The following is a 57,671-nucleotide window of genomic DNA, read 5'->3' as shown; positions in this document are numbered from 1 at the left end:
GGATCGCCGACATGCCGCCGAATTTGCTGCTGTGAGAGGAAAGTTCCAGTCCGCCCAAAAACTCCAGCGATCCGAAACGTTTGTCGGTCGATCCGACGCGAAAGCGATCGATTACACTCGACTGGACGGGAATCCTCTCTGTGCCGGCGGGGGCCGCCAGCGCGCATACAGAGGAAACAAGCGCAAGACTGAGCACAAGGAATGCGGTTTTCAGTATCGAGGCTGGTAGAGCTCCACCGTTCAAATGATCTTACCCCGCCCGGCGGAATCCACCGCCCTTCGCCGAGCTGTCCTCCTCCTCGAATAGCGCAGCAAGCTGCTCCGTCATCGCGCCGGCCAGTTCTTCCGCATCGACAATGGTGACTGCGCGCCGATAGTACCGCGTCACGTCATGACCGATGCCAATGGCAAGCAGTTCGATCGGCGACCGGGTTTCGATTTCCTCGATCACCGCCCGCAGATGTCGCTCCAGATAGTTGCCGGGATTAACCGAAAGCGTTGAATCGTCGACCGGCGCGCCATCCGAAATCATCATGAGAATCCGGCGCTGTTCGGGGCGTCCAAGCATCCTGTTGTGCGCCCATATAAGGGCCTCGCCGTCGATATTCTCCTTCAGGAGGCCTTCGCGCATCATCAGACCGAGATTTCGGCGCGCCCGCCGCCAGGGCGCATCCGCCGATTTGTAAATGATATGCCTGAGGTCGTTGAGACGGCCGGGCGTGGCGGGCTTGCCGTCGGACAGCCATTTTTCTCTCGATTGTCCGCCTTTCCAGGCCTTTGTCGTAAAGCCGAGGATTTCAACCTTCACGCCGCAGCGCTCAAGCGTACGCGCGAGGATGTCGGCGCAGGTTGCGGCGACCGTGATTGGCCTTCCACGCATGGATCCTGAATTGTCGATCAGCAGGGTGACGACAGTATCGCGGAAATTGGTGTCGCGCTCCATCTTGAACGACAAGGGCTGCATCGGGTCTATGATCATGCGCACGAGCCGGGCCGAGTCGAGATAGCCTTCCTCGAGGTCGAATTCCCAACTGCGGTTCTGCTGAGCCATCAGCCGGCGTTGCAGCCGGTTGGCGAGCCGTCCGACGACGCCCTGCAAATGCGCAAGCTGCTTGTCGAGAAAACTGCGGAGGCGTTCCAGTTCCGCTTCGTCGCAAAGCTCTTCAGCTTCGATCATTTCGTCATAGGCAGTCGTGAAGACCTTGTAATCGACTTTCTGGTCGAGATCGTCGAAAGGGGTGTTCGGGCGCCGCGTCTCGCCAGGCGTTTCGGCTTCATCGTCCAGATCGTCCGGAGAATCTTCGTCGGACAGTTCCGCGCCGTCCATCTCGCCGTCGTCCATCTGCTCGTCGGCGGTTTCGTTCTCATCGGCGGGCGAGGCTTCAGAGCCGGCTTCTTCTTCCGAACTCTGCTGGTTTTCCTCTTCTGATCTGGGCTGGTCGTCGTCGCTGTTTTCTTCCTGGTCGTCGGACTGCTCCTGGTCCTCGCCATATTCCTCGGCGACGTCCATATGAGCGAGCATGTCCCGCACAAGCCGGGCGAACCCTTTCTGGTCCTCGATCTTCTCGTCCAGATGGGCGAGGTCTTCGCCGGCTTTCTCTTCGATCCAGCCCCGCCACAGATCGACCACTGGACCGGCGCTTTCCGGCGCTTTGCGGCCCGTCAGTTTTTCACGCACAAGCAACGCCAGAGCATCATGCAAAGGAGCCTGGGACCGGTCCGTCAGGTTGGCGAAATTCGACTTTGCGTAGCGGTCGGAAAGCGCGGCGGTCAGATTATCCGCGACGCCGGCCATGCGGTTCGAGCCGATGGCCTCGACGCGGGCCTGCTCGACAGCGTTGAAGATCTGCCGCGCATCCTCGCCCGCAGGCGACATCGTATTGTGGAGGGTGGCGTCGTGACAGGCCTTGCGCAACGCCAGCGAATCGCCAACGCCGCGGGTGATCTGCACGTCCGTCTGGCTCGGCCTTTTCGGAAGATCCGGCAAACGCATCCGCTCTCCGGCGAGGCCGGGGCGGTCATTGGCGAACACGACTTCCAGTTCGCTGTCATTGGCGATCGAACGAACGCAACCGGTCAAGGCGCGCTTGAACGGCTCAACATCAACCGGTCCGCCCGGCTTTGCCTTCGAATTGTCTCCACGGCCCGCCATGGCGTATTCAGCTGTCGAGTACGATATTGGCGGCGCTTTCCTTCAGTTCTTCACCGAAGGCCCGCTGATACTGCTCCGCCACAAGCGTGCGCTCCAACTCGTCGCACTTGTTGAGGAACGTCAGGCGGAAGGCGAAGGCGACGTCGCCAAAGATTTCGGCGTTTTCGGCCCAGGTGATTACCGTCCTGGGGCTCATGACGGTCGAAAGGTCGCCGTTTATGAACGCCGCGCGCGTCATGTCCGCGACGCGAACCATCTTGGAGACGGTTTCGCGGCCTTCTTCCGTGGTAAAGCTCTTCACCTTGGCGATAACGATATCGACCTCGTTGTCATGCGGCAGATAGTTCAGCGTCGTCACGATCGACCAGCGGTCCATCTGCGCCTGGTTGATCTGCTGCGTGCCATGATAGAGGCCCGTCGTGTCGCCGAGACCGACCGTGTTCGCCGTCGCGAACAGGCGGAAGGCCGGGTGCGGACGGATCACCCGGCTCTGGTCGAGAAGCGTCAGGCGGCCTGACGATTCCAGCACACGCTGAATAACGAACATCACATCCGGGCGGCCGGCGTCATATTCGTCGAAGACGAGTGCGATATTGTGCTGATACGCCCAGGGAAGAATGCCGTCTCGAAATTCCGTGACCTGCTTACCGTCCTGAAGAACGATGGCGTCCTTGCCGACCAGGTCGATACGGCTGACATGGCTGTCGAGATTGACGCGCACGCACGGCCAGTTGAGCCTGGCGGCGACCTGCTCGATATGCGTCGACTTTCCGGTGCCGTGATATCCGGAGATCATCACGCGGCGATTGTGGGCGAAGCCCGCAAGGATCGCCATCGTGGTTTCCTTGTCGAACAGGTAGTCCGGATCGAGATCGGGCACGTAGGCGTCGCCCTGGCTGTAGGCGGGCGCCTTCCAGTCGCTGTCGATACCGAAGAGTTCACGCACCGACACCGTACTGTCCGGCAGGTTGTTTATGTCCAGGTCGATCTTGTTCATTGTAACTCCAACGCGATCCTCGCCGGGGTCGCTCCGTCCAATTCTGCTTGATTGATGACAGTCAAAGGTTTCTTGAGGAACCGTCTAGCAGAAACCGGACTGCTTTAACAATTGGTAGGCCTGTATCACAGCCCGAAAACGCTCTTCCGAGCGGCGATCGCCGCCATTGGCGTCCGGGTGATGCAGTTTGACGAGTTCCTTGTAGCGCGACTTTATGTCCGAGGAGGTTGCGTTGGCGGCCAGACCCATGGTGTCGAAAGCCTTGGCTTCCAGAGTTTTGAGCTTGCGCTGCCGGGGTTGCGGCTTGCGACCTGCCTTGCCTTCCTCGAACAACCTGAAAGGATCGCGCATATTCGCGAAGGACGCTGCGCTGCCTGATCTGGTCTGGGCGTGTTGCGGCGACGCTTTCGATGTATTGTTGACGCCGATGGTCCATGTCGGACGATGGCCGGTCAGGGCCTCCTTCTGATAGCGCGCAATCTCGCCGTCAGACAGTCCCGAGAAATAATTGTAGCCCTTGTTGTACTCGCGCACATGTTCGGCGCAAAACATGAAATACTGACCTTCCGCGTCACGACCGACCGGCGCACGGTGTTCGGCTTTCTTTTCGCAACCGTCCCACTGGCAAATCGGCGTGTCGGGCTTTGCGGCGCCCGGTCCCTTCTTGCCCTTTTTCTTGGAAGAACGGATGCTGTCAAAATATTTCGAATCCAGCTTCATAGTCACAGTTATGGTGATCTCACAATCGATGAACAAGGATTGACTTTCAGCAATCCGCGCGATTATCGGAACTGCTGACGCCGATGGCCATTACTTCGCAAGTGCGAAGGCGCGATAGCATAGCAGGATTGACCGTTCATGACAGACAAATCTGACACGATTGAAGCACGAATTATAAAAAAGCTGCATGCGGCGTTTTCGCCGACCGAGCTTGAAGTGATCAACGAGAGTCATCTCCACGCAGGCCATCAGGAGGTCTTCGACGGCTCCGGCGAAACCCACTTCCGGGTTCGTGTCGCCAGTGAAAAATTTGACGGCATGACGCGACTGGCCCGTCACAGGGCCGTTAACGAGATCCTTGCCGATGAACTTGCAGACGGCGTGCATGCGCTCGCCGTTGAACCGCGCGCGTCTGGAGAAGCACCGCGGCGTTAGGTCCAATCAACGTTCCGAATCGGCTGCGAGCGGGCGGATGCGCAATTGGGTGATGCGGTTCTTGTCCCGCTTCATCACGATGAAGCGCTTGCCGTAATAGGTAAAGGCCTGCCGCTCCTCCGGAATGATCTTTGATTCGTGAATCACCAGGCCCGCGACAGTGGTGGCCTCCTCGTCGGGGAGTTCCCAGTCGAGCGCCCGGTTGAGATCCCGGATAGGCACATTGCCGTCCACCACAACCGAGCCGTCCGCTTCCTGGCGCACGCCCTGCAGGTCGAGATCGTGCTCGTCGGAAATGTCGCCGACGATTTCCTCAAGGATGTCTTCGAGCGTAACCAGTCCCTCCACTTCGCCATACTCGTCCACGACGATCGCGAAATGGGTCTTGCGCCTCAGGAAAGCGTTGAGCTGATCTTTCAGATTTGTGGTGTCGGGCACGAACCAGGGTTTCTGGGCAATCTTGACGATATCGATTTCGGAGGGGCTGGCGCCTGATCCGGCAAGCGCCCTGAGCACGTCCTTGGCGTGGATGACGCCAATGATATTGTCGCTCTCGCCGCGCCAGACCGGCATGCGTGTGTATGGGCTCTTGAGGATCTGCTGAACGACTTCTTCCGGCGGCTCGTCGGCATTGATCATGCGCATCGACGTACGATGCACCATGATATCCGACACTTCGAGCTCGCCGAGATCGAGAACGCCGCCCAGCCGGTCACGGTCCGCCTTGATGACGGAACCTTCCTGGTGCAGCAACGCCACCGCGCCGCGTATCTCCTCATGCGCCGACAACATGGAGCGGTCGGACGAGAATTCGACGCCGAGCGCCGCCAGCAGGTTGCGCACGATCCAGTTCACCCCGGTCGACAAAGGGCCGACAACGACGAGAAACACGCGTATCACCGGAGCGACAGCCATGGCGAAACGATCCGGCGTTGAAATCGCCCAGCTTTTCGGAAGCACTTCGGCGAATATCACCAAAAGCACCGTCATGGCCAGCGTCGCATAAACCACGCCGCTGTCGCCAAGCAGGGTGAGAAACAGGCTTGTTGCAAGCGATGAGGCCAGAATGTTGACGAGATTGTTTCCGATCAGCAGCGCGCCGATCAGCCGGTCCTGGCGAGCAATCAGACGCGTGACAATGCCGGCCCTCGCCTCTCCATTGGCGTCAAGCTGATGCATTCGGGCCCGGGAAACAGCGGTCAGCGCGGTTTCAGACCCCGAAAAGAAGCCCGAAACGACAACAAGAACGAGAATGAAAATGAGAATCAGCCAGTATTCGCCGATCATTGCCCGTATTTCTCCTTCAGGAACAGCTCAACCTCGGAAGCCGGGACGTCCTTGGCGACGAAAGATTGTCCTACACCTTTGGTCAGAATGAAAGTCAGGCGTCCGCGCTCCACCTTCTTGTCCTGTGCAATATGCTCCAGCAGACGGTCCGGCGGCGGCAGGTCGCCCGGTATGTCGGACAGCCTCGTGGGCAGTCCGACATCCGCGAGGTGCGCCTCGACCCGTCTTGCGTCGTCGACGCTTGCGAGATTGAGCCGCACCGAGAACTGATGCGCCAGAACCATGCCGATCGCCACGCCTTCGCCATGCACGAGGCGGCTGCTGTCGTACCCAACAGCGGCTTCCAGCGCATGGCCGAACGTGTGTCCCAGGTTAAGCAGCGCCCGCGCGCCTGATTCCCGTTCATCGGCGGCGACCACAGCCGCTTTCGCCCGGCAACTTGTTGCGATCGCCCGTCTGCGCGCTTCTCCTCCGGCGAAGACGTCCTTCCAGTTTCCTTCCAACCAGGCGAAGAACTCCGGCTGGTCGATAAGGCCGTATTTCGCCGTTTCAGCATAGCCCGCGCGAAACTCACGCGCGCTCAACGTGTCGAGAACGCTCGTGTCAGCAAGGACCAGCGCCGGCTGATGGAACACGCCAATGAGGTTCTTGCCTCGGGCCGAATTGATGCCCGTCTTGCCTCCAACAGAGGAATCCACCTGCGCCAGCAGCGTCGTCGGGATCTGAACAAAATGCATGCCGCGGCGGACGACGCCGGCGGCAAAGCCGGTCAGATCCCCGATGACGCCGCCGCCCAGCGCGATCACGATGTCGCGCCGCTCAAGGCGGGCGGCAAGGATCTCGTCAACCACGGTCATCAGATGCTCAAAGCTTTTCGTCTTTTCGCCGGGCGGCATGATGATCGCCGCGCTGTCAACGCCGGCGGACGCGAGACTGTTGCGGAGCTGCTCGAGATAAAGGCTTGCGACCGTCTCGTCGCTGACGATGGCGGCCCGCGCGCCCGGGAAACGCTCCGCGATCTCCTTGCCGGCGCGATCGACCAGACGATCGCCGATCAGGATGTCGTACGATCGATTGCCGAGATCAACCAAGACCCGATCCGCGTCCTCCATCGCCTCACTTATCATTGGCTACTCCCGCTGCATCCATATGGCTCTTCTTCGTCTGAAGGACGGCGTCTATCACCTCGCCGACGATCACGTCCTTTGAGACATCACGCGAATTCACCACCAGATCGGCTTCAGCATAGATCGGATATCGTTGCTCCATAAGATTTCGCAAGGTCTGTCTGGGATTTTCTGTTTGCAACAATGGCCTGTGGCTACGCCGGCGCACGCGCTCCCAGAGAACGTCAAGATCGGCCTTCAGCCAGACCGACAGGCTCCTTTGCCGGATCTCCTGACGTGTGGCCGGGTTGATGAAGGCGCCGCCTCCAGTCGACAGGACAATCGGCCCGTCCTTCAGGAGCCGGCTGATCACCCGTCCCTCCAGCGCCCGGAACTCCGGCTCGCCATACGATGCAAACAGGTCCGAAATCGGCATGCGCGAGGCTTCTTCGATCTCGTTGTCGGAATCGATAAAAGGGACGCCGATGGCGTTGGCCACCATCTTTCCGATAACGGATTTTCCGGCGCCCATCAGCCCGACAAAGACCAGCGCGCGCTTCCCCAGCAGGTCGCGCACCAATTCGGCGTGGGCCGACGACTTGTCTTCAGATCGGGATTTCATGGATCGAACCGTGCAACATGGGTCCCGATATCAACAAATCTCGAGCCCCCGTCAAGCAGCCGACCGGGACGGTATCGGGCGATAGCCCGTCTTGAAATCGCCAACAGGCTCGGGCCATAAAGAGAGTTGAAAGAGCCAGGGCGAATGTTGCAATCGCCTGAATGGGATGCAGGAAACGGAAGCGCCGATGCCTTCACTGATCCGACTTGTGGTTTTTTGCGCCGTCGTCGCCGGCCTGATCTACGGGTCGATGTATGCGCTGACGACCTATGTCGAGCCGAAACCGCGGGAAATAACCATCCGGATTCCGACCAACAGGGTGAATCCGGATTAGCGCTGCAATTTGCGGCTTCTTAACCACGTCCCGGCTACTGTGCCTCCAGCGGCCTAAGCAATAGCGGGAGCAAAGTGTCAGATTCGGGCAGAACCTACCTCGAAACCTTTCTGGAAATGATGAGCGCCGAGCGGGGTTCGTCAAAGAACACGCTCGCCAGCTATCGCAACGACCTTGTCGATCTGCACGCATTTCTCACCGGTCGAAAAAGCGGTCTGGCAGGGGCGGCCACCGAGGATCTGCGGGCCTATCTGGCCGACATCGCCGGCCGCGGCCTTGCCGCAAGCTCCCAGGCGAGACGATTGTCGTCCATGCGTCAGTTCTACCGTTTTCTCTACTCGGAAGGTCTACGCGGCGATGACCCGACCGGCGATCTCGACGCCCCGCGTAAAACGCGCAGCCTGCCGAAGACAATCTCCTCGAAGGAAGTGAGCCAACTGCTCGACAGGGCGCAACTCGAATGCGAGATCCCGGGGCTGGATGCGCGAACCAGGCTTGGCAGACTGCGTCTGAGGCTGCTTCTCGAACTGCTCTACGCCACCGGCATGCGGGTGAGCGAACTGGTTACGCTGCCGCTGTCGGCTGCTCTGCAGGAAGAAAAGCGCTTCCTGATCGTTCGCGGCAAAGGCGGCAAGGAAAGGCTCGTGCCGCTGTCGGAAACCGCCCGCCAAGCGATGACCGCCTATCTGGACGCCATGACGTTATGCGGTAACGACACGCCGCCGCAACGGCAGGCGTTCCTGTTTCCCTCACGATCGGTGGACGGACATCTGCCCCGCCAGGTGTTCGCAAGGGACCTCAAGGCGCTGGCGGCGCGCTGTGGAATGCGATCATCACAGCTCTCACCGCATGTTGTCCGCCACGCATTCGCGAGCCACCTCCTCGAAAATGGCGCGGATCTGCGCGTCGTGCAGGAATTGCTCGGTCATTCCGACATTTCAACGACGCAGATTTACACGCATGTTTTGGAGGAGCGGTTGCAGAGTCTGGTCAGGGACCACCATCCGCTTGCAAGAAAAACCGGATAATGAGCATTTTGGACCGGTTTTTCGGTTTTTACTTGCTTTAGGCCGCGTTGACTTTTAGCCAAGAAACACATTTCGTCTCACCTGCAATCCGAAAAAAACAGAGACATGCACAATTATCTCGATTTCGAAAAACCTCTTTCCGATATTGAAGGAAAAATACGCGAACTCCGCAAAGTCGCGGGAGACGGCGAAATTATCGACACGTCTTCGGAAATCGCGAAGCTCGAAATCAAGGCCCGCGATACGCTGGCCGAACTCTATTCCAAGCTCACGCCCTGGCAGAAGACGCAGGTCGCCCGTCATTCCGATCGCCCGCATTTTGTCGATTACACCGCCGCGCTCTTCGACGAGTTCACGCCACTGGCCGGCGACCGCAAATTCGCCAATGACGAAGCCATCCAGGCCGGGCTCGGACGTTTTCGGGGACAGGCGGTCGCCATCATCGGCCAGGAAAAGGGCCATGATACGAAAACCCGTATCCGACACAATTTCGGCAGCGCCAGACCGGAAGGCTATCGCAAGGCGGTCCGGATCCTGGAACTTGCTGACCGGTTCTCGCTTCCCGTCATCACGCTGGTCGACACGTCCGGCGCCTATCCGGGCATCGGCGCGGAGGAGCGCGGACAGGCCGAAGCCATCGCCCGCTCCACAGAAGTGTGCCTGAAGGTCAAGGTTCCGATCATCTCGGTTATTCTCGGCGAAGGCGGATCGGGCGGCGCGATCGCCATTGCGACCGCCAATCGGGTTTTCATGCTCGAACACGCCATCTACAGCGTAATCTCACCGGAAGGGGCCGCCTCAATTCTGTGGAGAGACGCCACCCGCGCAAAAGACGCGGCGACCAACATGAAGATCACAGCGCAGGATTTGCAGGCGCTCGGCGTCGTCGACGGCGTTATCAAGGAGCCGGTTGGCGGCGCTCATCGGGACGCCAAGGCTGTCATAGCAGCGACCGGCGACACCATCGACAAGGCGCTGCAGGAACTGATGTCTAAAGACCCAGATACGTTGCTTGCAGAAAGACGACAGAAGTTTCTGGCGATCGGCCGCAGCGGATAGCGATCAATTCGTTACCAGCCGTCAGATCAAATTGAGTTCAACAGACACAGTTTTTGCTTTATATTTTCGTTCCACAGTACAAAATTCGGCAATGTGGTAAAGATTCGTGAACCATATTCGCCATAATTCTGGTCGATCAGGGTGAGGCCCCCTAGAGGGCTACTTCGAAAACCGGGACGGAAATGCCAGTCGCAAACCTCGCCAAAGCCCGTCGTCTGAAAACGATTATCGCAGTCATAGGTCTGTCCCTTGCGCTGACGGCCTGCCAGGATGTGCTGGAGTCGGTCGACAACAAGGCTGAATACCCTCTCCCGGACAAGCTGGTGAACAAGATGAAGGCGCACGACCAGCGGGTTCGCGCGCCGATCATGATGCGCATCTTCAAGGAAGAGGGCGTTCTCGAAATCTGGAAAGCCAAGACCAATGGCCGATACGCTATGGTCAAGGAATACGAGATCTGCAAATGGTCCGGCAAGCTTGGCCCGAAATTCAAGGAAGGCGACCGGCAGGCGCCCGAGGGCTATTACGAGATTCGTCCTTACCAGATGAATCCCAAGTCGAACTATTATCTCGCATTCAATATGGGTTATCCAAACACCTATGATCGTTCCCATGGCCGGACGGGAAGCAATCTTATGGTGCACGGCGCCTGTTCTTCCGCCGGATGCTATTCGATGACCGACGAACAGGTCCTCGAGATTTACGCCTTTGCGCGCGAAGCCTTTCGTGGCGGACAGCCTTTCTTCCAGGTGCAGGCCTATCCGTTCCGCATGACGGCCGAAAACATGGCGCGGCACCGCGGCAACGATCACTATGAATTCTGGGAGATGCTCAAAGTCGGCTACGACCACTTCGAACTCACGAAGATGCCGCCGAAAGTTGACATCTGCGACCGCAGATACGTGTTCAACCAGGTCGCCGACGACGGCAAGGAATTCAACGCCCGGCAGGCTTGCCCACCGTCGGAAGCGCCGCAATCGCTGCGGCTCGCCTACGCGTCCTATCTGGATAATTATAACACGGAATTCGCCGCTGAAGTCAGCAAGCTGGAGGCAAAGAGGAAACCGAGAGTCGTTTCGATCGTTCCCGAAGCCCAGGCGACGCCCGAACAAAGCACGCCGGAGCTGAACAACCGGAATGCGCGTAACGTTCCGGCGACGGCAGGCCTCCTTGAAGAAGCGGCCAGACAGCCGACCGGCGAGGTCGCGCCTGCGGACGCGCCACAGGCGGAGCAACCTTTAACGGCGGCGCCCGGCGCGGCTCCAGAACTGCCTGAAACCCGGGAGACGGCCGAAATCACCGAAGACCAGCAGGCCGTCCAGCCCCAGGATGCAAAATCCAAAAAGACCTGGTGGAAAGTCTGGAAAAGAGAATGACCCGGTCTTCAACGACCGAGATCTATGATCTTCGCGGACTGAAATGTCCGCTACCTGTCCTCAAGACGCGTCGTCGCCTGCAGGGTCTGAAGACAGGCGACCGGATCTGGGTCGAGACCAGCGACCCGCTCGCCGTTATCGACATTCCGCATTTTTGCAAGGAGGCGGGTCACGTTCTGGTCGAGACCACAACGATTGCGGGCGGCAATCGCTTCCTTGTAGAAAAGAGATAGCGCTCATCAGCCCATCCGGACGCCCGGGACGGCGAGCGGATTGTTTTCAAGAGCTTCGCGATCCGGCGTGTCAACGCTAGGCGTATCGAGAATGGCGTCGAACAGCCTGCGGACGTAGTTTTCATCGATATCGCGGGAAATAATCACGAGCCGCGTTCTGCGATCTTCGTCCGGCCACGCGGCCAGTCTCGCGGGCGGATGAAAAACGCTCTGCACGCCATGGACGACCAGCGGTCGGTCGGGGTTGTCCGCAAGACACACAATCGCCTTGAAACGCAATAACCGCTCGCCCTGGACCGATCGAAGCAGATCGACAAATGTTTCAAAGGCGCCCGGATCGATCGGCTGGTCATGTTGCAGCGTGAAGGCGCGGATACGGCTGTCGTGTCTATTTACGTCATGACCATGGTGATGGTGATGTTCTTCGACAGCTGCGTCTCTCAGCCATCGGGAGACATCAGCCGTCTTGGTCTCCGGATCGTAGAGGCCGCAATCGAACAGCTCCGCCTTGATCCCTTCGCCATCCTGGGCGGACACCTGTGGCGCGCCCGGGTTGAGCTGCATCAACCGTGTCGTGAAGCGTGCGAATTCCGGTGAATCCCGATCGACAAGATCCGTTTTGGTCAGAACGATCCTGTCGGCCATTGCGACCTGTTTGATTGCTTCTTCGTGGTTGTCAAGCGTCGCCGGCCCGCTGACGGCGTCGACCGTGACGATCACGCCATCAAGACGATAGACCTGCGAAAGCACGGGCTGCGCCATGATGACCTGCAGCACCGGCGCAGGATCGGCGAGCCCCGTCGTTTCAATTATCACGCGGCTAAGCGCCCTGATGCGACCGGTCTGAAGACGATCGATCAGATCAGCCAGCGTATCCACGAGATCGCCGCGAATGGTGCAACACAGACAACCGTCCGAGAGTTCGATCACGCCGTCATTGGACTGCTCGACCAGAAGATGATCGATGCCGACATCGCCGAACTCGTTGATGATCACAGCGGTGTCGACGAGAGACGGATCTTTCAGAAGGCGATTGAGGAGCGTCGTCTTGCCGCTCCCGAGAAATCCTGTAACGATCGAAACCGGTATTGGCGTTGACGGAGCCATGCCCACGAACTCCCGCGCTATCGCCGCGGCTTCGGCCGGGGCACCGGCATACCCGGCGCCGGCTGCCCGGTCGATACAGGCGCAGCGGAGGCGCCTGCCGTGATTGCGACGACACCACGGCCAATCTGGGCTGGCCGGGGCTTCGGCACCGGAATCCTTCTCCCGGCGAGCGCCGGATTGACGCTGCCGACGAGGCCAACGGACACCGCGCGCGCTGGTCGGCGCATCGGATGAATATAGGCGGACGTGACGCTGAGATTGCCGCTCTCATCGGTAACCCGATTGCGGTTCTTGCGCGCTTCCGCCGAACAGATCTGCGGTCTGATATCGACCGTTTGAAGCCGGTTGGCGCCGTAGGGTTTCAGGGAAGCCAGCTTTGGAGCGCCGATTTTCGATGCGGTCAGCCCCTTTTGCAGCAACCGAGCCGATTCACTGGCTCTTTCTTCCTGATCCTTTGCTCCGAGAACGACCGACACCACAGTGCGTCCATTGCGGGTCGCAGACGAAACCTGATTGAAGCCGGAGGAGCAGATGAAGCCGGTTTTCATGCCGTTGGCGCCGCGAAACCGACCGATGAGAATATTGTAATTCTCATAGGTCCGTTTTCCTGTGGAGATCGCCTCCAGGTTGAAATAGGGAGCAAATTGCGGAAACTCGTTATGTATGGCCATCCCAAGCACCGCCATGTCGCGCGCAGTCGTGCTTTGGCCCTTTCCCGGCAAACCGTGCGGATTGATGAAGCGCGTATCCATGAGGCCAAGACGACGGGCTTCGGCGTTCATTCGATCGACAAAGGCCTGCTGCGATCCGGCGACGGACTCGGCGATCGCCGCCGACACGTCATTGGCCGATTTCACAAGAATGATCTTCAAGGCGTTGTCGAGGGTAAGCTGCGAACCCGGCTTGTAATACATTTTGCTGGGCGGCGCCTTGGCCGCGTTGGCGCTGATCGTGACGAGCGAATCCATGCTGACCTGACCGGAGCGCACCGCCCGAAACACGACATAAGCCGTCATCAATTTTGTCAGCGACGCCGGATACCACCGCTGGAAAGCGTCGTTGTGTTCCAGCACCCGGCCGCTTTCGACATCCACCACGATCGTAGGTCCGGCGGCCTGGGCCGGTCCTGTCGCCAGGAGCAGCAGGCTCAGCAACATAAACAATAGACCCGGATTGGCCCTATTTCGAAAAATCGTCACATCGAACCTCTCGCAGAATGCGAATTGTGTGTACCGACAAGCTGGCATATATGCCATATAGCAAAATAACCAATACCTACAAAACGAGGTTATTATTAATGCCGATATTGAATCGCGCCGCAGAAATGCAGGAAGAAATCTCTCAGTGGCGCCGCCACCTCCATACGCAACCTGAACTGCTTTATGATGTCCACAAGACTGCGGGTTTCGTCACGGAGAAGTTGAAGGCGTTCGGATGCGACGAGGTCATCACCGGAATCGGGCGCACCGGCGTGGTCGGGATTATCAAGGGATCCGGCGAGGGAGACCGGGTTATCGGCCTGCGCGCTGATATGGACGCGCTGCCGATCACTGAAGCCACGGGTAAACCCTGGAGCTCAGAAACCGATGGCAAGATGCACGCCTGCGGCCATGACGGCCACACGGCCATGCTGCTGGGCGCCGCCAAATATCTCGCTGAAACCCGCAATTTTAGCGGTTCCGTTGCTGTAATTTTCCAACCGGCGGAAGAAGGCGGCGCTGGCGGTCGCGAAATGGTCAATGACGGCATGATGGAGCGCTTTGGCATCGCCGAAGTTTACGGCATGCACAATTTGCCGGGGCTTGCGGTTGGTGAATTTGCGATCTGCAAGGGCCCCATCATGGCTGCGACCGACGAATTTACAATCAAGCTCAAGGGGCGCGGCGGCCACGCCGCAATGCCGCATCAGGGGGTTGATCCAATCGCAATCGGGGCACAGATCGTCTCAAGCCTGCAGCTGATCGCCTCGAGAAACACGAACCCAATCGACTCCGTCGTCGTTTCGGTGACGAAATTCCAGGGCGGCACGACACATAACGTAATCCCCACCGAAGTAGAACTTGGCGGCACCATCCGGACCCTGTCCGCCGATGTCCGCAAGATGGCCGAGGATCGCCTCAAGCAAATCGCGACCGGGATCGCCGCGTCACACGACGCCTCGGCGTCGATACACTTCCACCGCGGCTATCCCGTGACCTACAATCATGACGAACAGACCGATTTTTCGATCGCCGTCGCCGAGCAGATCACAGGACCGAACCGGGTGGATACGGAGACCGAACCGACGATGGGCGGAGAAGATTTTTCCTTCATGCTGGAGGCGCGTCCGGGCGCCTTCATCTTCGTTGGCAATGGCGACTCGGCGAATCTGCATCACCCGGAATATGATTTCAACGACGAGGCGATCAGCTACGGCGTATCATACTGGGTTCGGCTCGCAGAAACGGCGCTGGCGAACTGAACTGTTCACAAGCCGATTGCGACATCGCGGCCGGCGGACCGGATCGCGACCGAGAACCCGGCCACCAGGTCAATCAGCGCGATTGCGGTGAGTAGAAAGAAGGTTCCGGTCGCAGCCTGTCTGACGGTGAGGAATTCGACAAGAAACGCGATGAAAACGAGCGTCGACAGCAGGTGATCGACAAGCGACCAGGAGCCGGTCCGGGTCGCCTTCAATATTTCTACAAATAACAGGACAAGCGCTGCGGCGATCAGCATCGCCGAGAGGTCCATGGTCCAGACAGCGCCGGACAGCATTTCCAGGCTGAACATCGTCGACGTGAGCGCCCCGAAATCCTGTCCAAGCACGGGCGCGAACAGGATGGCGTTGTAGGCGATCAGCGGAATGATCATCAGTGGAATAGTTGCAATCATCTGGGAACCTGCTTCATGACACCCGAATACTACTCATGTAAGTAGTATTTGTTCCGAATATGAAGGATAAATTCCGTGTCAGAATTGCGGCCAGACGTTCCAACCGGTTTGACCAACAACAAAAAGGCCGGCGCGCGGCCGGCCATTTTCAACAACGATTAACGCCCGCGTCAGGCGTCTTCCTTGACCTTCAGAACCTGACGACCGCGATACATGCCGGTCTTCAGATCGATATGATGCGGACGGCGCAATTCACCTGAGGTCTGGTCCTCGACATAAGTCGGAGCTTCCAGAGCGTCGGTCGAGCGGCGATTGCCACGCTTCGAGCGGGTCACTTTTCTCTTTGGTACAGCCATATTACTACTCCACTCATGGATCAAAGCGCCGGTTCCAGCCGACGCGGCCGGATCGAGCGCATGTCAATCTCGGAAATTGGGCGGGCTTATACAGCGGATTTCATCGTTTGACCAGCATTACCGCACATTTTTTTAAGCGCCCTGACGAATCTCTTCGAATGGTCTCAGACCTCGTCCTCTTCAATGATCCAGTGCTCTTGCCTGCCGGCCAGTTCCCATTCCCGCCAGGCCGGGAGCGCCTTTATTGTTTTCATGTATTCGCAGGCCACCGGATCGCTCGCGAGCATATAGATTGCCAAGCGGTTGACCACCGGCGCATACATGGCGTCCGCTATCGAGAAATCGCCGAAAAGATAGGGTCCGCCATGGGTTTCAATACACTCGCGCCAAATCCGCTCGATACGCCCCACGTCGCGCTTGGCGGCCTCTGATATATCGAGAACGGAGGGCTCGCGACGCATGTTCATCGGACATTCGGACCGCAGGGCGGAAAATCCGCCGAGCATTTCAGCGCTGACGGAGCGCGCCTGCGCGCGCAAGTCGGACCGGGCTGGCCAGATCTGCTTTTCCGGGTAGAGATCGGCGAGATACTCCAGAATAGCGAGACTCTCCCAGACAGTCAGATCGCCATGCTTGAGCACCGGCACCCGGTTGGTCGGCGAAAAGGCTGCGAAAGCCGGGTTGCCCGCTGCAAAGTCGAACGGAACAAGTTCTTCATCAAACGGGATATCGAAGTGACGCATTGCGATCCACGGTCGGAAGGACCAGGACGAATAGTTCTTGTTACCGATGTAGAGAGTAAGATCGACCATTGCCTGTCTACCTGTCTGCGCGCCTGAGATTGAGCAGCGGCTCGAAGTGGTTCATGTCCTCGAAGCTGCAAAAATATGGATCATCGAGTTCCAGCGTCGGCGCTCTTGCCTGCAACAACGCCGTGCAGTCGGCCACTGCCCCGGCATAGACAGGCAGCGCCTCGTCGGGCAGCCAGTCTATGAGATAGGCGAGTGTAATGTGGAACACGTAGTCGTCATGGTCCGGATGCCGGAAGCCGAGCGGTCTGCAGAGTTCGTCGCGCCAGCGACGAAGCGTTGACTCGTCCTCCCCGGTCGCTCCGGCGAGAGTGACGCCAAGCGGCGTCACCGCCACCGCCCGTGTGCGGAATGCGCCGAAATCCGGAAATGTCTTCAGGCGATCGCAATAGAGGTCCGTGATGCCTCCAATATCGGCGTCATGATCGACCCCTTCCGGCCAAAAATTGTCCTTGCGCCGGAATTCGATGACGCCCTGGGCAAGGGTCATGTGAAGGCTTGAAACCGGAGTGAACGAGAAGTGATGCGCAAAGGGAAGGCCCATCATCCGCGCACGGACATCGACGAGAGCTGCTTGCGTCGCAGAACCGTTTGTCACATGGCTGACAACGGTGTTGCCTGGTTCATTCAGGAAATTGCCCTTGCTGTCGAAACGGGTTCCGAAATGCCGGGGCGGACCTGACTTGCCTGAGGCGCCATAGGCGCGCAGCGCTTCGATCGCTGTGTCTGTCTGCATCGTCGGTCCTGTATTCGAAGAGCCCTTGAATGCTTCTTCTATCGCGAGGCCTATGCGCCGACCAGCCACTAATATTAACCGGCCTCATCAAGACATTTGATATATTCGCCCGATTGCGCGGCCCGTTTCTCCACAATGCCTGCAAGGCGACTCATGCCGCTCGACGGCTTAGCCGGATTTCGTTCGATTGGATTAGGGAGCGCAACCGCAAGATAGGCCGCCTGCCGCCGCGACAATTTCGTGGCCGATACGCCGAAATACCGTTCTGAGGCTGCGCCGATCCCGTAAAGGTCAGGCCCCCACTGGGCGATATTGAGGTAGATTTCCATGGTCCTGCGTTTTGACCAGACCGCATCGACCACCATGGCGAGCGGAACTTCTAGCAGCTTGCGGATATAGGATCGGCTGGACCACAGATAGAGGTTCTTCACTGTCTGCATGGCGATCGTGCTGGCGCCCCGGGTCCGTTCGCCTTCGAGGGCGTCGTCGATGACGCTATCGAGAGCGTCCCAGTCCACGCCGCCATGGGCGCAAAACTGGCCGTCCTCCGACATCATCACGGACTGGACGAGTGCCGGCGAGATATCCTCGAAATTCACCCATTGGCGGTCATAGCCACGTAGTAAAACAATATCGCGCAGCATCAGGGTGGAAACCGGGTGAACGCCGGGTGCTCGATAGAGCGCTACGAGAGCGGCGACCAGAACAATCCAGGCGACGACGACAGCAAATATCCACCGAACCGCTTTCCGGATCCAGGATCTGGGTTTGCTGGTCGCCATCTTCGCCTTTGCCGCCCTTTTCCTGAACACCGCATGCGCCGAACTTTCTAAAGCACATCCTGCGACGCGATAACAGTCCGCACGTCAATACGAGTGTCCTGTGGCTTGCCGACGGTCACCGGCCATGTCAATAAGCCGGCCATGAACGACGCGTCGAAAAGTTTCAGCGGGCTTTTGACCCGGCGGGCCGCCGAGATCGAAGCTGTGCTCGACCGGCTGCTCTCGCCAAATTGCAGCGGGGAGGAGATCACTCGTCCGCCGAAACTGCTTGCGGCGATGCGCCACGGAGTTCTGAACGGCGGCAAACGCATCCGGCCGTTCCTGGTCATCGAGGCGGCGCGCATCTTCGACGCCGATATGAAGGCGGCTCTGGCGACGGGTGCGGCGCTCGAGCTCATCCATTGCTATTCGCTGATCCATGATGATCTGCCGGCGATGGATGACGACGATTTGAGACGCGGGAAGCCGACCGTGCACATCGCCTTTGACGAGGCGACAGCAATTCTCGCCGGCGATTCACTGCTGACCCTGGCTTTCGATGTTCTTGCCCGTCCGCAGTCCGGGCTGGACGATGGTCGCAAGGCGGCGTTGGTGCTTGGGCTTGCGCAGGCGGCGGGGATCGGCGGCATGGCGGGAGGGCAGATACTTGACCTCGACGCCGAAAGTTCAGCGCCGGATGAAGCCTCAATCATCCGGCTTCAATCGATGAAGACTGGCGCGCTGTTGCGTTACGCCTGCGAGGCCGGCGCTATCGTCGGCAACGCAGCGGAAAAGGAACGCGACCGACTGAAGCGCTTCGGCGAGATCATTGGCCTTGCTTTCCAGCTTGCCGACGACCTGCTGGACGTCACCTCGGACGCAAGCCAGATGGGCAAAGCGACCGGCAAGGACGCCGCGCGCGGCAAGGGCACGCTGGTCGGCTTGAATGGCGTGGATTGGGCCCGCAACCGGCTAGACGGATTGGTGGGGGAGGCTTGCGCCCTGCTTGAGTCCTTTGGCGATCGCGCCGACGTCCTGCGACAGACAGCCATTTTCATCGCTCGCCGCGAAAGCTGAAACCGCTCTACTCGGCGGCTTCCACCTCTTGTCCGAAACGGTTTTCGATATAGTCGCCCACCATTGCCTCAAACTCCGCCGCAATGTTTGCTCCGCGCAACGTCTTGACCTTTTCTCCATCAACAAAGACCGGCGCAGCAGGCGTTTCTCCGGTGCCGGGAAGAGAAATGCCGATATCGGCGTGTTTCGATTCACCTGGCCCGTTGACGATGCAGCCCATCACCGCGACGTTCAGCGCCTCGACTCCCGGATATTTCTCCCGCCAGACCGGCATGTTGCGGCGAATATCGTCCTGTATTTTCTGCGCCAGTTCCTGAAACACCGTCGAGGTTGTCCGGCCACAGCCCGGGCATGCCGCGACGATGGGAACAAACTGTCGAAAACCCATGACCTGCAGAAGCTCCTGGGCCACTTGCACCTCGCGGGTGCGGTCGCCTCCGGGTTCCGGGGTCAGGGAAATGCGGATCGTGTCGCCAATGCCCTGCTGCATCAGTATGGCGAGCGCCGCTGACGAAGCGACGATCCCCTTCGTGCCCATGCCGGCCTCTGTCAGACCCAGATGCAGGGCGTGGTTCGAACGCTTCGCCAGTTCTGTGTAGACGGCGATCAGGTCCTGAACCTGGCTGACCTTGGCGGACAGGATAATCCGGTCGCGCCCGAGCCCCAGTTCCTCGGCGAGTTCAGCTGAAAGCAGGGCCGACTGGACAACCGCCTCGCGCATGACCTCCTGCGCGCTCATCGGGCCGCCTCGCTCCTGGTTTTCATCCATCAGCCGCGTAAGCAGCGCCTGGTCGAGCGAGCCCCAGTTAACACCGATCCGCACAGGTTTTTCGTGACGCATCGCCATTTCGATGATCGCGGCGAATTGCTTGTCCTTCTTGTCCTTGAAGCCGACATTTCCCGGATTAATGCGGTATTTCGCCAGCGCTTCCGCGCAGGCCGGATGGTCGGCGAGCAATTTATGTCCAATGTAATGAAAGTCGCCAACGAGCGGCACGTCGACGCCGAGCCGCATCAGACGGTCGCGTATGCGCGGCACCGCGGCGGCGCTTTCATCACGATCGACCGTGATGCGCACAATTTCCGAACCTGCCTTGTGGAGAGCGGCGACCTGCGCGACCGTTGAATCCACGTCCGCCGTATCCGTATTGGTCATTGACTGGACGACGATAGGGTTCGGTCCGCCAACCACCACGCCGCCGACGTCAACGCGCGTCGACTGGCGGCGTTCGAAAACCTGTGCGTAATAGGAATCCATCGTTTCTGTCCGAAAACCCGATTTCTACCGGTGAGGTGGGCCATTCGGAGCGGGATGTCAACAATCCGGCGGCAGAATCTACCGCCGCCGGACCAGAATGCTTTCGACCGTCACGCTGCTTCGGCCACCGGATAGCTTCCTCCGCCTGTCCGCAGAAGTCCGAGATCGCGCAACGCGGCGGCGACCGCCGCCTGCGGCCTGGTATGCGGCTCGGCGCCGATCAGCATCTCCAGCTTGCCGCCGTCAAGCGTGTGCGGCCTGTCCCAGAGATATTTCATCTCGACCACTTCTCTCAACATCGGCGAGACGAGGCCGCCGAGTCGCAATAGCGGCCAGGGCACGGTCGCCACGGCCAGTTCGTCGCCGATGGCAGCTTCGATATGCGCCTTCATGTCATGGCCGGTTATTGCGTGTCCGTGGAAAAGAAATGCTTCGTATGGCGACGTCTCGTCCCGGCGATCGGCCAAAGCAACGAAAGCCCGGGCGAGATCGGGCAGATAGGCCCAACTGTGAACCAGATCCATTGAACCGGGATAGGTGAATTTGCCCTTGCTCAACCGTGCTGCGAGCATCAGGTCGAACCAGGAGCCAGGCACGCCGCCGCCATAGAAGTCGCCGGCTCTCAACACAATCGTCCGAACATTCGAGGAAGCCGCCTCGCGTGCGAACAGTTCCTCCAGCCTGTTGCGGATGGCGCCCTTGCGCGTCGAGTCCTCAAATGGCGTATCGTCGACCACCGTCGCCGGTATGGAGCGACCATAATTGTAGACATTTCCGGCAAAGATGTGCTGCGAACCATGGGCGCGGGCGGCCGCCATGACGTTTTCCCCCATCGGAATGACTTTTCGACGCCAATCGGGATAGAGCGGATTGAGACCATTGAAGATGATGTCTGCGCCTGCGGTTGCGCGGATCAGCGCCTGACGGTCAAGCGCATCGGCGGCGCGATGTTCGACATCCGCCGGAAGTCCCTTCGCCCTGCCATTGCGCGTCACTGCAAGGACACGATAACCGGCGTTCTGGAAAGCGCGGGCGGTCATGTTCGAAAGACGCCCATTGGCGCCGAGGATCGCGACTGTTGTCATCGGGTTTTCCTTTCGGATGAGATTGCGAACAAGCAATAAATATTATTTCATTTTCGTCTTTTAAATTGACATAAACGAAGTATAGCCATTCATTATTGTATTGATGTTGGATTGGGATCTCATACGTAGTTTTCTTGCGGTCGCCGAGAACGGCACGCTCGCGCAGGCAGCGGAGAGGCTTGGCGTCAGCCAGCCAACAATTGGCCGGCATATCGATGCGCTTGAGGCTGAGGTCGGCCTGACGCTTTTTTCGCGCGGCCGGCATGGCATGACGCCGACAGAGGCCGGATTGTCCCTGATCAACGATGCAAGGGACATGCGCCGCGGCGCCGATCACTTTGCGCTACGAGCCGCCGGGAAAGTGGAAAATGTCGGTGGAACTGTACGTATTACCGCCAGCGAAGTGGTCGCCACTTTCATTCTGCCTCCGATCATCGCCGGTTTCGCCCAGGAAGAACCGGACATTGAAATCGAACTCGCGCCGAGCAACACGGTCGAAAACCTGCTTCGTCGCGACGCCGACATCGCCATACGCATGGTGAGGCCTGACCAGAACGACGTGATTGCACGCAAAGTGAACGACATGAGCATGGGCGTCTACATGCACCGGGAGCTTGCCCGCCTTGACGGCGTCCCGGAATCTTCCGATGCGCTGCTTGCGCACCGGGTAATAGGCATGGATCGCTCCGATTTAATCATCGACAGCATGACGCGCCTGGGGTTCAAGGCTCAGCGAAACGACTTCACTGTTCGCACTGATCACCAGATCGCCTATATCGAACTTGTGAAAAGCGGCGCCGGAATTGGCTTCATCGCGCAGTGTATTGCAAAAAATTGCCCTGAACTGATCCGCATTCTGCCGGAAATCCATATACCTTCGCTGCCGTTGTGGCTTGCCTCGCACAGCGAACTGCGCACCAGCCAACGCATTCGCAGGACCATGGATTATCTATATGAGGCCCTACGCGCCCTGCCGCTTGACGAATAGGGTGTGGCCAGACATTAACAACCCGTCCGTTTCTCCACGATCCTTTCTGCAATCTGCAATTTCCATGGGAGCCTGCCTTGCATCTTCTAACGCTGAATTGCGGTTCATCCTCAATCAAATTCGCGATTTTCGACAGCGACGTGCGGGAAGTCCTTCGCGGCCAGATCGACGGCATTGGAACGGCGCCGCGCATTTCGGCAAAACGCAGCGCGGAAACTGTCATCGACCGTCATCTTGAGGATGCAAACGTGAGCGACCATGGCGCCGCGCTTTCGGCGATCCTTGATCTTTTGCGCACCGAGTTTCCAGATATCAGTATTGCCTCTGTGGGACATCGGATCGTTCATGGCGGGACGCAATTCAGCCAGCCGGTCGTGCTCGACAAGGAAACCATGGTGAAATTGCGCGCGCTGATCCCGCTCGCGCCATTGCATCAGCCAAACAACCTCGCCGGCGTCGATGCGGCGGCGGAAGCCTTTCCCGACGCCGTTCAGGTCGGCTGCTTCGACACAGCGTTTCATCGCGATCAACCCTGGATCAACGACGCCTTCGCGCTGCCCTATCGCTACTACGAGGAAGGGGTGCGTCGTTACGGCTTCCACGGACTGTCATATGAATATGTGAGCGGCCGCCTGCGTGAAATTTCTCCGGCGCATGCATCGGGAAGGGTCGTCGCCTGCCATCTCGGCAACGGCGCCTCGATGTGCGCAATCGACAACGGCCGCAGCATCGGATCGACGATGGGCTTCACGGCTCTCGACGGCCTTCCCATGGGCACCCGTTGCGGACAGCTCGATCCGGGCGTGGTCCTGTACCTCATGCAGGAGAAGGGAATGAGCGCCCATGCGATAGAGGACATGCTCTATCACGATAGCGGGCTGAAGGGCCTTTCCGGCCTTTCCAACGATCTCAGGACCCTGGAGGCCGCTGCGACGCCGGAAGCCGATCGCGCGATCGATTATTTCACCGGCCGCATTCGGATCGAACTGGGCGCCCTCGCCGCAATGCTGGGCGGGCTGGACGCCGTCATCTTCTGCGGCGGCATCGGCGAAAACGCCTGGCGAATCCGAAAGTCCGTGTGTGAAGGGTTCGAATGGATGGGCGTCGAATTCGACGCCCGGCGCAATCGCTCTGGAGATGCGGTCATCTCAACCGACCAGTCCAGCGTCGGCCTGTTCGTTATTCAGACGGACGAAGAAATCATCATTGCGCGCCACGCACTTGAACTTATCAGGCAATAATTTCCCAAATACATCTCTGTCCGATCACGCCAACATACATCCTGCTCCGTCATAATCGCGTCATTCTTCTCCCGCGGTTGCAATATGTTAACTCGGCGGAGTCTATGGTCACGACAGTTGAGTTTGGTTTGTTTGAGTAGAAAGGGCGTCTCGATGGACGGCGACAAGTATGCCCTCGTCGATTTTCCGATTGACCGGTTTGACCTCTGGACCCTTTTCTTCGGCGTCATCGGCATCGTTGCGTTCTTCTATATCCTGATCCAGATCGGCGGATTGCCCGGAAAGATCGCCCAAAGGCGGAACCACCCGCACGCGGAAGCCGTGAAATATGTCGGCTGGATCGGGCTGTTCACCATATTTCCCTACATTCACGCGCTGATCTGGGCGATCCACGATTCCATCACCGTTGACGTGCGCAAGATGCCAAAAGAAGGCGCGCCGGGAGAGGTCGACGCGCCGAACCCGCCTGGCCTGACGCCGCCGCCGGCCGATACCAGCGCGACGGGTGAAACAGTGGCGAGTGAACCTGCGGTCCAAGCCGAAGAGAAAGCATAATCCATGTTTATCGCTCTCGGTCTCGTCCTCATCTATGTCGTCTTCGTCTGGCTGGTCTTTTTCCGGTTCAGATGGCTCAAGTTCAATATTGTCTGGGGCGTCGTCGGCTTCTGGGTCGGCGTGCACATGCTGCTGATTTTCATCATCGCTTTACGCTTCTACCAGCCATTCTCCATGGACGCGCATATCATCCGCCCCACGATCCAGCTCGTTCCGCGCCTGCAGGGACCGACCCTCCTGAAAGAGGTGTTCGTCGAAAACAACCAGGCCGTCAAAAAGGGCGATCCGCTTTATCAGTTCGACACATCCGTCTATCAGGCGAAAGTCCGGGAAGCCGAAGCCAATCTCGCCGGCGCCACGCAGAACGCCCAAGCGCTCCAGGAAGACCTTGACCTTGCCGAACAGGAGCTCAGCCAGGCCGAGGCACAACAGACCTATGCGCAGCAGCAGTTCGACCGCTACAGCAATCTGGTGCCGAAGGGCGGCGCCCGACAGGAATCGCTCGACAAGTGGACGGCGGATCTGGCGAGCGCCAACGCCGCGGTCGCTGAAGCCAACGCCAACGTGAAGAAGGCGCAGATCGCAATCGACGCACAGGTGAACGGGGTCAATGCGCAGGTTGTCGCGGCCCAGGCGCAGCTCGACGAAGCGAAGTACTATCTCGATCAGACGACGATGAAAGCGCCGGAAGACGGCGTGATCATCAGCCAGCAGGCGCGGCCCGGGCTGGTTGTCGGCGCGCTGCGCTTCGGGGCGATTTCCGTTCTGATCGCCGATGATGACCCATATATTCTCGCCAGCTTCTACCAGGAGCACCTGAAATTCGTCGAACCGGGCCAGGATGTTGAAGTCGCGCTCGACATCTATCCCGGCGAAATCTTCAAGGGCAAGGTCGTGGATGTCTGGTGGGGCACCGGCCAGGGCCAGATCAAGCCTAGCGGCAACGTTCCGACCTTCCGCTTTCCGAGCCTGCAGGGCCGGTTTGCGGTTCAGATCAATATCGACGATCCAAACATGAAGCGGCTTCCAGCGGGCACCCACGGCGCCGTTGCGATCTATACCGGAGGCGGCCAGAATTTTGCATTTCTGAGACGCATTAACATCCGGCTCTACAGCTGGTCGAACTTCCTGTTCCCGATGGACTTCCTTTGAGGGTTGCGTGAATGACCCGACAATTCTGTGTTCCCGTCATCTTCACGGCTACGCTGCTTCTCGGCGGCTGCATGGTCGGGCCGGACTTCGTCCGTCCGGAGGCGCCCTATCTCGATACCTGGACTCAAGGCGCCAGCGGGCTCCAGGTCAACAGCAAAACCGGCTTTACCTCCCGCAGCGAGGCAGTGGCGGACTGGTGGACCCTGTTCAAGGATCCGACGCTCGACGCCTTCGTCAACGAGGCCTACCAACAGAACCTGCAGCTCGAGGCGGCCGGCGCCCGCGTCTACCAGGCGCGCGCCCAGCTCGGCATTGCGCGCGGCGAACTGTTTCCGCAGCAACAGCAGGGCTTCGCCGACGGCAAATACCTGTCGATCAGCAAGAATGATCCTTTCGTGCAGGAAGCCGAGCGCTTCGTCGACCTCAACACCAATTTCACGCGTTATCAGGTGGGTTTCGACGCCGGTTGGGAAATCGACATCTGGGGCAAGATTCGCCGCGACGTGCAGTCGGCCAAGGCGAACCTGGCCGCCAAGATCGCAAGCTACGATGATGTTCTGGTGACGCTGACCGGCGATATTGCCGTGACCTATGTCACCATTCGGGAATTGCAGGCGCTTATTTCCGTGGCGAGAAACAATGCGGCCCTGCAGAAGAAGAGCCTGGATATCGCCAAACTGAAATTCGAAAACGGCACGACCACCGAGCTCGATATCGACGAGGCGACCGCCCGATACAATGACACTTTGTCGATCATACCGGAACTTGAGGGCGAGCTGGCCGAAGCCTACAACGCCATGAGCGTTCTCCTGGGCGAGACACCCGGCAAGATCAAGCCGCGCATGGAGAAGCGATACGCGCGTATGCCGATCATTCCGGCCCAGGTTGCTGTCGGCGTTCCCGCCGATATGTTGCGACGCCGGCCCGATATCCGCGCCGCAGAATACCGGGCGGCGGCGCAATCGGCGCAAATCGGCGTGGCACAGGCCGACCTGTATCCGGCCTTCACGATCAGCGGCGCGATAGCCGTGAATTCCAAGGATGTCGCGACGCTCTTCACCAAAAACAGCTTCGACGCCTTCATCAATCCCGGCTTTACCTGGAATTTCCTGAACTATGGGCGTATCCGCAACAATGTTCGCGCCCAGGACGCCAAGTTCCAGGAACTGCTGCTCGATTATCAAAACACCGTGCTGAAAGCCTATGCGGAGGTGGAAACGTCGATCACCGCCTTCTTCAAGGCAAAGCAGCAGACAGTCTATCTTTATCGCAGCGTCAAGGCCGCAAAGGATGCGGAGGCGCGCGTGCTTGACCAGTATCGCGACGGCACGGCTGGCTATGACCGCGTGCTGGATGCGCAGCGACAGATATTCACCTCCGAATCGCGTCTCGTGAGCGCCCGCGCGGATGTGCTGACCAACCTTATCGCCATCTACAAGGGCATCGCCGGCGGCTGGATTCCGCCCAACGTGAAGGGTTTCGTCAACGACAAGACCCGAGCGCAGATGGAAGAGCGCACCAACTGGGGCAAGCTTCTTGAGAGCGCGCCGGACGGCGTCGATCAGCCGGAAAGCTGATTCCAGCGCGTCGGCGTTTGTTACGGCATGAGCATATTCGTTGTCGTAAATCCGCATGCAGGCAACGGGCGCACAGGACGGCGATGGCACGCTCTGTCTGACCGCATCCACAAAACGCTTGGAACCTTTGACCACGCCATGACCAGTGCTGCAGGCGATGCAACGCGCCTCGTCCGCGCTGCAATCGAGCGCGGCGCGACGCTGGTCATCGCCGTGGGCGGCGACGGTACTTTCGGCGAGGCTGTAAACGGATTTCCCGATGCAAACGGTATTATGCCGGAGTGCTGCGCCTTTGCTGCGCTGGCCGGCGGCACCGGCTGCGATTTCGTCCGAAGCCTCGGACAGCCATCGCCTGATCCGGTGCTGCGCATCGCCGAGAGCGATGTCAGACCGATTGATCTTGGAAAAATCACCTTCATCAGTGAAACTGGCGACCAGGCGAGCCGGCTTTTCATCAACGCCGCCGGTTTCGGCCTGTCCGGAGAGGTCTGTCGCGCCGTCAACGCCACGTCATCGGCGAATGTCCTGCCTGGAACGCTTGCCTACTTCCTTGCGACGATAACTACGGTATGGCGGCATCGACCATTTGCTATACGGATGTCGATCGACAACCGGCCATCCTTCGTAATTGATCAATCCCTGACCGTGGTGGCGAACGGACGCTATTTCGGCGGCGGCATGCATGTCGCTCCGAATGCGCGGCTGGACAGCGGCGCATTCGAAATCATGGTGCTGAAGAAGACGCCGAAACTGCAGCTGATTGGCCAATTGCCGCTGGTCTATCGCGGCGCTCATACGACACATCCAAGCATCGCCTTTTTCAGCGGGCGTCGTTTGGTAGCCGAAACCGTTTCCGAAAGCCCGGACCGGGTGGCGATCGATATCGACGGCGAATCGCCCGGGCACCTCAGGGCCGAATTCGAAATTCTGCCCGGAGCGCTGCGTTTACGGCAATGATCCCCGGTTCCTACTCGGCCGAGGCGTAGACGATCAGCAAATCCTTGGCGTCGATCTGGTCGCCGGAGGCTACCAGAACCTCCTGCACTGCGCCGTCACGCTCCGCATGGAGCGCGGTTTCCATCTTCATCGCTTCGATGGAAAGGAGCACGTCGCCGGCCTTGACCTCCTGACCTGCGGTCACAGCCACCGAGGAGACGACGCCGGGCATCGGCGCGCCGACATGGGCCTCGTTGGTCGGATCGACCTTTCGGCGTTGCGCCGAGGCCGCAGCGCCGTGGACGCGGTCGGGAACGAGGATACGACGCGGCTGACCGTTAAGTTCAAAGAACACAGTGACCATGCCCTTCTCATTCGGCTCCCCGATCGCAAGATTGCGAACCACAAGGGTTTTGCCTTTTTCGAGGTCAACAAACATCTCCTCACCGGCCGGCAGACCGTAGAAATATGTCGGCGTCGGAAGGATGGACACAGGTCCGTAGGTCTTGCGCGCGTGCGCGTAGTCGGTGAACACCTTCGGATACATGAGGTAGGATGACAGTTCGTATTCGCTGACCTCGCGCTCGACGAGATCCTCGACCGTCTTGCGCTCCGCATCGAGATCAGCATCCTCGAGCAGCGAACCGGGACGTTCCGTGTAGGGTTTGTCCGATTTCAGTATTTTCTTCTGCAAGGCCTCCGGCCAACCGCCAGGCGGTTGCCCGAGGTCGCCGCGCATCATGGAAACAACAGAATCGGGGAACGACACGTCGCGCGCCGGATCTTCGACATTCGCGACGGAAAGATCCTGTGACACCATCATCAGCGCCATGTCGCCGACAACCTTGGACGACGGCGTCACCTTGACGATGTCGCCGAACATCCGGTTGGCGTCCGCGTAGGCCTGGGCCACTTCGTGCCAGCGTGTTTCGAGGCCGAGCGAGCGCGCCTGTTCCTTCAGATTGGTGAACTGTCCACCCGGCATCTCGTGCAGGTAGACCTCCGAGGCCGGTCCTTTCAGATCGCTTTCGAAGGCGGCGTACTGCGAGCGCACCGATTCCCAGTAGAAGGAAATGCGCCGTATCCATTCCGGATCGAGTCCCGGATCGCGTTCCGTGCCGCGCAATGCTTCGACGATCGAGCCAAGACAGGGTTGTGACGTGTTGCCGGACAGGGCGTCCATCGCCGCATCGACGGCGTCCACGCCGGCCTCGACGGCAGCGAGAACCGTAGCGGCCGAGATGCCGGATGTATCATGTGTATGGAAGTGGATCGGAAGGTCTGTCGCTTCCCGCAGCGCTTTGAAGAGCGGCGCTGCAGCGGCCGGCTTCAGTAGCCCGGCCATATCCTTGACGGCGATTATATGCGCGCCCGCATCCGCGAGTTCCCGGGCAAGATTTACATAGTATTTGATGTCGTATTTCGGCCGCGCCGAACTCAGGATGTCTCCCGTGTAGCAGATCGCCGCCTCGCAGAGCTTGTCCTCCTCGCACACCGCGTCCATCGCCACGCGCATATTCTCCACCCAGTTCAGGCAGTCGAATACGCGGAAGAGATCTATGCCGGCGGTTGCAGCCTGGCGTACGAAATGCCTGACAACGTTGTCCGGATAGTTGGTGTAGCCGACGCCATTGGCGCCGCGCAGAAGCATCTGCAGAAGGATATTGGGCGCGCCTTCGCGAATGAGTTCCAGCCGTTCCCAGGGATCCTCGGTCAGAAACCGCATCGATACGTCGAAGGTCGCTCCGCCCCAGCATTCGAGCGAAAACAGTTCCGGCAGGGATCGCGCATAGGTTCCGGCGATGCGGGCGATGTCGTAGGTGCGCATGCGCGTCGCCAGCAACGACTGGTGGCCGTCCCGCATGGTGGTGTCGGTCATCAGGATGCGATTTTGCGCCCGCATCCATTCAGCGAATTTTTCCGGACCGAGCGCGTCGAGTTTCTGCTTGGTTCCGTCCGGAACCTCGCCGTCGGCGAAGGGAACCTGCGGCGGCGCGGTTTCCGGCGGCGTTGCGCGACCGCGCGCTTCGGGATGTCCGTTGACCGTGACGTCGGCGATATAGGTGAGAAGCCGCGTCGCGCGATCTCGCCGGCCCACATGCTCGAAAAGTTCCGGCGTCGTGTCGATAAACTTCGTCGTATAGCTGTTGTCGCGAAATTTCGGGTGGGCGATGATGGCTTCAAGGAAGGTCAGATTTGTAGCCACCCCGCGGATACGGAACTCCCTGAGAGCACGATCCATGCGACTGATCGCCTCTTCCGGCGTCGGCGCCCAAGCGGTGACCTTTTCCAGGAGGGGATCGTAGAAGCGGGTGATCACCGCGCCGGAATAGGCGGTTCCGCCGTCGAGCCTGATGCCGAACCCGGTCGCGCCGCGATAGGCGGTGATCCGGCCATAGTCCGGAATGAAATTCTGTTCCGGGTCCTCGGTCGTGATCCGGCACTGCAGGGCGTTTCCGTTGAGCTTGATATCGTCCTGCGCGGGAACGCCGGAGCCCTCGGAGCCAATGGCGAAACCATCAAGAATGTGAATCTGCGCCTTGACGATGTCGATGCCGGTGACTTCTTCCGTCACCGTGTGTTCGACCTGGATGCGTGGATTGACTTCAATGAAGTAGAAGGCCCCGGTGTCCGAATCCATCAGGAACTCGACCGTGCCGGCGCCGATATAGTCGGTCGCCTTGCCGATCGCGATTGCGTATCCGGCTATTTCACTGCGCTGCTCATCGGTGAGATAGGGCGCCGGCGCGCGCTCCACGACCTTCTGGTTGCGCCGCTGGATCGAACAGTCGCGCTCGAAGAGATGCACGACGTTGCCGTGGGTGTCGCCAAGCAACTGCACTTCGACATGGCGCGCCCGCTCGACCAGTTTTTCCAGATAGACCTCGTCCTTTCCGAACGCCGCCTTCGCCTCCCGCTTGGCTTCCGTGACCTCGCGGGCGAGATCGTCGGCCGATCGAATGGCCCGCATGCCGCGCCCGCCGCCGCCCCAGGACGCTTTCAACATGACGGGATAGCCGATCTCCTCGGCCATGCGGGCGATTTCGTCCATGTCGTCGGGCAACGGGTCCGTCGCCGGAACCACCGGCACGCCGACCTCCATGGCGAGATTGCGGGCGGCCACCTTGTTGCCCAGGCGACGCATGGTGTCCGGCGTCGGACCGATAAAGACGATGTCGGCCTCGGCGCATGCTTCGGCGAATTCCGGACTTTCGGACAGAAGTCCGTAGCCTGGATGGATTGCGTCGGCGCCGGAAAGCCTGGCGACGCGAATCATTTCCTCGATCGACAAATAGCTTTCGATCGGCCCCAGATTCATCTCGAGATGCGGACCGCGCCCTACCTGGTAGGACTCATCGGCCTTGAACCGGTGGAGCGCGAGTTTGTCCTCTTCCGCCCACACAGCCACGGTTTGCAGTTCCAGCTCGTTGGCGGCGCGGAAGACGCGGATGGCAATTTCCGAGCGGTTGGCGACGAGAATTTTCGAAATCGGCAAGAGGACTGCTCCGTATCCAGACATAACCGCGCCTTGTGGCGCATCGACCATTAAGCCACGGACACGGTAGGTAAAGTCAAGAAATTTTTGCGTCGCAATATTTTTCGCTGGGCAAATTTGCCCTGTAATATCAGGAAATAAGCCCGAGGCGAAATGCGATCGCAATCGTGTGGTGGCGGTTCTTCGCCTGCAGTTTTTCCTGCAGCGAGCCCGTATGCCAGTCCACCGTATGCCGAGACAATTCCAGTTCCGACGCGATCTCGTTGGAAGTCAGACCTTCGCCGAGAAAGGCCAGGATCTGCTTTTCCCGCACGGTGAGATGCGGATCGGTGTAGGACGGCGTTCCCTCGTCTGATCCCGCCAGTTCCTGCAGGCGCCAGAAGGCGTATTTCGCCAACGTGTCGAATGCTTGCAGTTCACTCGTTTTGAGTTCCGCCGCCCGACCACTGAGGCTTATATTGCCGACCAGACCGCCCCGGCCGTGTACGGGAAAGGCGTATCCGCCCTCAAGTCCGTGCTTGAACGCGTCGAGCATCATTCTCTGCATCCGGCTGTAGTCCGGGTCGGAATGGTAGGCGAGGATCGCATCCGCCCAGTTGAAGCCGACCTGCGACCGGCCCATGTAGCGGACGATAGGATCAACAAGCACATAGTTTCTGGAGAGATACCGTTCCGGCCATCCATCGGGCCAGCGGCCGGCTAGAACCTGACCGATGAGATCGCGTGAAAACGCCGGATGCCGAACGATGACATAAAATCGGATATCGAAGGCGTTCATAACCGCGTCGAGGCCAGCGATCACCTCGTTGACCGTCTCGATATCAGGTAGCTGCGCCGTGAATTCCGTGAGGGTAGCGAGTCTAGGTGATGTCATTATTCACTTGCTTGTGTTTCATTCCAGCCCGCCGGCGCAATACTGGGCCCAGGCGATGCGAACTACCAGTCTGGACAACAATCTAATCTCATATTTTACTGTCCGGTTAAAATGACAGGTAGGCTACGGTTCCAAGCAAATCCAGTTGTTTCTCTTCATGGATCCTTATCCTGACGCTATCGGGACGCGACTGCTTCTGCTATTCTCATCCCATGATAAAATTGCGTCTGCTTCTTCATGCTTTGACTGTTCTCGCGACCACGCTGACTGTCTTCGACATCGCCGCGGCGAAACCGAAATTCGAAAATTATGTCGAATCGCTCTATCCGGCCGCGGCCGCCGCTGGCGTGAGCTGGGACACGTTCCACGCCGCCACCAAAGGCATGACGTATGACGGCAAGCTCGTCGGCCTGACCAAGTCGCAGCCGGAATTCAAACGGTCGATCGGGCAGTATCTCGACAAGCGCGTCACGTCGGGCCAGATCAACAATGGCCGCGCAAAGGCCAAAAAGTATCAGCGCACGCTGGATAGCATTGAACGCAAATATGGCGTCGACCGCTACGTGCTCGTTTCCATCTGGGGCATGGAAACGAATTATGGCGGCTACATCGGAAAGAGCGATACGCTCAGGTCCATCGCGTCGCTCGCCTACGCCGGCTATCGCAGGGAGCTCTTCGAGAAGGAATTCGTCAACGCCCTCCTTGTCCTGCAGACCGAGAAAATGAGCCGAAGCCAGATGCGCGGGTCCTGGGCCGGCGCGGTCGGCCAGACCCAGTTCATGCCGTCCAGCTTCATCGAATACGCGGTCGACCATTCCGGAGACGGCAAGCGCGATCTGTGGTCCAGCGAGGCGGATGCGCTGGCCTCGGCAGCCAACTACCTCAAGCAGAAAGGCTGGAAGCCCGGCGCGCCCTGGGGCTATCAGGTGACGCTGCCGAAGAACATCGACCTGACAAAGGCGGACGACAGTTTTGCTGGCTGGACCCGGCGCGGCGTCGCGCGCACGGACGGCAAGCCCCTGCCGTCGAAGGGCGACGCGACGCTGTTCTTTCCAAGCGGCGTCGAAGGCCTCGCCTTTCTGGTGACCGACAATTTCTTCGTCATCAAGGAATACAATTTCTCCGACGCCTATGCCCTGGCGGTCGCGCATCTCGCCGACCGGATCGCCGACCGGACGCCTTCCTTCAGCGGAACCTGGAACGTCGAGCGGCCGCTCAACAAGGAAGAGCGGGTCGCCCTTCAGCATGAACTGAAGAAGATGGGCTATCCGGTGCCGCGGACCGACGGCCGCGTGAACTTGCCCATGCGCGAAGTCATCCGCATGTACCAGGCCCGCAACGGCATGACGCCGGACGGTCATATGGACGAGGACGTTTACAACGCGGTGTTCAACTGACGCCTGCCTGTTGACTTCAAAAATTTAGTAATAAAATCATGTATTTACAATATTTTTCCGGTGCGACAGCGACCTGGAGGAACATTCTGGCTTTGTTTCGGGATTTCGACAAACCGGGGCTAAAATCCAATCTGGCTTTGTTTCGGGATTCCGGCAAATCACAGTCAAAACTCAATCTGGCTTTGTTTCGGGAATCCGTGATTTTCGGGTTTGGTCGTCGTGAACCGCGCGAATTTCAAGCCCTGCGCGACACAGTTGGTATAGCACATTCAGCGTAAAAATGCAGCTGCGAATTCACGCTTTGTTCTGAGCGCCAACCCGCCGCCAAATCACTCCACGAAGACATCGACCCGCGCCGTGCGTCCTGCTGCGTCGATGACCAGGATGTTCGCGCTGCCCGGTCCGTCAGGCATCCAGGTCAGATCTCGTCGCCGACCCGGCTCGTCAAGCGGGCGGCCATTTGCGAGCCAGCGGAACGGCGGGCGTCCGCCCTGCAACTTGACGATCAGAGGACTGTAGGCCCGCCGACCCTGACTGAGCGCAATACGGGCGCCGGCTGGCGGATAGGCGATGTGCGGAGCCGTCTCTACCGCGCCCCTCGAAGCCGCCGCTTCGCCGGCGCCGCGATAGAACCGCATGGCCGGCGGCAATTCCTGGCGCGCCAGATGCACCGCGCCGGCCGGCGCCGGCGTGAAAGCGGCATGATCGACGCCTGACCTGACAAAGGCGTCGAAGAGAACGGGAGCGGCGGCAGTGAAGCCGGTCAATCCGGGCACTGCGCCATTGTCGGGCCGGCCGACCCAGACGCCGATCACGTAACGACCGTCATAGCCGATCGCCCAGGCGTCGCGATAGCCGTAACTGGTGCCCGTTTTGTAAGCGATATCGACATTGGCGGAACCGGCCGGCGGCGCCAGTTCGCGCAGAATATCGGTGACATGCCAGATCGCCGGCGCTTCCATGAGGGGACCGTTTCCGGAGCCCGGCTGCACGGGGTCAACGCCATTATCCAGCGGCTGCAGAGCACGGCCGGGCGCGACCGCAAGTCCGCAATAGAGCTGCACAAGATCCTTCAGGCTCATGCCGAGACCACCGAGACCGACCGAAAGGCCTGGCGCCTCCTCTCCGCTGAAACTGTAGGCGGCGCCGGCGCGACGCATCATTGCCGTTAGCCGCTGCGGCCCGACGCCTTCGAGCAGGCGCACCGCGGGCACGTTCAGCGACATTTGCAGCGCCCTGCGAACCGTGACGTCGCCCTGGAATGTCATGTCGAAATTCTGCGGGCGATAGCCGCTGAAATCGGCCGGCCTGTCGGCAATGACCGTTTCCGGCATGACGAGACCTTCCTGAAACGCCAGACCGTAGATGAAGGGTTTCAAGGTCGATCCGGGCGACCGCACAGCAGTCGTCATGTCGATCCAGCCGTCGCGGCTTGCATCGAAAATATCGGCGGAGCCGACTTCCGCCAGCACGGATCCGTCGCGGCTGTCGGCCATGACGATCGCGACCGAGATATTCGGGCCAATGCGTTTGGCCGCGCCGGCGGCAAGGCTCTGGAGCCGCTGTTGCACCGGCCGTACGAGACTTGTCGATATGCGAACCTTGTCAGGCGCGCCCTGCAATGCGCGACGGGTAAGATGCGGCGCAAGCGCCGGCAGCGGATGTTTGCGCGCCCTGTATTGCAGACCGGCCACCCGATCGCGCTCGCCTTCGGCGATCAGTCCGGTCATGGCGGCCCTCTCGATGACCCTCAGACTGGCGTCGCGCGCACGCTCGGGAAAGCGGTCCGGGCGTCGTGTTTCAGGCGATTGCGGCAACGCGACAAGCAGCGCCATTTCCTCAAGCGACAGGCCGGCCGGCTCTTTCGAGAAATAGGAAAGCGACGCGGATCGCACGCCTTCCAGATTGCCGCCATAGGGCGCCAGCGTCAGGTAGAGCTGCAGAATCTCGGTCTTGGAAAGGCGTTTCTCGAGCTGCAACGCCCGCGCCATCTGCAGGATCTTCGCGCCGACGGTCCTGTCCGGCCGCGGCTCGAGCAGGCGCGCCGTCTGCATGGTGATGGTCGATCCGCCCGAGACAATCCGTCGGTGCAGCGCCATCTGCCAAAGCGCGCGACCCATGGCGAGAAGATCGATCCCCGGATGACGGTAGAAACGCCGGTCCTCATAGGAAATCAGAAGATCGATGAAATCGGGATCGACTTCGGAGAGAGTAACCGGCAACCGCCAGCGCCCGTCCGGATTGACAAAGGCCCTGAGCAGGCGGCCGTCGCGATCCGTAACCGCGGGCGACAGTCGATCAAAGCCGGCGAGCGGCGGCGGGTAGGTTTTGTCCAGCCAGATCGCCGCCGGCCAGGCGAGAAGCGCCAGAGCAAGCGCGCAAGCGCTTGCGAAACCGGTCCAGCGTATGAGCCTGCCCGGTCTCATTGGCCAGCGCCCTTGACCTCCATCCACCGCGTCGCCGTGCGGGCGGAATACTCCGGCCGGTACATGTCCTCCACCTGAGCCGCCGGATGGGTGTAGAGGCCAGGCGAGACGGCGCGCACGACATAGGCCATCCTGAATACTTCGCCGGCTTTATATCCGGTCTCAAAGGCGGCTGCGAAACGATCGTCGCGGAACTCCGTATGCGCCGCCTTGGTTTCTCCGAGCCAGGAGAAGCCGCTGAGTTGCGCGCTGTCGACAAGCCTTGGATTGTCGATTTCCAGTCCCGCCGGAAGCAGATCCGTCACGATGATCTGGGCCGGCAGCGGATTGTCCTTGGCGACGGTGATCACAGCGACGAAACGCTGGTTTTGCTCCACCTGATCAATGCTGACCGGTTGGCCTTCAAGATCGTAGTAACCACGCTCAATTTTGTAACCATTGCCGGACGCTGATGGCGGCTGGACCGGCGCTGCTACAGCCGTCACCACCGCATTGACAGGTTCGGTCCCGGTATTTTTGATCCGCACCGGATTGACCGCCAGCTCCTCGCCGTCGATTTCTGCGCGATAACTGCCTCCATGGGCGACGCCATCGACCTCCAGAGACAGATCGGCGTTGGTTTCCTGAACGGCGCGGGCTGCAAGCAGCATCCAGGCCTGCTCCTGCGTGGACTGGGCGGGCTTGCGCCTCTGACCGTCCGATACGAGCTTGATCATGTCTCCGATTTCCGCCGGGGCGGGCCGACTTTCACCGGCGAGCGCCAGCATTGCCGCGTCATCCCGAAGCGGCGAAGCGTACCAGGAAGTCTGACGGCTCGCCTGTTCGACGCCAGAGGCCAGGAACCATGCCGAATCGAACGCTCTCGCCGACCGTTCCACATCGCCATAGATGGAAAGCGCCGCAGCGATCTGCGCCCGGGCCATGGCCGAACTGAAATCGCCAATGCGGGTGTCGGCGTAGTAGCGCAGGTCGCCAGCCGAAGCGCGCTTGTTGCGGGCCAGCACATAGAGCGCATAGGCGATCGAGTCGCCGTCGTCTTCCAGATCGTTGGTGTAGGAGAGCCGGTTCTGGAGATTGTCGAGCGACAGGCGCATGGCCTGATCCGGCACGTCATATCCGGTTTCGACCGCGCGCGTCAGGAAATCCGAGACATAGGAATCGAGCCACAGGTCTCCCCCGCCAGGGCCCCAGAGGCCGAAACTTCCTCCCGCCGACTGATAGGAAAGAACGCGGGCGATGGCTTTCTCAACGCGCTCGCGCACGCCTTCGTCGCGCAACAATGATTCTGGCGCATCAAGTTCGCTCAGATAGAGAAGCGGCAGGGCGCGGCTGGTGGTCTGCTCCGCGCAGCCATAGGGGTACCGATCCAGCGACATGAGAAGCGCGGGCACATCGATCCCGGAACCGGACACGTCGATGGTCACTGTCGCGCCCTGCAGGTAACTTGCCGCGAGCAATTCGCTGTCGATGACCGCCGAACCGCCATTGGCGGCAAGCGGCAACTCCATGCGCGTCGTCACGGGCAGCACGCCCGGCCGCACCCCAAGCTGCTCTTCATGCACCAGGTTCAACCCGTCAGGCCCGCTCAGATGCACGACGATATCGGAGACGCCCGGACGAACCGCTTTCAGACCGGCGATCAGCGTCGTCTTTTCGCCTTGCGCCAATTCAATGGTCTCGGGCAGTTCTGTTGTGTCGAGTTCGATCGCCTCGCCGACATCAACCAAAATCGTGTACGGACCCGCGGGGCCGTCCGTGTTGGCGAGATCGATCCGCAATTCCGAGACGTCCTCCGGAGCCAGGAATTTCGGCAGGCTGGTGGTAATGACAACCGGATCGCGGACGATCAGTTCCCTGTTCGCCTGGCCAACGCCGGCGGCAGTCCACGCGACCGCCATCAGCTTCAGCGTGCCGTTGAATTGAGGGATGGTGAAATCGACCTTCGCCTCTCCGTTCTCGTCGGTCTCGACAATACCTGAGAAAAGCGAGACCAGCTTCTGCTTTGGCGGGCTGCCCTGTTGCACCATGCCCGGCCCGTCGCCGCCCGTGCGAATGGCGCCCATCACGCCCTGGGAGCCATCAATGAGCCGGCCGAACAGATCCCTGATCTCGATGCCGAGACGGCGCTGGCCGAAATACCACGCCTCAGGGTCCGGCGGCTCGTAAGCCGTAAGATTGAGGATGCCGACATCGACAGCCGCCAGTGTAAACCGGGCCTCGCCCGCGCCGGCGCCTGAAATCTTCACCGGGACGCTGAGCGTCTGGTCGGGTCGAATCATGTCCGGAATATCAAGAGCGACGTCGAGAACCCGGTCGCCCGGATCGATCGTCAGCCACTTCACTCCGATCGCGCGAGACGGCAATCGTGTTTCGACATCTTCGCCCGGGCGGAAGAGGGTGACAGTCACATAGGCGCCGGCGCCCCAGTCGTCGCCGACCGGCAGATCGACCACCGCGCCGTCGGCCGGAACCGACGCCGTCAGGACTTCGCGCATGCGATCATTGGCGACCGTGATCAAAGCGACGCCCGCAAAGCGCGGCGAAATATTGAGCTTCGCCGTCTGGCCCGGCTCGTAGCTTTCCCCGTCGAGCGCGATTTCCAGCCCGTCCGGCGTTTCGGTGGAGGCGGCGCTGACATACCAGCCGGCAGTGAACTCGACGCTGGTCGCAGGGCCCATGGCGTCGTCCGTTTCCAGATCGAGCCGGTAACGGCCCCAGCCGACCGGAACGGAAATTTCCGACACCGCATCCGCTGACAGCGCAATTCGGCCATTGTCGACATCCTTCGTGAACTCGACCGGTTCGTAGCGCCATCGCCCGCCCGCCGAATACCATTGATAGTGTCGCTCTATCCGCTTGAGCGACCATGACACGTCGCCAAGCGCCTGCCGGACGCCATCGGGAGCGAATGCGGCGACCTGAAAGCCGGCGACGGTGTTTTCAGCAAGCTTACCGTTCGCGAACTGCGGACGCACGCCAATCATGACATCGGCTGGCGCAACCGGCATCGAGGCGTTGCGCTCGACCGCCCGGCCGCCGCTTTCGCGCATCCTTACGGTCAGATCTGCGACGAGCGGACGCGTCGTTGCAGGAAGCCCGGACAAGGCAATGTCCACCGTTCCCTGCCCTTGCGCATCGAGCGGCGCCGGCTGATTGACCGGAATCTGCGCAGATATGTCGTCTTCTTCTGCGAGGCCGAACATGAAACCCGGCGCATCGGCGCGTTCACGAACCGACCTGACCTTCAGATCTGCCTCGAGCGCCAGACCGGAGGCTGGCGCGCCATAGAGATAACGGCCGTCGACGCCGACTTCCGCCAGTCCGCCTGGCTCAATCGGCGCTGCAGGCGCGTCGAGATCGAATTCGATCCTGTCGGGTCGGAAATCCTCGACCAGGAACATTTTTTCGGAAAGCGCAGGTCCATCGGGGTCGGAATGGATACCCACCGTCCAGGCGCCGTGCATGGCGTTTTGAGGAAGATCAAGATCCAGTTCGTATCCGCCCGCCTGGCCGCCGGTCTCCACAATACGTTGCGACTCCTTGCCGTCCGGACGCGTCACGATGAATGTCAGCGGCAGGTCGCCGATTGTGGCGGCCGTGTCGTCACGGGCCAGCGCCGCCAGGTGGACAGTCTCACCGGCGCGATAGATGCCGCGTTCCGTCCACGCATAAAGATCGATCGGCCCGGGCGACGGACGGCCGGTGACGCCGCGATCCGAAAGATCGAATCCGGCGCGCGTCAAATCGAGAAAGACAAAGTCTTCACTGCCGTCCGCGGCAGTCAGGACGGCAGGCGCCAGCCCCGCCTGTCCGCGCACGTAACCGGAGGGGAAATGCGCCCTTCCCTGATCGTCAGTGACCGCTTCGCCCAGCACCTCGTTGTTGCGGGCAAGCAGTTGCAGGGTGACGCCCGCCGATGGTTCGGCGGTCGCCAGGGACCGCGCGAAGACCGACATTCCGTCCGCGCCCGTATAGGTCGACAGTCCGATATCGGAGACCACGAACCATTGCGTCGCCCGGTCCGACCAGTTGTCGAGTTGCGCATCCTTGGCCGTTGCCGTCATGACGTAGACGCCGGGGCGCCGCTCCGGCAAAGCCTCGTCGACCGGAAAGCCGGTGATGACCTCCGCGTTCAGCTCCGGGCTGACGTCAAGCGTCCCTTCCCAGACCTGTTCACCAAGATCGTCGCGTATGCCGGAGGCGTCATAGGCGTCGAGCTGCCGCAGGAACTGCGATCCGGACAAAAGCGACGCCAGGGACCGATCGCCGATCCTGTAAAGCCGGATCTCCACTTCGGATGTATTGACGCTGACGACGGGAATGCCGTGACGGGCCGAATTCGGCAGCACGAAGCTGTCGCCTGTAAAGCGCACCGAAGGCGCACGGTCACGGACATAGGCGTTGATGACAATCGGGCGCTCAAGCACCTCGCCGACAGCGGCGGGCAAGCCGGGCCGCAGGGTGAGGCGGTATTCGCGGCCATGCTCCAGGCCTTCGACGCAGACTTCGTTGCCGCTTGCGTTGATCGCTGCTGCGGACTGACCGTCAACGGTGACGAAGGAGGCGTAATCGACGCCGGATTTGACGAGAGGATCCGAGAGCCGCACACAGATTCGCCCGGTTCGGCCATCAGCCTCGACGACGTGTTCGACGACCCGGAACCCCTTGCGGGCTTTCAGATCCTGAAAATCGGCAAGCACCTGCTGCGAATCGACCAGCGCCAGGCTCTCCTTGTAGGATTCCAGGGCCGCGCGATACTGTTCGCGGTTTTCCAGGGCCTTGGCCAACAAATCGAGCGCCTGCGCGCGCTCCGTCGCCGTGCGCGTCAACTGATAGGCGTTCAGCGCGGCCGCCGTCGCCGTCTGCTTGAGCTGCCAGTCATTGGAGCCGTCGAGATTCAACTTGTCCGCGGCCGCCCGCGCGAGATCGAGCCAGCTCGAAATCGAGTCCGGCTGATGCGACAACGCCGCTTTCAGGTTTGCGATCGCGGGCTGATAGTCGCGGGCCTGCATCTGACGCTGAGCGGCGGCGACAAGTCGTGCAAAACCGGCGTCGCTGCGCGGCAGCGTGGCGCGAAAGCGGCTCGCCTCCTGAACATAGCCCTCGGGCAGGAAGGAAAGGACAGCGGCCGGCCCGATATCGGGTTCCGCGGCCACAGTCACCACCCGGCCGGAAACAGCGCCATCGAAGGACTGCGCCTGACTGAAATCGGACTTCAGGAAACACCATCCTGCGTTGGTGTTGTAGGTGAAAGCCTTGCAGCGTCCGTCAGCCAGACAAACGGACTTGCACTCTTCCAGCGTCACGTCGCGTTCGGTGCGCAGGTCGTGACCGAAGAAATCCTGGTTCTCAAAGGTCTCGATCCGGCGCTCATCGGCGCCGAAGGCGCTCGTAGCGCCCACGGGCGTCAGGACCAGGAGAACAGCCGCCAGCGCCAGCATCGGCGATCGCCGGTTGCGGAAGAAACGCAAAATCCGGCTTCGGGAAACAATTGGCTGCCCGCTCATAAAATCCTCCATACGTCCTGTAACAATATTTCAACAGCAGCAGGAAATCGGGTTGATTTCAAGGCAACATCTTTCGAAACCATGGATATACAGTCCCCGTCCTTCCGTTTGACATAATCTTTTTATGTTGATATCAACCTTTTTAGCAGAGCCGCCACGGGGCGCGGACAGGAGCGAAGGAGAGTTCCATGGAGGGATCATTCGTCTGGTACGAGTTGATGACGACGAATACCGAGGCGGCGACGCGTTTCTACACGGACGTCATCGGCTGGCAGGCGAAGCCGATGGGGCAGACGCCGACTGGCGGCGACTATACGACGTTCTCCATACCCGGCTACGAAATGCCGACCGCCGGCATGCTGGGATTGACGCAGGAAATGCGGGACGGCGGCGCCCGGCCGGCGTGGTTCGGCTATGTCGCCGTCGACGACGTCGACGCCAAGGCGGCGCTCTTCGCGGATAATGGCGGAACCATCCACATGCCCGGAACGGATATTCCCGATATCGGCCGCTTCGCCATGGTCGCCGACCCGCACGGCGCCGTAATCTATCTCTTCAGGCCGAACATGCCGGAAGGACCGCTTCCCGATATGCCGAAAGAGACGGAGCAGGGCGCTGTCGGATGGACCGAGCTTTACGCCGGCGACGGCCCGGAGGCGTTCGACTTCTATGCGACAATGTTCGGCTGGACGAAGGGCGAGGCGATGGACATGGGCGAGATGGGCGTCTACCAGCTTTTTGCCCATGACGGAAAAGACATTGGCGGCATGATGACGAAGACGCCGGACATGCCGGCGCCGGCATGGGGCTACTATTTCTGCGTCGATACGCTGGACGCCGCTGCAGATCGCGTCACCGCGGGCGGCGGAGCGATCCTGAACGGACCGATGGAGGTTCCGGGCGGCTCGTGGATCGTCAACTGCATGGATCCGCAAGGAGCCGCCTTCTCGCTCGTTGCGCCCAAAAGGTAGGATCAAAGGCAGGCGTGGCCGCCTGCCTTCGCCATTGCCCTACTGGAACGCCGGGATGATTTTCTCGGCGTAGTCAGCGATGATGCGTTCCTCGTCGCCATTGTCGAGATAGATGTTGAACTGGGTGATGCCGGCGGCTTCCAGTTCCTTGAGCTTGGCGATGTGGTCGTCCGGCTCGCCAAGAACAGCGAAGCTGTCGACGATTTCGTCGGTTATGAAGTCGAGATAAGGATTGTCGCTCTGGCCATGCTTGGAATAGTCGTAGCCGCGGCGGTTCTCGATATAGGACGTCAGGCTAGCCGGGACCAGATCCGTGTCGGAGCCGTATTTCTCGACGATATCGGCGACGTGGTTGCCGACCATGGCGGGGAACCACTTGGTGGCTTCGCGACCTTTCTCGATCGGTCCCGTATAGGCCGGGGCCGCGGCCATGATTCCGTAATTCGACATGTCGCGTCCGGCTTCCTTGCCGGCGGCGATCGCCTGGTCGCCGAGCCATTTGCAGATGCCCGGATCAGCGATCTGCAGAATCAGGCCGTCGCCGACCCGGCCGGCGGAACTCAGCGCCTTCGGTCCGTAAGCCGCCACCCAGACCGGCAGATCGTAACCCCAGGCCCAGGGGAACTTCACCGGCTCGGGACATTCGCCGTACTGGGCTTCGTCGCCGCGCACCAGCGCCTTGACGACATGGGTGAACTCCTCCAGTCGCGACAGCGGCGCCGGCTTCTTGCCCATGACGCGCACTGCGCTGTCGCCGCGACCGAGACCGATGTCGAAACGGCCGTTCGACTGCATGGCCAGCGAACCGAACAGGCTGGCGGCGTGCGACCAGTCGCGCGTATTGGGGTTGGTGACGCAGGGTCCGAAACGCATGGTCGTGGTGTGCTCCATGCACATGGCCATCGCCACGAAGCTTTCGCGCCAGAGAATATGGCTGTCGTAGAACCAGCAATATTCAAAACCGCCATTTTCCGCCTGGCGGACGATGGCGCGCTGTCTTTCCGGCTTCATGAAGCCTTTGAAACAAATTCCAAACTGCATTTCGAAATCCTCCTTGAGGGTGGTTGCGTCAGTGATCCGGCGCCCAGATCTTTATCCCGGCATGGGTAAAGGGCACCGCTTTGGAGATATTTATCCGGATAAGTATTGGCGTGATCGCCTCGATTGAACGCGCAGCGGAAGCGCCGCCGGCGTTGTAGGTCGTCACACCCAGCTTGCCGACAAGATCCATCACCTTCTTGCGCGCGTCCAGGCTATTGCCGCAGACGAGGATGTCGCAATTGATGGTCCAGTCGAGATTGTTGAGGGTTGTCGCCGACACGTTGTGCAGCGCGCCGATCACCGGAATGTCAGGGCCCAACAGCGCCTGGGCCGCTTCCGTCGCCGACCCTTCGGGCGGCATCTCGACGATCTTTGGGTCGTTGGGAGACAGCGGCACGACGATGTCGACCAGGATCTTGCCCGCCAGATGCGGCTTGAGCGCGCCCAGCGTCGCATTGTGCGCGGCGAAGGGCACGGCCAGGATGACGAATTCGTCCGCCGCCTGCGCCGCGCCTTCATTGTCAGCGCCTGATATCCCGGCCGATCCGGCCGGCAGCTTCGCCACAAGTTCTTCGGCGATCGACTGCGCCCGCGCGCCGTCTCTGGAACCCAGCACGACCTCGACCCCTGCCCTTGCGAAACGAAGCGCGAGTCCCTGGCCCTGAGGTCCGGTGCCACCAATAATTGCGATTGTCATCTGAACATATCCTCTCCTGCGGGGCGCAGCATCTCGGCGGCCCGGCTTTGTGTTTTTTCCCATTCAAGGCCCCTGAAAAGGGTCACGGGCGTGTTTCCGGCCTTGCGAACGACAAGTCCTGAGGCGGCCGCGATTTCGTCCGCGAAAGCCGGTTCGGTGACCATCAGGCGGCGGCCATAGGCGTCCGTCTTTCCCTTCTCGCTCTTTACGGAGGGGACCCCGGCGAGACCGATGGCGATGTTGACCTGGCCGAGACGCCAGGGGCGCCCGAACGTATCGGTCAGCATGACGCCGATCGACACGCCGAAGCGTTGCTCCAGCGCCTGTTGAATACGCTCAGCGCTGGCGTCCGGATCACGCGGCAGCAGGATCACGGTTCCGTCTTCGCCGGTATTGGATTCATCGACCGCTGCGTTGGCCGAGATTAAGCCCAGCCGGTGCTCGCAGATCATCGTGCCCTCGTTCTGGCCGGGATGTCTGAATGCCTTGACCACGCGCACGGATTCACGCAGCACGACCTCCACCTTGCGGGCGTCCTTGGCGAGCCTTTCGGCATAGGCGAGCGCTTCGGCGGACGGCTCCACATCGGCAAGCCGCACAATCTGGCCCTCGGCCTTGGAAACCACCTTGTGCGCCGACGTCAAGACGTCTCCGTCGCGCAGCCCGAGGCCGGCTTTTTCCAGGCAGTCGCCGATCATCGCCGCCAGATCATCGCCGGGCCGGATTTCCGGCAGCCCCGGAACCACATGGATTTCGACCGGCGATATCATGGCAATTCGGCGTCCAGAAGCTGGTTGATCGAGGGAGCCAGATGCAGATAGAGGTCGTTGGCGACATCGATGTCGTGCGCCAGACTTTCAAGCCGCAGCACCATGCAGGACACGCCGGCGCGAATGGCTTCCTGCTCGTGCGATGTGCAGGACTGGTACCCGTATCGGAACGGGATCGCCCGGGGCGGCGTGGCGACCAGCGCATTGGTGCCGCCGTCATGCGCCGGGCACAGAATGACGGACGGCGTGTCGCGCGCAGCCGACAACAGCTGTTCGAGATCATAACTTTGCGGATTGGCGAGGTCGGCGGGCAAAACGCAGATCGAGCGATAGCCCTGATCTTCAGCGTGGCGCGCCGCCTGTTCCACGGCCTCCGACAGATGGGTCACATCCATTTCGGCCAGCACCTTCACCTCGAGGGCGGCGGCGAGACCGGCGATCTGTCGGGATCCGGTGACCACCAGAATATCGGCGTCGCCATGGCTTGCGCGGATGAAATCGATGGTCTGGCGAAACAGCGCCAGCGCCAGCTTCTTGCGAACCGGCTGCGAAAGGATCGGCTGCAGCCGGGATTTGGCGCGCTCTGGATCCTTCATCGGTATAACGAAGAGCATGTCACGGCTCATGCGCAGGCCCTCCGCGAAGCGGGAAGGGCGGCGCAATCGACCACGAAACGGGCGAGCCGCAACTTGTCTTCGCGATTTTTCATCAGGATGTCGTCGACAATGCAGCGAAGGCCCAGCGCCTCGACCGACGCTTCAAGCGCCGCGTCCTGACGGTCGATAACGATTGCGTCTGCAAGATCCGCGTAATGCCGCGCGACCCCGAGGGCGGTGGCTTCAAGCCCGAGCGACGCCATCATCCGGTCCGCCGGTCCCTTGACGACCTTGCCGGCGATGATCGGCGAGACCGCAATCTTCGGTGCGGCTGCAGCCTGCAAGGCCTGTTTCATTCCAATAACCGAAAGGATCGGCGCGATGCTGACCAGCGGGTTGCTCGGCGCGATCACGATCAGGTCGGCTTCGGCGATGGCGGCCAGCGCTTCCGGCGTCGCCTGTGCTTTTTCCGCGCCTTCGAACCGGATGTCCTGCACGTCCGGCCGGCAGGCTTCACGCACGAAATATTCCTGGAAAGACATCCAGCCCGGATCGGTTTTGATCTGTGTCTGGAGGATGTCGTCGGTCGGCAACAGGATCCGGCTCTTCACGCCGAAGGCCTTCGCGACATCGGCTGCAATCTCGCTGCGCCTGTCGCCGTTGCGGATGCGCTCCGTGCGATAGATATGCAGACCGAAATCGCGGTCGCCCAGCGACATCCAGGCATCCTTGCCGAGTTCGGCCAGCACGGACAGCGCGCGATGGCTCTCGTCGGCCACGCCCCAGCCCTGCTTGCGGTCGATCCGTTCGGCGAGCGTATAGGTGACGGTGTCGATGTCGGGTGAGACCCACAGGCCGTGAAACTCCGCGTCGTCGGCGACATTGCCGATGATCGCGAGATCGATATCGTCGAGGCCGTCCAGACCCTCCGCCATCTTGGCGCCGCCGACGCCGCCGGCAAGCAACACCACCTTGCAGCGCTCATCCGCCATCAGGCCTGCCTCGCATCGGGAAACATCGAGAGAAAATCGACGGGACTGGCGCCGGCGCGTTCGACGAGCGGCGCGATGACGACCGGGTCGTGATCGTCGAAGACCTCCAGAACGTCATAGGGCGTGTTGCGCTGGACGGGAACGCGGCCGGCCGAGCGGATGATCTGCACCATCTCGTGCGCCGTCACCTCCTGGCCGTTCTTTGCGCCGGCTGCGCGCGAAATGCTTTCGTTCATCAGCGTGCCGCCAAGATCGTTGACCCCGCAGGCCAGCATGCGATGGGCTTCCTTCGGACCGAGCTTCGTCCACGACACCTGGATGTTGTCGATCCAGCCATGCAGAAGAATGCGCGAGACCGCGTGCATCTTCGTCACCTCGTCGACCGTGGGGCCGGGGCGCACCGTGTCCGGCGACTGCGTGAAGAGCGGCGATTCGGTATGGACGAAACTGAGCGGCACGAGTTCGGTGAAGCCGCCGGTGTCCTTCTGGATGTCGCGCAGCAGGCAGATATGCGCCGCCCAGGTTTCCGGCCCGTCGATATGGCCGTACATGATCGTCGCCGTAGTCTTCATGCCGACGGAATGGGCGGCGCGAATGATCTCGACCCAGCGTTCCGCGCTCAGCTTGTTCTTCGTCAACTGCTTTCGGATGTCCGTGTCGAGGATTTCCGCGGCGGTTCCGGGAATCGTGCCGAGCCCGCATTCCATGAGATCGGCGATAAAATCCTCGTAGGACATGCGCCGCTTGGACGCGCCGTACCAGATCTCGAAGGGCGAGTATGCATGGATGTGCATGTCCGGCAATTCGGCCTTCAGCGCGAGAACGATGTCGCGATAATAGGTCCCTTCCATCTTAGGATGCAGCCCGCCCTGGATGCAGACCTCCGTGGCGCCCCGCGACCAGGCTTCCGATGCGCGGCCGACGATCTGGTCGAGGGAGAGCCATTCCGCGCCCTCCTCCTCGCTGCGCTTGGCGAAGCCGCAGAAACGGCACCCCATGTAGCAGACATTGGTGAAATTGATGTTGCGGTTGACGACGAAGCTGACCCGGTCGCCATTGACCCGCTCGCGCAGATGATCGGCGACCGCGACGATCGCCGCGATATCGTTTCCGGTCGCCGCAAACAGCGCGACGCCGTCCGCCTCGCTCGCCTCCCGGCCTTCGAGCACGCCGTCGAGGATGCGGCGGACAGTCGGGCTCAGTCCGGTCACCTCGACGAGGTCGGAAAGCGAGGCCGGACGCGGCGGGTTCGGTTCGAAATGGTTCATTCGGCGGCTCCTGGGAGAAGGTCTTCGACCTGGCGACGGGCAAGGCCGTCCGGCCGCGCCATGCTGTTGGCGCGTCGCGCAATCTGCGGATCGAGATAGTGGCCGGCCTGCGCCAGATAGGCGGGATAGACCGTCAGCCGTTCCTGCAGCCGGCATCCGGCCTGCGCGGTGGATCGGGCGAGCTGGACGATCTCCGGCCACTCATGCTGCGGATTGATGAAATCGATGGTGACAGGCGAAATCCCGCCCCAGTCATTGATGCCGGCGGCGAGATATTCGATGTGGCGCTCGCTTAGATTGGGCGGCGCTTGCAGGCTGATCTCCGGCGACAGCATCAGCCGCGCGACGGCCAGCGTCTTGAGCATGTCCTCGAGCGGCGGCTCGGGATGGTCCGCCATGGCGATATCCGGCTTGCGCTGGAAATTCTGGACGATCACCTCCTGGATATGACCGTGACGGCGGTGCGCCGCCTCGATCGCGGCGAGGCTCTCCACCCGTTCGGCCCAGGTTTCCCCGATGCCGATGAGGAGCCCGGTGGTGAAGGGCACGCCGAGCGCGCCGGCGCGTTCGATGGTGCGCAGCCGCTGCAGCGGAACCTTGTCCGGACAGGCGTGATGCGCCTCGCCTTCGCGCATCAGGCGGCGGCTGACGGTTTCCAGCATCATGCCCATGGAAGCGCTGACCGGGCGCAGCAGCTGAATCTCGTCTTCCGTCAGCGTGCCGGCGTTGACGTGCGGCAGCAGATCCGTCTCCTCGATCACCAGCCGGCACATGGCGGCGAGATAGTCCGACATCGTCTCGTATCCGAGCGCCTGCAAGCCCTTCTTCGCTTTTTCGTAGCGGCGCTCCGGCTTCTCTCCGAGGCTGAACAAGAGCTCCTTGCAGCCTTTTTCCTCGCCGCGGCGAGCGGCTTTCAAAACCTCGTCCGGCGTCATGATGTTTGCCAGCGGCGAATCCGGATGCTTGACGAAGGTACAATAGCCGCACGTGTCGCGACACATGTTGGTGAGCGGCACGAAGACCTTGCGCGAATAGGTGATCACGTCGCCCCAATGCGTCTTGCGCATGGCTGCGGCGCCGGCCATCAGTTTGGCCAGTTGATCATCGCTGACAGTGTCCAGAGCCAGTGCAGCTTCCGGCGTCATCATGAGCTCTCTTTCCCTTCGGCAAAATTTTTTACCAAATGATAAAATATAGTCAAGCAGGGATATCCGCCGAAGCAAAAGCCACCGCGCTGCGCCGTTCTGGCGTCTTCAAACGGCTGATACAAAAGCGTCACCTGATTTTGGCACTATCGCCACGGCGCGCCGGGGCGCTAAACTTACTCCGGCGGCTGTTTGGACATGTTTGAAGATATTCATCATCGTTTCAGCAGTCTCATACAGGAAACAGGAACTTGTAAATCACAAAAGGCCCGGAAACCGGCGATAGATCGCATAGAATGCGATATGTGAACCAAACGTTCTGGACATCGGAACAGGCGTTCTGCAAATCGGGACACAAGACGCATCGGGGCCTGGAAGGAAAGGAAATACGGCGTGGCGGACAAGGATACGGACGAACATTCGATGGACTGGCTGGAGGCCGAACTGGCCGATACGCTGGACGAGGATTACGAGCTGGAAATGTCCGAGCCGGCGCTTTCGATGGAGATCCGCAAGATCTACCGACGCCATCATCCGCAGATGATCGATCGGCAGGTCTATTTCCGCAGCCTGCTTGCGCTGCAGGCGGAGCTCATCAAGCTGCAGGACTGGGTCTCCTATTCCGGCGCCAAGATCGTCGTCGTCTTCGAGGGACGCGATTCCGCCGGCAAGGGCGGCGTCATCAAGCGCATCACCCAGCGACTGAACCCGCGCATCTGCCGCGTCGTCGCGCTGTCGGCGCCCACTGACCGGGAAAAGTCGCAATGGTATTTCCAGCGCTACGTGCCGCATTTGCCGGCGGCCGGTGAAATCGTCCTGTTCGACCGGTCCTGGTACAATCGCGCAGGCGTCGAGCGGGTGATGGGCTTCGCCACCGACGAGCAGGTGGAGCAGTTCCTGACCGATGTGCCGCAATTCGAGAAGATGATCGTCTCCTCGGGCGTCACCCTGATCAAATACTGGTTCTCGATCACCGACGAGGAACAGCAGATGCGATTCCTGATGCGCATTCACGATCCGCTGAAACAGTGGAAGCTGAGCCCGATGGACCTTCAGTCACGGGTGCGCTGGGAAGCCTACACCAAGGCCAAGGAAGAGATGTTCGCGCGCACCAACATACCCGAGGCGCCCTGGTACATCGTTCAGGGCAACGACAAGAAGCGCGCGCGGCTGAACTGCATCGACCATTTCCTGAACCAGATTCCCTATACGGAGGTGCCGCACGAGGAAGTGGCGTTGCCCGAACGCGTGTTCAATCCCGACTACGAACGACAGGTCCTGCCGGGGGACCTCTATGTTCCGGAGAAGTACTAGGACGGAACCATCAGCACCGGGATCATGGACACGAGCAGCAGGATTGCCATTGAAGGATTGAAGACGGCGATCCTGCGCCCCCTGGCCAGATAGCGCTTGAGGGCGGATCCGGAAATCGCCCACACGCTGATCGAAGAGATGTTCATGAGGGCGAAAAGCCCGACAAGAATTGCAAGACTCTTGCGCGGAGCCGCCACATCCACATAGGAGGCTGACACGATCAGCGCCACGGCCCAGGCCTTGGGATTGACCAGTTGCAGCAATGCCGCAGGGGAACTGGAATGTCGAGAATCTGGCGCCTGTTTCAGGCCTCTCGGATTCGCGTTTCGCCGCTCGGTTTGCACAAACCGTAGGCATGACGCCATTCGCCTATCTCACCCGTTGGCGAAAGGTGAAGGCAGGCGAGTTTTTGCGTATCGACGGGCTGGACATGGCCGAGATCGCCGACACGTACGGTTTCGGGCCGGGAGAATGGCGGCGGCGGCGTTCCTGGTCCGGACAGGGCGTCTCGCAACAGGTTGATTTCCACGATAAAAATCCTACCTGAGATTGACCGATAGCATCGGCAAAGCCAGCTTTCGGACGAGGAGGAGACGCGATGCCGCAGACTATAATTGCGGAATTCGAAGCGCACGCGACGACCTTGGAGGCGCGTCTCGACGCCGCAGGGCCGGCAACAAAGGCCTTACGCGACAACGAAAACGGATGGGACATCCACACGTCCACGCCTTGTTCGAAAATACCGACAGGCGGTGGAAATTGCATTTTGACAAGGCGATTCAATAGGCGATTCGGCATGAAAAGCAGGAAGGTTTGGCGACCTCTTGCAGCGTGTCGTCATTCCGGGACTTTACCATCCGCGCTGATTGGCGCTAGTGTTCCGTCGCCGAGGTTTGTTTCCTTTGCGGCTGACAACGAACGGGCTTTGGCGCCTATGAGAACACTGGCCAAGTAAAGTTTCTGGTGTGCCGCCTGGATTTGACATTTGATGATGAGAACGCGCAACTACCAACCAACGTCAGATCCGCAACGCCAGTCTCCGGCATCGGGCAAACGGAGTGACTGAATCCGGGCATGTATAATCCATCGACAGTCGTCGCATCCACTTTCGCCGACCATCTGACCGATACTTATCTGCGATTTTTCTCGGGACGGAAGCCGGCGTTCGGCCCAATCATTGGAAATGTGGCCCGATTGGCGCTTGAGCGCCTTAACAATTCCGACGCGCTCTACCACAACACAGAGCACACGATCATGGTCACGCTGGTTGGCCAGCAGATCATCGAAGGCCGCCTTCTGACTACGTCCCTGGAGCCTGAAGACTGGGCCCACTACATACTCGCCTTGCTGATGCACGACATCGGCTATACCCGCGGGATTTGCGAGGGCGATGGCCCGTGCGCGTTGGTGATCAATGAAAAGGGCGACACGATCATGCCTCAGCGCGGTGCTTCAGACGCCAGCCTGGCGCCGTTTCATGTCGATCGCGGCAAGATTTTCGTCCGCGAGCGTTTTGCAAATGTCGATTTGATCGACCACGAACGTATTGCGCGCGCCATAGAATGCACGCGGTTCCCCGTGCCTGACGATCCTGACTATCTCAAAACCGATACGGAGCCGGCGCTGGTGCGGGCCGCCGACCTGATCGGCCAGATGGCCGACCCCTATTACCACCGCAAGATAAACGCTCTCTACTACGAGTTCACAGAACTCGGAGTCACCGACATGCTGGGCTACACCTCGCCCATGGACATGGTCGAGCGCTATCCGCAATTCTTCTGGTCCAAGGTACAGCCCTATATCGGCCCGGCGCTGAACTATCTGGAGCAGACGCTTGAGGGCAAGCAATGGGTCGCGCAGCTCTACAATCACGTCATCCAGTCGGAGAACAAGACTGGCTGCATGGGACCGTTCCCCGGCCCGGCGGAAGGTGAAGCCGAGTAGTCCTTACCCTCCAAGCCGCCGGGCTTTCGTCTCGGCAAGAAGCTGTCGGGCTTTTGCAATAGGAAACAACTGCCGTTCTGCAAGATAGAAAACGGCCAGCGACACAACGACGAGGATTACAGTGTCGACGCCCCTTGGAAGAACGCCGAGCCCGCCGCCAAAATTTCCAAGCCACGATATCGCAGCAAGCGCCGGGTAATAGACGATTATCCAGCTCGCATGTTTGAGATACAGTGGCTCCCGGCTGTTCGAAGCCATGTTTTGCGCCAGGAAATACAAAACACCCGCAAGCCCGATCAGCATCAGCTTCCAGTTGGTGTCCCAGCCGGACCAATACACGATAAAGCCGACGAAGGTGAATGACAAAGGAGCAGTGATCCGGGCGAACGGGACGCTGAAGGGCCGCTCATAGTCCGGCGCCTGCCGGCGCAGCGCCATCAAGGCGACCGGTCCGATAGCCAGGGACAGGACAGCCGCGGAGGAGATGAAGCCGGCCAATTGCGACCAGCCGGGAAGCGGCGCAAGGATGATGACGCCGATCGCCGAATTGACGATCATGGCGATCCCCGGAACGCGATGACGGTTCAAACGGGCGAAGAATTTTGGAAACAATCCCGTCTGGGCCATCGAAAAGTTGATGCGCCCGGCTGTGCCGACATAGGCCAGCGCAGTGCCGCCTGGCGAGACGACGGCGTCGATATAGATAAGGATCGCCGCCCATTGGAGCCCAAGCAGCAGGGCAAGCCCGGCGAACGGTCCCGCGGCGAAGTTTTCGACGACGCCCGCCCAGCCATTTTGCAGATGTTCCGGGGGAACGACGCCGATGAAAGCCACCTGCAGCAACACATAGATCAGCAGACAGATGACCACGGAGCCGACCAGAGCCAGCGGCACGTTGCGCGCGGGATTTCTCGCCTCGCCTGCGAGATCGAGCACCGCGCGAAAGCCGATAAAAGAGAAGATTATGCCGCCGCTCGAGACGGCCGCCAGTATGCCGTTTATCCCGTAAGGGGCAAAACCGCCGAATTCGGTGAAGTTTTCCGGCCTGAACCCGACAATGATGATCACGGCGGGCACAAGAACCGGAATGACAAGCTTCCAGATCGTAATGGTCACATTGGAGCGAATGAGCCATCTGACCCCGGCAAGATTGACCACTGTGAAAACCGCGATCAACGCGGCCGCGACAGCAATCCCGGCTGCCGTGAGGACCGAATCGTCGTTACGCACAGCCGTCAGCCATGGCAAATAGTTTCCGGCGTACTGGAGAATGGCCGCCACCTCGATGGAAACCGTCGCAACATAGGCGACCCAGCACAACCAGCCGCTGACGAATCCCCCAAGCGGTCCGATCGCCACATAGGGCACGCGCGAAAGCGCGCCGGCTTCCGGAATCATCGCTCCGAGCTCTGCATAAATAATGGCGAGCGAGATCGCCAGCAGACACCCGATGAACCAGGAAACGATCGCGGCCGGGCCGGCCAACTGGGCGGCGAAAAGCGCTGCGAAGAGCCAGCCGGAGCCGATGATTCCGGTCAGCCCCGTCAGCAGCATGCCCCAACTGCCGATATCCCGCGCCAGATTAGGTGAAGCGTTCACAGCTTCTCCGCCAATGTTGTCATGCCGCCCTCCTGGCAAAACCCGGAGGACTATGCCGGAGGCTGTGCGCCGGTTCAATTGCAGTTTTTGCGACTGATTCTCTGCGACCGCCGATAGGCGGTTCTAACGCGCAAGCCAGCCGCCATCGACAGGCAAAACCGAACCGTGGACGTAGTCCGCCGCCCGGGAGGACAAAAACACGGCCGCGCCTGCAATATCGTCCGGCGTGGCCCACCGTCCGGCGGGAATGCGATCAAGAATCGCTTGCGAACGATCGGGATCGTCTCGAAGCGCCTGCGTGTTGTTGGTGACCACATAGCCGGGCGCGATGGCGTTCACGTTGACCCCTTTGCCGGCCCATTCGCAGGCGAGCAGGCGCGTCAGACCGGCAAGACCGCTTTTGGACGCCGTGTAGGAGGCGATGCGGATCCCGCCCTGAAAGGATAGCAGCGAGGCGATGTTGACGATCTTGCCGCCGCCACTGGGGATCATCCGCCGGGCTACCGCCTGCGACAGGAAGAATGCGGATTTGAGATTTGTGTCGATGACCGTATCCCAGTCATCTTCGGTGAAATCGATCGCGTCGCGACGCCGGATGACGCCGGCGTTGTTGACGAGGATATCCACGCCGCCGCTCCAGGCGACTGTCTCCTCGACTATGCGGCCGTGCTCCGCCGTCGTCGAAAGATCGGCGCGAATCTCGATCATGGCGCCATCACCGATCATCGCCGCCGTTTCGTCCATCGACGAACGTCCGACCGCGGCCACATTCGCGCCCGACGCCGCAAGAGCGACGGCTATCGCCTGACCGATGCCGGTGTTGGCGCCGGTCACGATCGCGACTTTGCCGTCAAGGCGGAAATCCATTGACGTGACGCTCACCGCAGGTCCTCCATGGCGACGAAATCCATGTCATTAAAATCCTGGTTGTCCCCGGCCATCGACCAGATGAACGCGTATCGCCCGGTGCCCGCGCCACAGTGGATCGACCAGCCTGGCGACAGGATCGCCTGTTCGTTGGCGACCACGAGATGACGGGTCTCGTCCGGTTCGCCCATGAAATGAAAGACCCGCGTCTGCGACGCCATGTCGAAATAGAGATAGAATTCGGTGCGCCGGTCGTGCGTATGGCAGGGCATCGTGTTCCAGACGCTGCCGTCTTCAATCACGGTCATGCCCATCACCAGTTGGCAGGTTTCGCAGATATCCGGGTGAATATATTGCCGCAGAATTCGCCGGTTGGCGTCGGATTGCGCGCCAAGATCAAGACGGTTGGCGTCTTCGGCGGTGATGCGCCTTACCGGATGCGCCGTGTGCGCGGGCGTCGACACCAGATAGAATTTGGCCGGGTCGTCGCTGCTGCGGCTGCGAAAGCGCACGTCGCCGGTTCCCGCCGGAACATAAATGCAGTCAGTGCTTTCCGCGATCATCGCTTCTCCGTCGATCACCACCTCTCCGGCGCCGCCGATATTGAAGACCCCCATTTCACGGCGCTTCAGGAACGGATCAGAGCCAACCTGCTTTTCGGTCGCCAGAACAATTTCCCCGGCCAGGGGCATGGCGCCTCCGACGATCGTCCGGTCGAGATGACTGTAGGTCAGCCCGATCCGGCCGGGCGTAAATATCGATTCAATCAGGAAATTTCGCCTGAGTTCCTGCGTATCGAATCCGCGCGCCTCGACCGGGCTGATCGCCTGTCTTACTGGCATGGTCATGATATCCTCCCCATGGATTATAAATTTTATTTGCCGGCAAATAGTTTTTCGTCGAGCGACGGATCGATCGCGAAATAATCCGGCCACAAATCCCGGAAGATCGAAATGTCGAGTTGCAGCTTGTCGAGATGTTCGTTCATCCGGGCGACGGCGGCGTCGGCGTCGCGCGCGGCCATGGCGTCGAGGACCGCCGTGTGTTCCTTGACGACCATTGGCATGCGTCCGTTCTGGGGCAAGGTCAGACGCCGGTAGCGTTCGACCTGGATTCGAACCTGCTGTATCATCTTCCAGATGCCAGGATATCGCGCGGCCGCCGCGATGCTGGCGTGAAACTTGTCATCGGCCTGGTGAAACGCCTCCTCGTCGCCAGCGTCCGCCATCTCCTGCTGATGCTGGATGATCGCCCGCATCTGCATGATCTGGCTTTCACTGGAAAGTTCGGTCGCAGCGCGCACGGTGACTTCCTCCAGGGCCCGCCGCGCGACCAGCGCCTCGCGAACGACCGAAAGCGGTATGCGCGCAACGAAGGTGCCGGATTTCGGCGCCACTTCCACAAGGCCGTCCTCGACGAGCCGAAGCACGGCTTCGCGGACCGGCGTCCGGCTGACGCCATATTGCTCGGTCAGCTTGCGTTCGAGAACCGGAGCGCCCGGCGTGAGCTCCATCGTGACGATGGCCTTGTGGAGATCGCGATAGACAATGTCGGAGTTCTTGGCGGCGCTGCGAACCCGCATTCCGGATCCTGCCGCCGGCGGCGCATTGGCGGCCCTCGGCTTCCGTTTCATCCGATTCTCCGAAACCGCATCCGTTTCTGTCTCTGCCATCGCCTGCCCGTATCTCCCTGTCGAAGCCGCTCCGCGCACAATTATGACGTGCGCCATCAGGACTCCTCTTGCGCCTCCCTACAATCTAGTATATCTGATATATCTTGTATACCAGTTAATTTTCATCACCTGCCCGACGGTGGAGGAACCCGAGGGCCGGATAAGGGAGGAAATGATGATTGCGAAACTGTTGAGGCCGGCTGTGCTGGCTGCGGCGTCGCTATTTGCCGCTCTTGGCGTTGCCCATGCTGTCGATCTGAAGTGGGCCCATGTCTACGAGGAAGGTTCGTCCTATCACAAATGCGCCCTGTGGGCGGCCGACGAGATCGGTAAAAGAACAGACGGGCGGGTCAATATTACCGTATTTCCAGCCTCTCAGCTCGGAAACGAATCCGACATCAATGAAGGCCTGACCATCGGATCGGTCGACATCATCTACACCGGACCGAATTTCGCCGAGCGCGACTACGGACCGATCGCCATTTCCGACTATCCCTTCATGCTGAAGAACTACGATCACTGGAAAGCCTATCGCGACAGCGACCTGTTCACGGATCTGGCCGCTGGCTACAAGGACGCGACCGGCCACACCGTCATGGCGATCACCTGGTACGGCTATCGCCACGTGACGTCGAAATTTCCGATCTTGAAGCCTGACGACATGAAGGGGCTGAAGATCCGCGTGCCGGATTCCCCGGTCATGGTCATGTTCCCCAACGCCGTGGGCGCCAATCCTACGCCGATCGCCTTCGCGGAGGTGTATCTCGCCCTGCAGCAGGGCGTGGTCGACGCCCAGGAGAATCCGCTTCCGACCATCAAGTTCAAGAAGTTCTACGAAGTGCAGTCGAACATCAACCTGACTGGCCACATCGGCAATTCGCTGATTATCATCGTGTCGGACAGCGCGATGGGCAAGATCGGCGACGACGCCGCGACGGTCGAAACCGTCATGAAGGAAGCAGCAGCCATGTGCGCCGAGGAGATCAACCAGGCCGAGACTGATCTGGTGCAATGGTTCCGCGACGAGGGCATCCAGGTCAACGAGGTCGACAAGCAGGCTTTCCAGGACGCCGTCTATCCTATCCTGACGGACGAATCGAAGGTCCCGTACGAAAAGAGCCATTTCGAGCGCATGCAGGCGCTCGCCAACTGATGGCCGGGCTTCTGCGGCGGGGAGCGCAATGAGCGACGAGTCAAAGGAAACCGGCGGGGGGGGGGGGAGGCCCGCCCCCGC

At 60.3% G+C, this 57,671-nt stretch carries 52 protein-coding genes (1 of these 52 running past the window's edge); 20 read left to right on the top strand and 32 right to left on the bottom strand.

The window, feature by feature from the left end; translation table 11 throughout:
• From K1W69_RS25590 to K1W69_RS25575, 4 genes are all read right to left on the bottom strand, one after another.
• Positions 1–244, bottom strand: partial view of an esterase-like activity of phytase family protein gene (locus K1W69_RS25590; protein WP_258571376.1) — the 5' portion only. Its footprint begins 782 nt before the window's first position; only the first 244 of its 1,026 coding nucleotides appear in the window; it begins with the start codon at positions 242–244; its stop codon lies off the left edge, out of view.
• Between the two features lie 6 nt (positions 245–250).
• Complete coding sequence (gene cobT / locus K1W69_RS25585; protein ID WP_220231325.1) at positions 251–2,152, bottom strand: cobaltochelatase subunit CobT; 1,902 nt, start codon at positions 2,150–2,152, stop codon at positions 251–253.
• 7 nt (positions 2,153–2,159) lie between these two features.
• On the bottom strand, positions 2,160–3,149 hold the full coding sequence (gene cobS, locus K1W69_RS25580; RefSeq protein ID WP_220231324.1) for a cobaltochelatase subunit CobS: 990 nt from the start codon (positions 3,147–3,149) through the stop codon (positions 2,160–2,162).
• Between the two features lie 84 nt (positions 3,150–3,233).
• Complete coding sequence (locus K1W69_RS25575) at positions 3,234–3,869, bottom strand: J domain-containing protein (RefSeq protein ID WP_220231406.1); 636 nt, start codon at positions 3,867–3,869, stop codon at positions 3,234–3,236.
• Positions 3,870–4,007: 138 nt separating this feature from the next.
• On the opposite strand from K1W69_RS25575, the gene K1W69_RS25570 reads away from it, so the two are divergent.
• Complete coding sequence (locus K1W69_RS25570; RefSeq protein WP_220231323.1) at positions 4,008–4,304, top strand: BolA family protein; 297 nt, start codon at positions 4,008–4,010, stop codon at positions 4,302–4,304.
• A gap of 6 nt (positions 4,305–4,310) precedes the next feature.
• Here the strand turns inward: K1W69_RS25570 and K1W69_RS25565 are convergent, their stop codons facing one another.
• Genes K1W69_RS25565 through K1W69_RS25555 form a run of 3 tightly spaced genes read right to left on the bottom strand, consistent with a single transcriptional unit; the run spans position 4,311 to position 7,319 of the window.
• On the bottom strand, positions 4,311–5,591 hold the full coding sequence (locus tag K1W69_RS25565; RefSeq protein WP_220231322.1) for an HlyC/CorC family transporter: 1,281 nt from the start codon (positions 5,589–5,591) through the stop codon (positions 4,311–4,313).
• Positions 5,588–6,718 (bottom strand): 3-dehydroquinate synthase, encoded by a 1,131-nt coding sequence (aroB, locus tag K1W69_RS25560; RefSeq protein ID WP_220231321.1) that lies wholly within the window; start codon positions 6,716–6,718, stop codon positions 5,588–5,590. The genes K1W69_RS25565 and aroB overlap by 4 nt, the downstream gene beginning before the upstream one ends.
• A complete protein-coding gene (locus K1W69_RS25555; protein ID WP_220231320.1) occupies positions 6,708–7,319 on the bottom strand; it encodes a shikimate kinase in 612 nt (203 codons plus the stop codon). The genes aroB and K1W69_RS25555 overlap by 11 nt, the downstream gene beginning before the upstream one ends.
• A gap of 187 nt (positions 7,320–7,506) precedes the next feature.
• Here K1W69_RS25555 and K1W69_RS25550 point away from each other — a divergent pair, with 187 nt between their 5' ends.
• From K1W69_RS25550 to K1W69_RS25530, 5 genes are all read left to right on the top strand, one after another.
• Complete coding sequence (locus K1W69_RS25550) at positions 7,507–7,653, top strand: hypothetical protein (protein ID WP_220231319.1); 147 nt, start codon at positions 7,507–7,509, stop codon at positions 7,651–7,653.
• Positions 7,654–7,727: 74 nt separating this feature from the next.
• Positions 7,728–8,681, top strand: coding sequence for a site-specific tyrosine recombinase XerD (gene xerD / locus K1W69_RS25545; protein WP_220231318.1), 954 nt, complete (start codon positions 7,728–7,730; stop codon positions 8,679–8,681).
• A gap of 105 nt (positions 8,682–8,786) precedes the next feature.
• Complete coding sequence (locus K1W69_RS25540) at positions 8,787–9,740, top strand: acetyl-CoA carboxylase carboxyltransferase subunit alpha (RefSeq protein ID WP_220231317.1); 954 nt, start codon at positions 8,787–8,789, stop codon at positions 9,738–9,740.
• 182 nt (positions 9,741–9,922) lie between these two features.
• Complete coding sequence (locus K1W69_RS25535) at positions 9,923–11,116, top strand: L,D-transpeptidase family protein (RefSeq protein ID WP_220231316.1); 1,194 nt, start codon at positions 9,923–9,925, stop codon at positions 11,114–11,116.
• A complete protein-coding gene (locus K1W69_RS25530; RefSeq protein ID WP_220231315.1) occupies positions 11,113–11,349 on the top strand; it encodes a sulfurtransferase TusA family protein in 237 nt (78 codons plus the stop codon). The genes K1W69_RS25535 and K1W69_RS25530 overlap by 4 nt, the downstream gene beginning before the upstream one ends.
• A gap of 6 nt (positions 11,350–11,355) precedes the next feature.
• Here the strand turns inward: K1W69_RS25530 and K1W69_RS25525 are convergent, their stop codons facing one another.
• Together K1W69_RS25525 and K1W69_RS25520 are read right to left on the bottom strand one after the other, a co-directional pair.
• On the bottom strand, positions 11,356–12,456 hold the full coding sequence (locus K1W69_RS25525) for a CobW family GTP-binding protein (protein ID WP_220231314.1): 1,101 nt from the start codon (positions 12,454–12,456) through the stop codon (positions 11,356–11,358).
• A 17-nt stretch (positions 12,457–12,473) separates the two neighbouring features.
• On the bottom strand, positions 12,474–13,613 hold the full coding sequence (locus tag K1W69_RS25520) for a D-alanyl-D-alanine carboxypeptidase family protein (RefSeq protein ID WP_220231313.1): 1,140 nt from the start codon (positions 13,611–13,613) through the stop codon (positions 12,474–12,476).
• A gap of 140 nt (positions 13,614–13,753) precedes the next feature.
• Between K1W69_RS25520 and K1W69_RS25515 the strand changes: the two genes are divergently transcribed.
• Positions 13,754–14,917, top strand: coding sequence for a M20 aminoacylase family protein (locus K1W69_RS25515; protein ID WP_220231312.1), 1,164 nt, complete (start codon positions 13,754–13,756; stop codon positions 14,915–14,917).
• A 5-nt stretch (positions 14,918–14,922) separates the two neighbouring features.
• Here the strand turns inward: K1W69_RS25515 and K1W69_RS25510 are convergent, their stop codons facing one another.
• The 5 genes from K1W69_RS25510 to mtgA form a co-directional block, all read right to left on the bottom strand.
• Positions 14,923–15,330 carry a hypothetical protein gene (locus K1W69_RS25510; protein WP_220231311.1) on the bottom strand — a complete coding sequence of 136 codons (408 nt, stop codon included), beginning with the start codon at positions 15,328–15,330 and terminating at the stop codon, positions 14,923–14,925.
• Between the two features lie 170 nt (positions 15,331–15,500).
• On the bottom strand, positions 15,501–15,686 hold the full coding sequence (gene rpmF, locus K1W69_RS25505) for a 50S ribosomal protein L32 (RefSeq protein WP_220231310.1): 186 nt from the start codon (positions 15,684–15,686) through the stop codon (positions 15,501–15,503).
• Positions 15,687–15,850: 164 nt separating this feature from the next.
• The gene (locus K1W69_RS25500; RefSeq protein WP_220231309.1) at positions 15,851–16,498 is read right to left on the bottom strand and encodes a glutathione S-transferase family protein; all 648 of its coding nucleotides are present in this window, start codon (positions 16,496–16,498) and stop codon (positions 15,851–15,853) included.
• Between the two features lie 7 nt (positions 16,499–16,505).
• A complete protein-coding gene (locus K1W69_RS25495) occupies positions 16,506–17,231 on the bottom strand; it encodes a DUF1868 domain-containing protein (RefSeq protein WP_220231308.1) in 726 nt (241 codons plus the stop codon).
• A 74-nt stretch (positions 17,232–17,305) separates the two neighbouring features.
• Positions 17,306–18,013, bottom strand: coding sequence for a monofunctional biosynthetic peptidoglycan transglycosylase (gene mtgA, locus K1W69_RS25490; RefSeq protein ID WP_220231307.1), 708 nt, complete (start codon positions 18,011–18,013; stop codon positions 17,306–17,308).
• Between the two features lie 141 nt (positions 18,014–18,154).
• On the opposite strand from mtgA, the gene K1W69_RS25485 reads away from it, so the two are divergent.
• Positions 18,155–19,069, top strand: a complete 915-nt coding sequence (locus K1W69_RS25485) for a polyprenyl synthetase family protein (RefSeq protein ID WP_220231306.1) — start codon at positions 18,155–18,157, stop codon at positions 19,067–19,069.
• 7 nt (positions 19,070–19,076) lie between these two features.
• Here the strand turns inward: K1W69_RS25485 and ispG are convergent, their stop codons facing one another.
• Positions 19,077–20,327, bottom strand: a complete 1,251-nt coding sequence (ispG, locus tag K1W69_RS25480; protein ID WP_220231305.1) for a flavodoxin-dependent (E)-4-hydroxy-3-methylbut-2-enyl-diphosphate synthase — start codon at positions 20,325–20,327, stop codon at positions 19,077–19,079.
• Positions 20,328–20,437: 110 nt separating this feature from the next.
• Positions 20,438–21,412: an NAD-dependent epimerase/dehydratase family protein gene (locus tag K1W69_RS25475; protein ID WP_220231304.1), complete on the bottom strand. Its 975-nt coding sequence runs from the start codon at positions 21,410–21,412 to the stop codon at positions 20,438–20,440.
• Between the two features lie 106 nt (positions 21,413–21,518).
• On the opposite strand from K1W69_RS25475, the gene K1W69_RS25470 reads away from it, so the two are divergent.
• From K1W69_RS25470 to K1W69_RS25445, 6 genes are all read left to right on the top strand, one after another.
• Positions 21,519–22,400, top strand: coding sequence for a LysR family transcriptional regulator (locus tag K1W69_RS25470; RefSeq protein WP_220231303.1), 882 nt, complete (start codon positions 21,519–21,521; stop codon positions 22,398–22,400).
• Positions 22,401–22,477: 77 nt separating this feature from the next.
• Positions 22,478–23,641 (top strand): acetate/propionate family kinase, encoded by a 1,164-nt coding sequence (locus K1W69_RS25465; protein ID WP_220231302.1) that lies wholly within the window; start codon positions 22,478–22,480, stop codon positions 23,639–23,641.
• Positions 23,642–23,794: 153 nt separating this feature from the next.
• Positions 23,795–24,196 (top strand): DUF3302 domain-containing protein, encoded by a 402-nt coding sequence (locus K1W69_RS25460; protein WP_220231301.1) that lies wholly within the window; start codon positions 23,795–23,797, stop codon positions 24,194–24,196.
• A gap of 3 nt (positions 24,197–24,199) precedes the next feature.
• Entirely contained in the window at positions 24,200–25,348 is a 1,149-nt protein-coding gene (locus K1W69_RS25455) for an HlyD family secretion protein (protein ID WP_220231300.1), read from the top strand.
• 11 nt (positions 25,349–25,359) lie between these two features.
• Positions 25,360–26,925 (top strand): efflux transporter outer membrane subunit, encoded by a 1,566-nt coding sequence (locus K1W69_RS25450; protein WP_220231299.1) that lies wholly within the window; start codon positions 25,360–25,362, stop codon positions 26,923–26,925.
• A gap of 27 nt (positions 26,926–26,952) precedes the next feature.
• Positions 26,953–27,882 carry a diacylglycerol/lipid kinase family protein gene (locus K1W69_RS25445; RefSeq protein ID WP_220231298.1) on the top strand — a complete coding sequence of 310 codons (930 nt, stop codon included), beginning with the start codon at positions 26,953–26,955 and terminating at the stop codon, positions 27,880–27,882.
• Positions 27,883–27,892: 10 nt separating this feature from the next.
• Here the strand turns inward: K1W69_RS25445 and pyc are convergent, their stop codons facing one another.
• The gene (gene pyc / locus K1W69_RS25440; protein WP_220231297.1) at positions 27,893–31,357 is read right to left on the bottom strand and encodes a pyruvate carboxylase; all 3,465 of its coding nucleotides are present in this window, start codon (positions 31,355–31,357) and stop codon (positions 27,893–27,895) included.
• A gap of 130 nt (positions 31,358–31,487) precedes the next feature.
• Positions 31,488–32,231, bottom strand: a complete 744-nt coding sequence (locus K1W69_RS25435; protein ID WP_220231296.1) for a helix-turn-helix transcriptional regulator — start codon at positions 32,229–32,231, stop codon at positions 31,488–31,490.
• A 221-nt stretch (positions 32,232–32,452) separates the two neighbouring features.
• Here K1W69_RS25435 and K1W69_RS25430 point away from each other — a divergent pair, with 221 nt between their 5' ends.
• A complete protein-coding gene (locus tag K1W69_RS25430) occupies positions 32,453–33,628 on the top strand; it encodes a lytic murein transglycosylase (protein WP_220231295.1) in 1,176 nt (391 codons plus the stop codon).
• Positions 33,629–33,957: 329 nt separating this feature from the next.
• Here K1W69_RS25430 and pbpC read toward each other — a convergent pair whose 3' ends face one another.
• Together pbpC and K1W69_RS25420 are read right to left on the bottom strand one after the other, a co-directional pair.
• Entirely contained in the window at positions 33,958–36,054 is a 2,097-nt protein-coding gene (pbpC, locus tag K1W69_RS25425) for a penicillin-binding protein 1C (protein WP_220231294.1), read from the bottom strand.
• The gene (locus tag K1W69_RS25420) at positions 36,051–41,495 is read right to left on the bottom strand and encodes an MG2 domain-containing protein (RefSeq protein WP_220231405.1); all 5,445 of its coding nucleotides are present in this window, start codon (positions 41,493–41,495) and stop codon (positions 36,051–36,053) included. The genes pbpC and K1W69_RS25420 overlap by 4 nt, the downstream gene beginning before the upstream one ends.
• 254 nt (positions 41,496–41,749) lie before the next feature.
• Between K1W69_RS25420 and K1W69_RS25415 the strand changes: the two genes are divergently transcribed.
• Positions 41,750–42,532, top strand: a complete 783-nt coding sequence (locus tag K1W69_RS25415; RefSeq protein WP_220231293.1) for a VOC family protein — start codon at positions 41,750–41,752, stop codon at positions 42,530–42,532.
• Between the two features lie 39 nt (positions 42,533–42,571).
• Here K1W69_RS25415 and K1W69_RS25410 read toward each other — a convergent pair whose 3' ends face one another.
• The 7 genes from K1W69_RS25410 to cofG are packed head-to-tail and all read right to left on the bottom strand — an operon-like array spanning position 42,572 to position 49,044.
• Complete coding sequence (locus tag K1W69_RS25410; protein WP_220231292.1) at positions 42,572–43,573, bottom strand: TIGR03842 family LLM class F420-dependent oxidoreductase; 1,002 nt, start codon at positions 43,571–43,573, stop codon at positions 42,572–42,574.
• Between the two features lie 28 nt (positions 43,574–43,601).
• On the bottom strand, positions 43,602–44,270 hold the full coding sequence (gene npdG, locus K1W69_RS25405; RefSeq protein ID WP_220231291.1) for an NADPH-dependent F420 reductase: 669 nt from the start codon (positions 44,268–44,270) through the stop codon (positions 43,602–43,604).
• Positions 44,267–45,040: a coenzyme F420-0:L-glutamate ligase gene (gene cofE, locus K1W69_RS25400; RefSeq protein WP_258571374.1), complete on the bottom strand. Its 774-nt coding sequence runs from the start codon at positions 45,038–45,040 to the stop codon at positions 44,267–44,269. The genes npdG and cofE overlap by 4 nt, the downstream gene beginning before the upstream one ends.
• Positions 45,037–45,666, bottom strand: a complete 630-nt coding sequence (cofC, locus tag K1W69_RS25395) for a 2-phospho-L-lactate guanylyltransferase (protein ID WP_220231290.1) — start codon at positions 45,664–45,666, stop codon at positions 45,037–45,039. Before cofC ends, cofE begins: the two co-directional genes overlap by 4 nt.
• Positions 45,663–46,628, bottom strand: coding sequence for a 2-phospho-L-lactate transferase (cofD, locus tag K1W69_RS25390; RefSeq protein WP_220231289.1), 966 nt, complete (start codon positions 46,626–46,628; stop codon positions 45,663–45,665). Before cofD ends, cofC begins: the two co-directional genes overlap by 4 nt.
• On the bottom strand, positions 46,628–47,896 hold the full coding sequence (cofH, locus tag K1W69_RS25385) for a 5-amino-6-(D-ribitylamino)uracil--L-tyrosine 4-hydroxyphenyl transferase CofH (protein WP_220231288.1): 1,269 nt from the start codon (positions 47,894–47,896) through the stop codon (positions 46,628–46,630). Before cofH ends, cofD begins: the two co-directional genes overlap by 1 nt.
• Positions 47,893–49,044: a 7,8-didemethyl-8-hydroxy-5-deazariboflavin synthase CofG gene (cofG, locus tag K1W69_RS25380; protein ID WP_258571373.1), complete on the bottom strand. Its 1,152-nt coding sequence runs from the start codon at positions 49,042–49,044 to the stop codon at positions 47,893–47,895. The genes cofH and cofG overlap by 4 nt, the downstream gene beginning before the upstream one ends.
• A gap of 420 nt (positions 49,045–49,464) precedes the next feature.
• Here cofG and ppk2 point away from each other — a divergent pair, with 420 nt between their 5' ends.
• On the top strand, positions 49,465–50,355 hold the full coding sequence (gene ppk2, locus K1W69_RS25375) for a polyphosphate kinase 2 (protein ID WP_220231402.1): 891 nt from the start codon (positions 49,465–49,467) through the stop codon (positions 50,353–50,355).
• Here the strand turns inward: ppk2 and K1W69_RS25370 are convergent.
• A complete protein-coding gene (locus tag K1W69_RS25370) occupies positions 50,352–50,618 on the bottom strand; it encodes a lysine transporter LysE (protein ID WP_220231287.1) in 267 nt (88 codons plus the stop codon). The genes ppk2 and K1W69_RS25370 overlap by 4 nt on opposite strands.
• On the opposite strand from K1W69_RS25370, the gene K1W69_RS25365 reads away from it, so the two are divergent.
• Positions 50,618–50,902, top strand: coding sequence for a helix-turn-helix transcriptional regulator (locus K1W69_RS25365; protein WP_220231286.1), 285 nt, complete (start codon positions 50,618–50,620; stop codon positions 50,900–50,902). The two genes, K1W69_RS25370 and K1W69_RS25365, sit on opposite strands and share 1 nt — an antisense overlap.
• Positions 50,903–51,429: 527 nt before the next feature.
• On the top strand, positions 51,430–52,299 hold the full coding sequence (locus tag K1W69_RS25360; RefSeq protein ID WP_220231285.1) for a metal-dependent phosphohydrolase: 870 nt from the start codon (positions 51,430–51,432) through the stop codon (positions 52,297–52,299).
• Between the two features lie 3 nt (positions 52,300–52,302).
• Here the strand turns inward: K1W69_RS25360 and K1W69_RS25355 are convergent, their stop codons facing one another.
• The 4 genes from K1W69_RS25355 to K1W69_RS25340 form a co-directional block, all read right to left on the bottom strand.
• Positions 52,303–53,898, bottom strand: a complete 1,596-nt coding sequence (locus tag K1W69_RS25355) for an APC family permease (RefSeq protein WP_220231284.1) — start codon at positions 53,896–53,898, stop codon at positions 52,303–52,305.
• 123 nt (positions 53,899–54,021) lie between these two features.
• Positions 54,022–54,765, bottom strand: a complete 744-nt coding sequence (kduD, locus tag K1W69_RS25350) for a 2-dehydro-3-deoxy-D-gluconate 5-dehydrogenase KduD (RefSeq protein WP_220231401.1) — start codon at positions 54,763–54,765, stop codon at positions 54,022–54,024.
• A gap of 11 nt (positions 54,766–54,776) precedes the next feature.
• Complete coding sequence (kduI, locus tag K1W69_RS25345) at positions 54,777–55,613, bottom strand: 5-dehydro-4-deoxy-D-glucuronate isomerase (RefSeq protein ID WP_220231283.1); 837 nt, start codon at positions 55,611–55,613, stop codon at positions 54,777–54,779.
• A 26-nt stretch (positions 55,614–55,639) separates the two neighbouring features.
• Entirely contained in the window at positions 55,640–56,398 is a 759-nt protein-coding gene (locus K1W69_RS25340) for a GntR family transcriptional regulator (protein ID WP_258571372.1), read from the bottom strand.
• 214 nt (positions 56,399–56,612) lie between these two features.
• Here K1W69_RS25340 and K1W69_RS25335 point away from each other — a divergent pair, with 214 nt between their 5' ends.
• The gene (locus tag K1W69_RS25335; RefSeq protein ID WP_258571371.1) at positions 56,613–57,590 is read left to right on the top strand and encodes a sialic acid TRAP transporter substrate-binding protein SiaP; all 978 of its coding nucleotides are present in this window, start codon (positions 56,613–56,615) and stop codon (positions 57,588–57,590) included.
• The last annotated feature ends 81 nt before the right edge of the window (positions 57,591–57,671 follow it).

Origin of the sequence: Flavimaribacter sediminis (genome assembly GCF_019492055.1) — a bacterium.
GTDB lineage: Bacteria > Pseudomonadota > Alphaproteobacteria > Rhizobiales > Rhizobiaceae > Flavimaribacter > Flavimaribacter sediminis.
This window is presented reverse-complemented; position numbering and strand designations above follow the sequence as displayed.

Excerpts from the sequence above, each read along its gene's own strand:
- K1W69_RS25550 (WP_220231319.1), top strand. The coding sequence starts at position 7,507 with ATGCCTTCACTGATCCGACTTGTGGTTTTTTGCGCCGTCGTCGCCGGC.
- ispG (WP_220231305.1), bottom strand. The coding sequence starts at position 20,327 with ATGGATTCCTATTACGCACAGGTTTTCGAACGCCGCCAGTCGACGCGC.
- K1W69_RS25445 (WP_220231298.1), top strand. The coding sequence starts at position 26,953 with ATGAGCATATTCGTTGTCGTAAATCCGCATGCAGGCAACGGGCGCACA.
- pbpC (WP_220231294.1), bottom strand. The coding sequence starts at position 36,054 with ATGAGACCGGGCAGGCTCATACGCTGGACCGGTTTCGCAAGCGCTTGC.
- K1W69_RS25460 (WP_220231301.1), top strand. The coding sequence starts at position 23,795 with ATGGACGGCGACAAGTATGCCCTCGTCGATTTTCCGATTGACCGGTTT.
- K1W69_RS25555 (WP_220231320.1), bottom strand. The coding sequence starts at position 7,319 with ATGAAATCCCGATCTGAAGACAAGTCGTCGGCCCACGCCGAATTGGTG.
- cobT (WP_220231325.1), bottom strand. The coding sequence starts at position 2,152 with ATGGCGGGCCGTGGAGACAATTCGAAGGCAAAGCCGGGCGGACCGGTT.
- K1W69_RS25335 (WP_258571371.1), top strand. The coding sequence starts at position 56,613 with ATGATTGCGAAACTGTTGAGGCCGGCTGTGCTGGCTGCGGCGTCGCTA.
- npdG (WP_220231291.1), bottom strand. The coding sequence starts at position 44,270 with ATGACAATCGCAATTATTGGTGGCACCGGACCTCAGGGCCAGGGACTC.
- K1W69_RS25435 (WP_220231296.1), bottom strand. The coding sequence starts at position 32,231 with ATGACATCACCTAGACTCGCTACCCTCACGGAATTCACGGCGCAGCTA.
- K1W69_RS25520 (WP_220231313.1), bottom strand. The coding sequence starts at position 13,613 with ATGTTGCTGAGCCTGCTGCTCCTGGCGACAGGACCGGCCCAGGCCGCC.
- K1W69_RS25515 (WP_220231312.1), top strand. The coding sequence starts at position 13,754 with ATGCCGATATTGAATCGCGCCGCAGAAATGCAGGAAGAAATCTCTCAG.
- K1W69_RS25535 (WP_220231316.1), top strand. The coding sequence starts at position 9,923 with ATGCCAGTCGCAAACCTCGCCAAAGCCCGTCGTCTGAAAACGATTATC.
- K1W69_RS25455 (WP_220231300.1), top strand. The coding sequence starts at position 24,200 with ATGTTTATCGCTCTCGGTCTCGTCCTCATCTATGTCGTCTTCGTCTGG.
- K1W69_RS25495 (WP_220231308.1), bottom strand. The coding sequence starts at position 17,231 with ATGCAGACAGACACAGCGATCGAAGCGCTGCGCGCCTATGGCGCCTCA.
- K1W69_RS25565 (WP_220231322.1), bottom strand. The coding sequence starts at position 5,591 with ATGATCGGCGAATACTGGCTGATTCTCATTTTCATTCTCGTTCTTGTT.
- ppk2 (WP_220231402.1), top strand. The coding sequence starts at position 49,465 with ATGGACTGGCTGGAGGCCGAACTGGCCGATACGCTGGACGAGGATTAC.
- aroB (WP_220231321.1), bottom strand. The coding sequence starts at position 6,718 with ATGATAAGTGAGGCGATGGAGGACGCGGATCGGGTCTTGGTTGATCTC.
- cofG (WP_258571373.1), bottom strand. The coding sequence starts at position 49,044 with ATGATGACGCCGGAAGCTGCACTGGCTCTGGACACTGTCAGCGATGAT.
- mtgA (WP_220231307.1), bottom strand. The coding sequence starts at position 18,013 with ATGGCGACCAGCAAACCCAGATCCTGGATCCGGAAAGCGGTTCGGTGG.
- rpmF (WP_220231310.1), bottom strand. The coding sequence starts at position 15,686 with ATGGCTGTACCAAAGAGAAAAGTGACCCGCTCGAAGCGTGGCAATCGC.
- cofH (WP_220231288.1), bottom strand. The coding sequence starts at position 47,896 with ATGAACCATTTCGAACCGAACCCGCCGCGTCCGGCCTCGCTTTCCGAC.
- K1W69_RS25450 (WP_220231299.1), top strand. The coding sequence starts at position 25,360 with ATGACCCGACAATTCTGTGTTCCCGTCATCTTCACGGCTACGCTGCTT.
- K1W69_RS25575 (WP_220231406.1), bottom strand. The coding sequence starts at position 3,869 with ATGAAGCTGGATTCGAAATATTTTGACAGCATCCGTTCTTCCAAGAAA.
- cofC (WP_220231290.1), bottom strand. The coding sequence starts at position 45,666 with ATGAGCCGTGACATGCTCTTCGTTATACCGATGAAGGATCCAGAGCGC.
- K1W69_RS25360 (WP_220231285.1), top strand. The coding sequence starts at position 51,430 with ATGTATAATCCATCGACAGTCGTCGCATCCACTTTCGCCGACCATCTG.
- K1W69_RS25485 (WP_220231306.1), top strand. The coding sequence starts at position 18,155 with ATGAACGACGCGTCGAAAAGTTTCAGCGGGCTTTTGACCCGGCGGGCC.
- K1W69_RS25510 (WP_220231311.1), bottom strand. The coding sequence starts at position 15,330 with ATGATTGCAACTATTCCACTGATGATCATTCCGCTGATCGCCTACAAC.
- K1W69_RS25530 (WP_220231315.1), top strand. The coding sequence starts at position 11,113 with ATGACCCGGTCTTCAACGACCGAGATCTATGATCTTCGCGGACTGAAA.
- K1W69_RS25340 (WP_258571372.1), bottom strand. The coding sequence starts at position 56,398 with ATGAAACGGAAGCCGAGGGCCGCCAATGCGCCGCCGGCGGCAGGATCC.
- kduD (WP_220231401.1), bottom strand. The coding sequence starts at position 54,765 with ATGGATTTCCGCCTTGACGGCAAAGTCGCGATCGTGACCGGCGCCAAC.
- cofD (WP_220231289.1), bottom strand. The coding sequence starts at position 46,628 with ATGGCGGATGAGCGCTGCAAGGTGGTGTTGCTTGCCGGCGGCGTCGGC.
- K1W69_RS25365 (WP_220231286.1), top strand. The coding sequence starts at position 50,618 with ATGCCGCAGGGGAACTGGAATGTCGAGAATCTGGCGCCTGTTTCAGGC.
- K1W69_RS25475 (WP_220231304.1), bottom strand. The coding sequence starts at position 21,412 with ATGACAACAGTCGCGATCCTCGGCGCCAATGGGCGTCTTTCGAACATG.
- K1W69_RS25410 (WP_220231292.1), bottom strand. The coding sequence starts at position 43,573 with ATGCAGTTTGGAATTTGTTTCAAAGGCTTCATGAAGCCGGAAAGACAG.
- cobS (WP_220231324.1), bottom strand. The coding sequence starts at position 3,149 with ATGAACAAGATCGACCTGGACATAAACAACCTGCCGGACAGTACGGTG.
- K1W69_RS25420 (WP_220231405.1), bottom strand. The coding sequence starts at position 41,495 with ATGCTGGCGCTGGCGGCTGTTCTCCTGGTCCTGACGCCCGTGGGCGCT.
- K1W69_RS25415 (WP_220231293.1), top strand. The coding sequence starts at position 41,750 with ATGGAGGGATCATTCGTCTGGTACGAGTTGATGACGACGAATACCGAG.
- kduI (WP_220231283.1), bottom strand. The coding sequence starts at position 55,613 with ATGACCATGCCAGTAAGACAGGCGATCAGCCCGGTCGAGGCGCGCGGA.
- K1W69_RS25570 (WP_220231323.1), top strand. The coding sequence starts at position 4,008 with ATGACAGACAAATCTGACACGATTGAAGCACGAATTATAAAAAAGCTG.
- K1W69_RS25525 (WP_220231314.1), bottom strand. The coding sequence starts at position 12,456 with ATGGCTCCGTCAACGCCAATACCGGTTTCGATCGTTACAGGATTTCTC.
- K1W69_RS25540 (WP_220231317.1), top strand. The coding sequence starts at position 8,787 with ATGCACAATTATCTCGATTTCGAAAAACCTCTTTCCGATATTGAAGGA.
- K1W69_RS25500 (WP_220231309.1), bottom strand. The coding sequence starts at position 16,498 with ATGGTCGATCTTACTCTCTACATCGGTAACAAGAACTATTCGTCCTGG.
- cofE (WP_258571374.1), bottom strand. The coding sequence starts at position 45,040 with ATGATATCGCCGGTCGAAATCCATGTGGTTCCGGGGCTGCCGGAAATC.